This window comes from Colwellia sp. BRX8-4 (assembly GCF_014077345.1).
Lineage (GTDB): Bacteria > Pseudomonadota > Gammaproteobacteria > Enterobacterales > Alteromonadaceae > Colwellia_A.
In genome coordinates, this window is the sequence record NZ_JACGVS010000012.1 from 1 (window position 1) to 57,671 (window position 57,671).

Annotated in this window: 47 protein-coding genes, 1 tRNA gene, 2 pseudogenes and 1 riboswitch (1 of these 51 running past the window's edge); of the genes and pseudogenes, 19 read left to right on the plus strand and 31 right to left on the minus strand. The window is 38.3% G+C overall.

Annotated elements, in window-relative coordinates; all coding sequences use genetic code 11:
• Positions 1-25: 25 nt before the first annotated feature.
• Positions 26-116, minus strand: a tRNA-Ser gene (locus tag H4J56_RS11260).
• 303 nt (positions 117-419) lie between these two features.
• Between H4J56_RS11260 and H4J56_RS11265 the strand changes: the two genes are divergently transcribed.
• A complete protein-coding gene (locus H4J56_RS11265; RefSeq protein ID WP_182217415.1) occupies positions 420-1,871 on the plus strand; it encodes an MFS transporter in 1,452 nt (483 codons plus the stop codon).
• A gap of 83 nt (positions 1,872-1,954) precedes the next feature.
• On the opposite strand, the gene H4J56_RS11270 is transcribed toward H4J56_RS11265, so the two are convergent.
• A complete protein-coding gene (locus tag H4J56_RS11270; protein ID WP_182217413.1) occupies positions 1,955-2,986 on the minus strand; it encodes a LacI family DNA-binding transcriptional regulator in 1,032 nt (343 codons plus the stop codon).
• A gap of 438 nt (positions 2,987-3,424) precedes the next feature.
• Here H4J56_RS11270 and H4J56_RS11275 point away from each other — a divergent pair, with 438 nt between their 5' ends.
• The 5 genes from H4J56_RS11275 to H4J56_RS11295 all read left to right on the plus strand — a co-directional run bounded on the left by H4J56_RS11275 (position 3,425) and on the right by H4J56_RS11295 (position 14,548).
• Complete coding sequence (locus H4J56_RS11275) at positions 3,425-5,929, plus strand: glycogen/starch/alpha-glucan phosphorylase (RefSeq protein WP_182217411.1); 2,505 nt, start codon at positions 3,425-3,427, stop codon at positions 5,927-5,929.
• A 32-nt stretch (positions 5,930-5,961) separates the two neighbouring features.
• On the plus strand, positions 5,962-8,250 hold the full coding sequence (gene glgB, locus H4J56_RS11280; RefSeq protein ID WP_182217409.1) for a 1,4-alpha-glucan branching protein GlgB: 2,289 nt from the start codon (positions 5,962-5,964) through the stop codon (positions 8,248-8,250).
• Positions 8,250-10,403: a glycogen debranching protein GlgX gene (glgX, locus tag H4J56_RS11285; RefSeq protein ID WP_220465944.1), complete on the plus strand. Its 2,154-nt coding sequence runs from the start codon at positions 8,250-8,252 to the stop codon at positions 10,401-10,403. The genes glgB and glgX overlap by 1 nt, the downstream gene beginning before the upstream one ends.
• Positions 10,404-10,508: 105 nt before the next feature.
• Positions 10,509-12,689, plus strand: a complete 2,181-nt coding sequence (malQ, locus tag H4J56_RS11290) for a 4-alpha-glucanotransferase (protein ID WP_182259326.1) — start codon at positions 10,509-10,511, stop codon at positions 12,687-12,689.
• 50 nt (positions 12,690-12,739) lie between these two features.
• Positions 12,740-14,548, plus strand: a complete 1,809-nt coding sequence (locus H4J56_RS11295) for an alpha-amylase family glycosyl hydrolase (RefSeq protein WP_182172366.1) — start codon at positions 12,740-12,742, stop codon at positions 14,546-14,548.
• Between the two features lie 173 nt (positions 14,549-14,721).
• On the opposite strand, the gene pdsO is transcribed toward H4J56_RS11295, so the two are convergent.
• Complete coding sequence (gene pdsO, locus H4J56_RS11300) at positions 14,722-15,522, minus strand: sortase-associated OmpA-like protein PdsO (RefSeq protein ID WP_182172364.1); 801 nt, start codon at positions 15,520-15,522, stop codon at positions 14,722-14,724.
• A 196-nt stretch (positions 15,523-15,718) separates the two neighbouring features.
• Between pdsO and pdsR the strand changes: the two genes are divergently transcribed.
• Both pdsR and pdsS read left to right on the plus strand, forming a co-directional pair.
• Positions 15,719-16,417 (plus strand): proteobacterial dedicated sortase system response regulator, encoded by a 699-nt coding sequence (gene pdsR, locus H4J56_RS11305; protein ID WP_182172361.1) that lies wholly within the window; start codon positions 15,719-15,721, stop codon positions 16,415-16,417.
• Complete coding sequence (gene pdsS / locus H4J56_RS11310) at positions 16,407-18,602, plus strand: proteobacterial dedicated sortase system histidine kinase (protein WP_182242622.1); 2,196 nt, start codon at positions 16,407-16,409, stop codon at positions 18,600-18,602. The genes pdsR and pdsS overlap by 11 nt, the downstream gene beginning before the upstream one ends.
• A 4-nt stretch (positions 18,603-18,606) precedes the next feature.
• Here the strand turns inward: pdsS and queE are convergent, their stop codons facing one another.
• Entirely contained in the window at positions 18,607-19,281 is a 675-nt protein-coding gene (gene queE, locus H4J56_RS11315) for a 7-carboxy-7-deazaguanine synthase QueE (RefSeq protein WP_182172356.1), read from the minus strand.
• Positions 19,282-19,360: 79 nt separating this feature from the next.
• Here queE and queC point away from each other — a divergent pair, with 79 nt between their 5' ends.
• Complete coding sequence (queC, locus tag H4J56_RS11320; protein ID WP_070376829.1) at positions 19,361-20,020, plus strand: 7-cyano-7-deazaguanine synthase QueC; 660 nt, start codon at positions 19,361-19,363, stop codon at positions 20,018-20,020.
• A gap of 74 nt (positions 20,021-20,094) precedes the next feature.
• On the opposite strand, the gene lysC is transcribed toward queC, so the two are convergent.
• The 4 genes from lysC to H4J56_RS11340 form a co-directional block, all read right to left on the minus strand.
• On the minus strand, positions 20,095-21,447 hold the full coding sequence (lysC, locus tag H4J56_RS11325; RefSeq protein WP_182222406.1) for a lysine-sensitive aspartokinase 3: 1,353 nt from the start codon (positions 21,445-21,447) through the stop codon (positions 20,095-20,097).
• A gap of 111 nt (positions 21,448-21,558) precedes the next feature.
• Positions 21,559-21,757: riboswitch (Lysine riboswitch) on the minus strand.
• Positions 21,758-21,922: 165 nt separating this feature from the next.
• Positions 21,923-22,330, minus strand: a complete 408-nt coding sequence (locus H4J56_RS11330) for a GNAT family N-acetyltransferase (protein ID WP_182259327.1) — start codon at positions 22,328-22,330, stop codon at positions 21,923-21,925.
• A gap of 60 nt (positions 22,331-22,390) precedes the next feature.
• Positions 22,391-22,675, minus strand: coding sequence for a hypothetical protein (locus tag H4J56_RS11335; RefSeq protein WP_070376826.1), 285 nt, complete (start codon positions 22,673-22,675; stop codon positions 22,391-22,393).
• A gap of 90 nt (positions 22,676-22,765) precedes the next feature.
• Complete coding sequence (locus H4J56_RS11340) at positions 22,766-23,173, minus strand: hypothetical protein (protein ID WP_182222408.1); 408 nt, start codon at positions 23,171-23,173, stop codon at positions 22,766-22,768.
• Positions 23,174-23,311: 138 nt separating this feature from the next.
• On the opposite strand from H4J56_RS11340, the gene H4J56_RS11345 reads away from it, so the two are divergent.
• A complete protein-coding gene (locus tag H4J56_RS11345; RefSeq protein ID WP_182172347.1) occupies positions 23,312-23,491 on the plus strand; it encodes a DUF6435 family protein in 180 nt (59 codons plus the stop codon).
• 104 nt (positions 23,492-23,595) lie between these two features.
• On the opposite strand, the gene H4J56_RS11350 is transcribed toward H4J56_RS11345, so the two are convergent.
• Complete coding sequence (locus tag H4J56_RS11350; RefSeq protein ID WP_070376823.1) at positions 23,596-24,216, minus strand: hypothetical protein; 621 nt, start codon at positions 24,214-24,216, stop codon at positions 23,596-23,598.
• Positions 24,217-24,487: 271 nt separating this feature from the next.
• Between H4J56_RS11350 and deoA the strand changes: the two genes are divergently transcribed.
• Positions 24,488-25,804, plus strand: coding sequence for a thymidine phosphorylase (gene deoA / locus H4J56_RS11355; protein ID WP_182259328.1), 1,317 nt, complete (start codon positions 24,488-24,490; stop codon positions 25,802-25,804).
• A 102-nt stretch (positions 25,805-25,906) separates the two neighbouring features.
• Positions 25,907-27,133: a phosphopentomutase gene (locus H4J56_RS11360; protein WP_182259329.1), complete on the plus strand. Its 1,227-nt coding sequence runs from the start codon at positions 25,907-25,909 to the stop codon at positions 27,131-27,133.
• Between the two features lie 188 nt (positions 27,134-27,321).
• Here the strand turns inward: H4J56_RS11360 and pgi are convergent, their stop codons facing one another.
• From pgi to add, 4 genes are all read right to left on the minus strand, one after another.
• Positions 27,322-28,974 carry a glucose-6-phosphate isomerase gene (gene pgi, locus H4J56_RS11365; RefSeq protein WP_182259330.1) on the minus strand — a complete coding sequence of 551 codons (1,653 nt, stop codon included), beginning with the start codon at positions 28,972-28,974 and terminating at the stop codon, positions 27,322-27,324.
• A gap of 62 nt (positions 28,975-29,036) precedes the next feature.
• On the minus strand, positions 29,037-29,999 hold the full coding sequence (tal, locus tag H4J56_RS11370; protein WP_070376819.1) for a transaldolase: 963 nt from the start codon (positions 29,997-29,999) through the stop codon (positions 29,037-29,039).
• 64 nt (positions 30,000-30,063) lie between these two features.
• A complete protein-coding gene (locus H4J56_RS11375) occupies positions 30,064-31,284 on the minus strand; it encodes a NupC/NupG family nucleoside CNT transporter (protein ID WP_070376818.1) in 1,221 nt (406 codons plus the stop codon).
• 515 nt (positions 31,285-31,799) lie between these two features.
• Positions 31,800-32,801 carry an adenosine deaminase gene (gene add, locus H4J56_RS11380; protein ID WP_182259331.1) on the minus strand — a complete coding sequence of 334 codons (1,002 nt, stop codon included), beginning with the start codon at positions 32,799-32,801 and terminating at the stop codon, positions 31,800-31,802.
• A 225-nt stretch (positions 32,802-33,026) separates the two neighbouring features.
• Here add and H4J56_RS19700 point away from each other — a divergent pair.
• The 4 genes and pseudogenes from H4J56_RS19700 to H4J56_RS11395 form a co-directional block, all read left to right on the plus strand.
• Positions 33,027-34,214, plus strand: a pseudogene (locus tag H4J56_RS19700) (endonuclease/exonuclease/phosphatase family protein); the annotation flags it as partial.
• A gap of 33 nt (positions 34,215-34,247) precedes the next feature.
• Positions 34,248-35,465: pseudogene (locus H4J56_RS19705) on the plus strand (alkaline phosphatase); the annotation flags it as partial.
• Between the two features lie 85 nt (positions 35,466-35,550).
• Positions 35,551-37,941, plus strand: a complete 2,391-nt coding sequence (locus H4J56_RS11390) for an endonuclease (protein ID WP_182242626.1) — start codon at positions 35,551-35,553, stop codon at positions 37,939-37,941.
• 188 nt (positions 37,942-38,129) lie between these two features.
• The gene (locus H4J56_RS11395) at positions 38,130-38,912 is read left to right on the plus strand and encodes a S1/P1 nuclease (protein WP_182217382.1); all 783 of its coding nucleotides are present in this window, start codon (positions 38,130-38,132) and stop codon (positions 38,910-38,912) included.
• 175 nt (positions 38,913-39,087) lie between these two features.
• Here the strand turns inward: H4J56_RS11395 and H4J56_RS11400 are convergent, their stop codons facing one another.
• The 5 genes from H4J56_RS11400 to H4J56_RS11420 form a co-directional block, all read right to left on the minus strand.
• Positions 39,088-39,762 carry a hypothetical protein gene (locus H4J56_RS11400; RefSeq protein WP_182251952.1) on the minus strand — a complete coding sequence of 225 codons (675 nt, stop codon included), beginning with the start codon at positions 39,760-39,762 and terminating at the stop codon, positions 39,088-39,090.
• A 234-nt stretch (positions 39,763-39,996) separates the two neighbouring features.
• Positions 39,997-40,470, minus strand: coding sequence for a Dps family protein (locus H4J56_RS11405; protein ID WP_070376816.1), 474 nt, complete (start codon positions 40,468-40,470; stop codon positions 39,997-39,999).
• Positions 40,471-40,677: 207 nt separating this feature from the next.
• Positions 40,678-40,767: a hypothetical protein gene (locus H4J56_RS20005; RefSeq protein WP_182217379.1), complete on the minus strand. Its 90-nt coding sequence runs from the start codon at positions 40,765-40,767 to the stop codon at positions 40,678-40,680.
• A gap of 28 nt (positions 40,768-40,795) precedes the next feature.
• Positions 40,796-40,966, minus strand: a complete 171-nt coding sequence (locus tag H4J56_RS11415) for a hypothetical protein (RefSeq protein WP_182217377.1) — start codon at positions 40,964-40,966, stop codon at positions 40,796-40,798.
• 126 nt (positions 40,967-41,092) lie between these two features.
• Positions 41,093-41,290, minus strand: a complete 198-nt coding sequence (locus tag H4J56_RS11420; RefSeq protein ID WP_182217376.1) for a hypothetical protein — start codon at positions 41,288-41,290, stop codon at positions 41,093-41,095.
• Between the two features lie 510 nt (positions 41,291-41,800).
• Here H4J56_RS11420 and H4J56_RS11425 point away from each other — a divergent pair.
• Positions 41,801-43,747 (plus strand): GGDEF domain-containing protein, encoded by a 1,947-nt coding sequence (locus tag H4J56_RS11425; protein WP_182217374.1) that lies wholly within the window; start codon positions 41,801-41,803, stop codon positions 43,745-43,747.
• Between the two features lie 415 nt (positions 43,748-44,162).
• Here the strand turns inward: H4J56_RS11425 and H4J56_RS19915 are convergent, their stop codons facing one another.
• The 5 genes from H4J56_RS19915 to H4J56_RS11450 form a co-directional block, all read right to left on the minus strand.
• Positions 44,163-45,017 carry a GGDEF domain-containing protein gene (locus tag H4J56_RS19915; RefSeq protein WP_182259333.1) on the minus strand — a complete coding sequence of 285 codons (855 nt, stop codon included), beginning with the start codon at positions 45,015-45,017 and terminating at the stop codon, positions 44,163-44,165.
• A gap of 265 nt (positions 45,018-45,282) precedes the next feature.
• Entirely contained in the window at positions 45,283-46,311 is a 1,029-nt protein-coding gene (locus H4J56_RS11435) for a two-component system response regulator (RefSeq protein ID WP_182222420.1), read from the minus strand.
• Between the two features lie 104 nt (positions 46,312-46,415).
• Complete coding sequence (locus H4J56_RS11440; protein WP_182222421.1) at positions 46,416-46,790, minus strand: hypothetical protein; 375 nt, start codon at positions 46,788-46,790, stop codon at positions 46,416-46,418.
• Complete coding sequence (locus tag H4J56_RS11445) at positions 46,787-47,056, minus strand: hypothetical protein (RefSeq protein WP_182218769.1); 270 nt, start codon at positions 47,054-47,056, stop codon at positions 46,787-46,789. The genes H4J56_RS11440 and H4J56_RS11445 overlap by 4 nt, the downstream gene beginning before the upstream one ends.
• Before the next feature lie 635 nt (positions 47,057-47,691).
• Complete coding sequence (locus H4J56_RS11450; RefSeq protein WP_182259334.1) at positions 47,692-48,729, minus strand: AraC family transcriptional regulator; 1,038 nt, start codon at positions 48,727-48,729, stop codon at positions 47,692-47,694.
• A 396-nt stretch (positions 48,730-49,125) separates the two neighbouring features.
• On the opposite strand from H4J56_RS11450, the gene H4J56_RS11455 reads away from it, so the two are divergent.
• Positions 49,126-49,773, plus strand: a complete 648-nt coding sequence (locus tag H4J56_RS11455) for an alpha-ketoglutarate-dependent dioxygenase AlkB (RefSeq protein WP_259364918.1) — start codon at positions 49,126-49,128, stop codon at positions 49,771-49,773.
• 189 nt (positions 49,774-49,962) lie between these two features.
• Here the strand turns inward: H4J56_RS11455 and H4J56_RS11460 are convergent, their stop codons facing one another.
• Positions 49,963-51,195 (minus strand): NADH:flavin oxidoreductase/NADH oxidase family protein, encoded by a 1,233-nt coding sequence (locus H4J56_RS11460; protein ID WP_182215984.1) that lies wholly within the window; start codon positions 51,193-51,195, stop codon positions 49,963-49,965.
• A gap of 103 nt (positions 51,196-51,298) precedes the next feature.
• Here H4J56_RS11460 and H4J56_RS11465 point away from each other — a divergent pair, with 103 nt between their 5' ends.
• Positions 51,299-51,703, plus strand: coding sequence for a MerR family transcriptional regulator (locus tag H4J56_RS11465; RefSeq protein WP_182215982.1), 405 nt, complete (start codon positions 51,299-51,301; stop codon positions 51,701-51,703).
• 45 nt (positions 51,704-51,748) lie between these two features.
• On the opposite strand, the gene H4J56_RS11470 is transcribed toward H4J56_RS11465, so the two are convergent.
• The 7 genes from H4J56_RS11470 to xdhB form a co-directional block, all read right to left on the minus strand.
• Positions 51,749-52,516 (minus strand): EAL domain-containing protein, encoded by a 768-nt coding sequence (locus H4J56_RS11470; protein ID WP_182259335.1) that lies wholly within the window; start codon positions 52,514-52,516, stop codon positions 51,749-51,751.
• A 345-nt stretch (positions 52,517-52,861) separates the two neighbouring features.
• Positions 52,862-54,187, minus strand: a complete 1,326-nt coding sequence (guaD, locus tag H4J56_RS11475; protein ID WP_182215981.1) for a guanine deaminase — start codon at positions 54,185-54,187, stop codon at positions 52,862-52,864.
• A gap of 4 nt (positions 54,188-54,191) precedes the next feature.
• A complete protein-coding gene (locus tag H4J56_RS11480; RefSeq protein ID WP_182215979.1) occupies positions 54,192-54,725 on the minus strand; it encodes an ureidoglycolate lyase in 534 nt (177 codons plus the stop codon).
• Between the two features lies 1 nt (position 54,726).
• On the minus strand, positions 54,727-55,095 hold the full coding sequence (gene uraH / locus H4J56_RS11485; RefSeq protein WP_182215978.1) for a hydroxyisourate hydrolase: 369 nt from the start codon (positions 55,093-55,095) through the stop codon (positions 54,727-54,729).
• Between the two features lie 4 nt (positions 55,096-55,099).
• Complete coding sequence (uraD, locus tag H4J56_RS11490; RefSeq protein ID WP_182215976.1) at positions 55,100-55,639, minus strand: 2-oxo-4-hydroxy-4-carboxy-5-ureidoimidazoline decarboxylase; 540 nt, start codon at positions 55,637-55,639, stop codon at positions 55,100-55,102.
• Positions 55,640-55,812: 173 nt separating this feature from the next.
• Positions 55,813-56,751, minus strand: a complete 939-nt coding sequence (gene xdhC / locus H4J56_RS11495) for a xanthine dehydrogenase accessory protein XdhC (protein ID WP_182215974.1) — start codon at positions 56,749-56,751, stop codon at positions 55,813-55,815.
• A protein-coding gene (gene xdhB / locus H4J56_RS11500) for a xanthine dehydrogenase molybdopterin binding subunit (RefSeq protein WP_182215973.1) crosses the window boundary here: on the minus strand, positions 56,744-57,671 show its 3' portion. 1,445 nt of this gene lie beyond the right edge of the window; only the last 928 of its 2,373 coding nucleotides appear in the window; the start codon falls outside the window, past its right edge; the stop codon is at positions 56,744-56,746. The genes xdhC and xdhB overlap by 8 nt, the downstream gene beginning before the upstream one ends.

The following is a 57,671-nucleotide window of genomic DNA, read 5'->3' on the forward strand; positions in this document are numbered from 1 at the left end:
TTTCGATTAGCGGTTTTTCTTTGTTTGGCGGTGAGATAGAGATTTGAACTCTAGAAGGGCTATAAACCCTTGCTGGTTTTCAAGACCAGTGCTTTCGACCACTCAGCCATCTCACCTGAATGTCTTAAAACAATTGCTTGCTTCAAGACGGGGCAGATATTAAGACCTGCAATAGCATTTGTAAAGCACTAATTTTACTATTTCTTCTTTATGTTCGATAAATCAGCAAGTGTGCGAAAAAAACAGCTATTTAGCGATAATTTACCATTATTGACGATTTACACAAAAACTTTACCTGTATTTAAATAATAATATTACCTGTTTATATCATGCTGAATACGTATGTAATTTGTTGTGTCAGTTTTTTGGTTGTGATTATATAACTTCATCGTGTGTTACTCTCATAAGAAAAATAATAAATGAAAAACAAACCTCAACTCAGTTTTTGGCAAATATGGAATGTTAGCTTCGGCTTTTTGGGCGTTCAATTTGGCTTTGCTTTACAAAACGCTAATGTCAGTCGAATACTTTCAGACTTGGGTGCTGATCTGCACTCTTTATCTTTATTTTGGTTGCTCGCTCCTATTATGGGCTTACTTATCCAGCCTCTCGTCGGCGCAGCGTCAGATAGAACATGGAATAAGTTTGGTCGCCGTAACCCCTATATATTAATCGGTGCCATATGCGCAACTGTCGGTATGTTATTAATGCCAAACGCGCCGTTATTTGTCTCTGTTATCACACCAATGATTTTTGGTGCAATGATGTTAGCGGTTATGGACGCATCTTTTAATATCGCTTTTCAACCTTTTAGAGCGCTAGTGTCTGATATGGTGCCCGATAATCAAATGAACAAGGGTTATGCTATCCAAGCCTTTTTGATTAATATTGGTGCCGTTATCGGCTCTATATTGCCATTTGTTCTTACAAATGTTGTTGGTTTAGAGAACACCTCACAGCAAGGTAGTATTGCTCCATCTGTTGTTTGGGCATTTTATATCGGCGCCACGGTTTTATTAGGTTCGGTGTTATGGACGGTTTTTAAAACTAAAGAATATTCACCTAAAGAATATTATGAGTTCAAAGGAATGGATGCTGAACAGGTTGCCAAAGAACAAGCCATTGAAAAGTCGTTAATTGAAAAACTAACTGACTTCGTTGGCCTAATGAAATCTATGCCCGAGGTAATGAAGCGTTTAGCACTCGTACAGTTTTTCTCTTGGTTTTCTCTATTCATTATGTGGGTTTATACCATGCCGGCCATTGCTCAACAGGTTTGGGGCATAGATGTAAAGTGGTTTGACCCTACCTATATTAGCTCTGTTGGTGGTATTCCCAATGATATCGCTGCGGCAAAAGGCGCAGCTGGTGACTGGGTAGGTATTTTGTTTGCAGCGTATTCTTTGTTTGCGGCCTTTTTCTCAATTGTGCTGGCCAAGCTTGCCAATACCTTCGGCCGAAAAGCGGTTTACTCGTTTTCCTTACTCGCCGGTGGCTTAGGTTATTTAAGCTTTATGTTTATCAATAACCCTGAACCAACTTTAGTCAATTTATTGATCACTGAAATCACGGTGCCACAAGGCGCGGTTACTTTATTTATTCCTATGATAGGTGTAGGTATTGCTTGGGCTGCTATTTTAGCAATGCCATACTCAATACTTGCTGGTGCATTACCTGCCAACAAAACCGGTGTATACATGGGGATTTTTAACTTTACCATTGCCGCGCCACAAATTATCTCAGGAATTTTTGCTGGCTGGATATTAAATTCAGTTTTTGAAAACCAGGCAATAAATATTATTATCTTAGCGGGTGTCTCTATGGTACTTGGTGCTGTATCCGTTTATTTTGTCAAAGAAAAAAGCGAGTAACCTCTACTCGCTTTTGTTTGTAGGTTAGGGCTCTACCTAAAATTTGTTAGTGAAAAACTAACCTACATAAACACTATAAAACATCAATTGCCACTGCCACAAGATTGACGAACCACAAGTGTGGTTGCCATCAACTCTGTTTTTGCTTCTTCGCCATTCACTAGTGCTAAAAGCTTTTCTACTAATAACTCCCCTGCTAACATCGTATCTTGTTTAGCTGTAGTTAAGGTCGGAAAAGTAAAACTAGCAACCGGAATATCATCAAAACCAAACACGGCTATATCTTCGGGTACGCGCATATTGTGTTCTTGCAAAGCGCGCATCGCACCCACGGCAATTAAATCACTGGCCGCCATAATGGCATCAAAACTTTCACCACCCTTAATAAGGTTTAATGCAGCGTTATGGCCAGATTCTTCGGTAGAAATCGCGTCAAATTGAAGTTGGGTATTAACGACTAAGTCGTGATCAGTTTGCGCTTTACAATGACCTAAATAACGATCTAAAAATTCAGGAGAGCCCGTTGAAACTCCGCCTAAAAAAGCAAATTTTTTGCGGTTATTATTAATGACATGTTCGGTGAGTTGATAGCCTCCTTGGAAGTTATCGCAACCGACAGAGACAACATCGAGGTCTTTTACTTCAGCCCCCCAACGAACGAAATGGGTTTCTTGCTCTATTAACTGAACAAGCTTTTCTTCGTAATCGGTGTAGTCACCATAACCCAACAATATTATCCCGTCAGCTTTACGGGTATCTTCAAAGTCAGCATGCCAATCGTGGCTCATTTGCTGAAAAGAGACTAATAAATCATAGCCCTTATTACCACAAGCTCGGGTAATGCTGCCTAACATTGACATAAAAAAAGGATTGATTAATGAGTCATCGTTGGTTGGGTCTTCAAACAATAGCAAGGCAATGGTGCCACTACGTTGAGTACGTAAACTGCTGGCGTTTTTATCTACTTTGTAATTAAGTTCTTTGGCAATGGCTTGAACACGTAGCCGTGTTTCTTCATTTACTAACGGACTATTACGTAGTGCTCTTGAAACTGTTGACTGAGAAACGCCCGCACGATAAGCAATATCAAACGAAGTATTTTTAGCTTTAACCATTAAATTAACCAATAACTTATTAATAAATATACTACTTAGATACTAACTTAGCCCCCTAGCCTTGTATACCTTATTAAGAGTAAAGCAAAAAATTACTCAGCTGATAAACGCCGACTTCCATCAAATTTTAAAGGTAGCGAGTAAGTCATCACCCTGAACTTTTCATCAAGCGCCAATAATCATCAAAAATGCATACGTATGCATGGCAAATAGTGCATAAATCCATCATGCATACGTATGTAGTTTATTGCTCTAATTTCTAACATCGGCATAATTTAATCATCACGTTATTTATTGTGGAAAGAATTCGTACGACTGATGCAAATAAAAAATAAGGATGAATAAAGTCCTATATATACGCCACAGATTTTAAATAAACAGGAAATAAATCAAAACGTCAGCAACGAACAAGACGGTTTTTGATGATAAAAATTTATTATGATAAATAAAAAAATAAAAAGTAGCACAGCTGATATTACCGCCACTGACTTAAAAAAACGCATTCAGCACCATTTGAACAGTACCTTAGGTGATCGCGTTATTTGTGAAGACGCCTACAAAAATACACCACAAAACAAGCAGGCTTATTGGCAAGCGACATCAATGGCGCTTAATGAAATTATTATTGATAAACTGCAAGCAAGTAAGGTTCAACAAGCAAAATCAGCGACTAAAAGTATTAACTACCTGTCACTTGAATATTTGATGGGGCGACTACTTTCTAACAACTTACATAATTTAGATTTATATAAAAATACCGAAAAGGCCCTTAAATCACTTGGTTTTGATTTAGCCGATTTATGTGAAGAAGGGGCTGATTTAGCCCTAGGTAATGGTGGATTAGGCCGTTTAGCCGCATGTTTTCTTGATTCATTAGCGACACTTGATTACAACGCTATGGGTTACGGCATTCATTACCAACATGGTTTATTCAAACAAAGTTTTAAAGACGGACACCAAATAGAACAGCCTGATATGTGGCGTGAGTTTGGTAGTCCTTGGGAAATTTGCCGTCCTGAATCTACCCAGCTTATTCCCGTTTATGGTTATGTTGAACAACAAGCACAAGCCGACGGTAGTTTAACATCGGTTTGGCGTGCAGGAAAAATGCTCAAAGGAGTTCCTTGGGATATTCCTATCGTTGGCTATAACTCGTCAACCGTAAATGCTTTACGCTTATGGGAATGTCGCGCAGACTCTGCCTTTGACTGGGATACCCTTAATCAGGGTGACTATCTACAAGCGCACCACGATCAAGTCAATGCTGAAACAGTATCTAAAGTTCTTTATCCTAATGACGAACACGATGCGGGTAATGAATTACGCTTTATTCAACAGTACTTTTTCTGTGCTTGTTCAATTAAAGACATTATTAGTCGTTATCAGCTGCAATTTGGTCCACTTACCCAAGGAAGTAGTACAAACTTTGCTGAAAAAGTAGCGATCCAACTCAACGATACCCACCCTACCATTGCCATTTTAGAGTTAATGCGCGTATTACTTGATGAGTATGACTTCTCATGGCAAAACGCCTGGCAATTAGCCGGTAAAGTATTTTCTTATACTAACCATACCCTGTTACCTGAAGCGTTAGAAAAATGGTCTGTTTCATTATTTGAACGTGTACTACCACGCCATTTAACTATTTTATATCGTATCAACGAAGCATTTTTGAATGATGAAGTGAATGCGATGTGGCCAAACAACGAGGCAATGCGCGCTCGCCTTTCAATTATTGAAGAAGGTGAACAACGTAAAGTCCGTATGGCACATTTATGTGTCATTACTTCACATAAAGTTAACGGTGTTGCTCAAATCCATTCAGACTTAGTAAAAAAAGATCTATTCCCAGAATTCAACCAACTTTGGCCAGAGAAATTAACCAATGTAACTAATGGTATTACCCCAAGACGTTGGTTGAAATCATGTAACCCATTACTGTCTGAATTACTATCAAAGCACGTTGACGATGACTGGGCTAAAAACTTAAACAGCTTATCTTCATTATCAACCCTTGCTGATAATGCCAGTTTCCAAAAGAAATTCATGGCAATTAAACATCAAAACAAAGTGGCATTAACCACTGAAATTAAAACCTTAACCGGTATAGATGTCAGCCCAGAGGCCATCTTTGATGTCCAAATTAAACGACTTCATGAATACAAACGCCAGCACCTTAATTTATTGCATATCTTAGCGCTATACCGCCGTTTATTGGCTGATCCTGACTTACCTATGCAACCACGCGTATTTATCTTTGGTGCAAAAGCAGCGCCGGGCTATCAGTTAGCCAAAGAAATTATTTACGCAACCAATAAAATTGCTGAAAAAATCAATAATGACACCCGCATTCAAGACAAATTAAAAGTGGTGTTTTTACCTAACTATCGGGTCAGTTTAGCCGAAAAAATAATTCCGGCAGCCGATGTTTCAGAGCAAATATCAACAGCAGGTAAAGAAGCCTCTGGTACTGGCAATATGAAGCTCGCCCTCAACGGTGCCGTAACCATTGGGACTTTAGATGGCGCAAACATTGAAATAGCTGAAGAAGTTGGCGACGACAATATTTTCATCTTTGGCTTAACCGTTGATGAAGTTAAAGCCCTAGATAACAAAGGCTACAACCCTTATCACTTTTATGAAACGAATAATGAAATCAAAGCCTGTTTAGACTGGTTAGACACGGACTACTTTACGCCAGGCCATATGGGAGAATTATCTTCGATTAAACAAAGTTTCCTTGAAGGTGGCGATCCATACAAAGTGCTGGCTGATTTTGAAAGCTACAGTGACGCTCAACAAGACTTAGGTGTCGCTTATCAAGACAAAAAACGTTGGGCAAAAATGGCCATTTTAAATACGGCGTTGATGGGTAAATTTAATTCTGATCGCTCGATTGAAGACTATGTGAAAAACATTTGGTTTTTAACACCGAGCGCTTAAGCATTAATTATTAAGAAAACTGAGGAAAATATATGAGTTTATCTGTAAATGACATCAAAGCTTTAGTCAGCGCTTGCCATAAGACACCTTACGAGGTTTTAGGGTTAAATGCTGACCAAAACACTCGTTATTTACGGATCACTTGCTATTTTCCTCACCTTAACGATATTGACGCTGTTGAGATAATGGCCTTAGCCCCTAATAAAAAATCAGCGCAACTTAATAGTAATGAACAGATAAAATCATTAGGTAAGTTGGTGAAAGTTCATCACAGTGGACTTTACTCACTTAAGCTACGTCGTAAAAAATTATTCACTTATAAACTCAAGCTGACCTCTGCAAACGCATCATGGTTAATTGACGATCCCTATCAGTTTTCAGCTACCTTAGGGGAGCTTGATATTTACTTGCTGCAACAAGGTAATCATCAAAAACCTTACGAGAAATTAGGCGCTCATCTGCAAAATAAAACCCTTAATGGCCAAAAAATTCAGGGTGTTTCGTTTGCTGTTTGGGCACCTAATGCCAGTCATGTTTCTTTGCTTGGTGACTTTAATCACTGGGATGAACGTAGCCATGCCATGCAAAATATCACCTTGGGCGATGTCGCTAGTGGCTATTGGAATATATTTATCCCACAAGCGTCAGTTGGGCAACAATATAAGTATGCGATTAAAGACAAAAACGGTAACACGTTACCATTTAAAGCCGACCCTTATGGCAACCAAGCCCAATACCGACCTGACACAGCGTCAATTATCAGTGCAAAAGACAATTACCTTTGGCAAGACCAAGATTGGTTAGCCAAACGTGAAAAACGTAACAGTAGAAACGCTGCAATTTCAATTTACGAAGTCCATTTAGGCTCTTGGCGCCGAGATAAAAATAACGAATTTTTAAATTACCGTCAGATAGCTGACCAGCTTATTCCTTACACTTTATCAATGGGTTTTACCCATATTCAGCTAATGCCGGTCAGTGAATTTCCATTCGATGGTTCATGGGGATATCAACCGGTTGGCTTATTTGCACCAACAGCTCGGTTTGGTAATGAAGCTGACTTTCAGTATTTTGTTGATGCCTGTCATCAAGCCAATTTAGGCTTATTGATTGATTGGGTACCGGGACATTTTCCAAGTGATGATCACGGTTTAGCGACCTTCGATGGTACTCATCTTTTTGAGCATGAAGACCCCAGACAGGGATATCACCCCGACTGGAATACCCATATTTATAATTACGAGCGTGTTGAAGTTGCTAATTTTTTGCGAGCAAGTGCCCTGCATTGGTTAGATAAATACCATGTTGATGGCATTCGCGTTGACGCAGTTGCCTCGATGCTTTATCTCGACTACAGCCGCAAAGAAAATGAATGGATCCCTAACATCCACGGAGGCAGAGAAAACTTAGCCGCTGTCGACTTTTTAAAACGCTTTAACGAAGAACTCTATCAACAATACCCTGGTACATTTTCTGTTGCCGAAGAGTCTACGTCATGGCCGGGTGTTTCTCGCGCGACCCATGATGGCGGTTTAGGCTTTGGTTATAAATGGAATATGGGCTGGATGAACGACAGTTTACAATACATGCAGCGTGAATCTGTGCATCGTTGCCATCACCATAACGAACTTAGCTTTAGCCTAGTTTATGCCTTTGATGAAAACTTTATTCTGCCACTTAGTCATGACGAAGTCGTTCATGGTAAAGGCTCTATTTTACAAAAGATGCCTGGCGATGATGCTTGGCAACAGTTTGCCAATATACGCGCTTATTACAGTTTTATGTGGGCACATCCCGGTAAAAAGCTACTATTTATGGGCTGTGAATTTGCCCAAGGTAAAGAATGGGATCATGACCACGAACTTGATTGGCATCAACTTGACGTTCACTGGCACAGTGGCGTACAGCGACTGATTAAAGCGTTAAATAAGGTTTATTGCAACACGCCAGCACTCTATGAAAAAGATTGCCAAAGCGAGGGTTTTAGTTGGTTAGATCATCAAAACAGCGAACAATCAATTTACAGCTTTATTCGTTTTGGCAATGACGCCCAAGAGAATGCGGTTGTCGTGGTATGTAACTTTACCTCACAAACCCATCATAACGTTAAATTAGGGGTACCAAAATCGGGAGAGTACGTCGAATTACTTAACTCGGACGCTGAAATTTATGGCGGCAGTAACACCTTGAACCTAGGTATTTTACCGAGTGTAGAATTGGCCTGGCAAGGTCAGCAACACTATATAGACATTACTGTACCCCCGTTAGCGACAGCGATGTTTATCCTCAAAGATGTACGTTTACCACTTGAGGGTAAATAATGACAACTTGCGCAATTAACACTGCATACAAAGTAACTTCGGGGCGTTCGTATCCGATGGGTGCTTCACTGGCTAAAAGTGGTCTGGGCTGTAACTTTGCCCTATTTTCTGCACATGCAACAAAAGTAGAGCTTTGTCTATTTTCAGGTGACGGTAAATATGAACTACAGCGCATTGAATTACCTGAGTTTACCGATGATGTTTGGCATGGTTTCGTTGAAGGGATCGCAGAAGGTTGTTTATATGGCTACCGCGTACATGGTCCTTTTGAACCTCATAATGGCCATCGTTTTAATGCTAATAAATTATTGTTAGACCCCTATGCTAAAAAATTGCACGGTAGCTTTATCCGCAGCGACCTTAATTTTAGTTATGATCTAAAAAGCACCCAAAAAGATTTAACCGTTGATAATCGGGATAATTCGGCGACTATGCCAAAGTGTGTGGTTGTTTCACCATTACTGTTTAGTCAAACGCATCCACAAGTTCGTCGCCGTGACACCATTCTTTATGAATTACATGTTAAAGGCTTTACCCAACAAAATCCCGATGTACCCATTGAGCTACGCGGAACATTCGCGGGTCTTGCTAATAAAAAGGTTTGCCAGTATTTAAAGTCTTTAGGGGTAACCAGTATTGAACTGCTACCCGTGCAACAGTTTATTAATGAGGACTTTGTCCAAGACAAAGGGTTAACTAATTACTGGGGCTATAACACCATTTCATTTTTTGTTCCGCACGCCGCTTACTGCCACTCAGGTGAGGTTGGCGAGTTTCGTTCTATGGTTGAAACTTACCATGAAGCAGGTATCGAAGTTATTCTTGATGTGGTTTATAACCATACGGCAGAAGGTGATGAACTTGGTCAAACGCTGAGCTTTAAAGGCATAGACAATGCTAGTTATTATCGTTTACACCCAGCTGACAAACGCTATTATGAGAATTTTTCAGGGTGCGGCAATACCATTAATGTGCAGCACCCTCGTGTTATTCAACTGATCACTGACAGTTTGCGCTACTGGGTAGAAATCATGGGCGTTGACGGTTTTCGTTTCGACTTAGCGCCAGTACTAGGGCGCGATGCACCTGATTTTAAAGCCAACAATCACTTTTTTACCAGTATAAGACAAGATCCTATCTTATCAAGAGTTAAACTTATTGCCGAACCTTGGGATGTCGGTCATGGCGGCTATCAACTAGGCCGTTTTCCCAATAGCTGGTTAGAGCTAAACGATCGTTTTCGTGACTCTTGTCGACGCTTCTGGCGAGGTGAACAAGGCTTAGTTGCAGAGTTTGCTAAACGTTTGCACGGCTCAAGTGACATTTTTGAACAGCCCAGTCGTCGACCTAGTGCCAGTGTTAATTTTATTACTTCACATGATGGTTTTACCTTAACCGATTTAGTGAGCTTCAATAACAAGCAAAACAAGGCGAACGGCGAACAAAACCATGACGGCCATAACAGTAACTTTAGTAATAATTTAGGGACTGAAGGGCCAACCGACAATTGTAGAATTAGTCTTTTACGCCGCCAGCAAAAACGCAATTTACTGACCACCCTCTTTATTGCTCAAGGCACGCCGATGTTACTCAGTGGCGATGAACTCAATAATAGCCAGCGCGGTAACAATAATGCTTACTGCCAAGATAATGAAATATCGTGGCTAGATTGGCAAAGCCCACAAGCACAGCAAGAATCAGATTTTGTTAAAAAATTAATTGCACTGCGAAAAGCACATCCGCTATTAAACAGAACACATTATCAACACGGTGTAAAAGTAAGTGAACATACCGGTTTAGCTGATATCAGTTGGTTAAATTGTCACGGTAAAGCGATGACTAAAGACAATTGGCATGATCAATCCATCAAGTGCTTTGCAATGATGTTAGCCAATACCGAACGCTCATCTACTCCTGAACATCAGCAAGACGATGCCCTACAGATTATTTTTAATGCTCATCAGCGCAGTATCAACTTCTTATTGCCAGTACTTAACGGTTACTGGCAAGTGCTCATTGATACCGCTGTTGATAATCAAGAATACAGTTACGCTGACAAAAAATCGCCAAAAAACATTAGACACCCCGCTATTACTATTGCTGAACATAGCTGTGTGGTATTGCGGTATTTACATAGCCCAAAAGACAAATAGCAATACGGTTCTGCGTTAAGTAGTTGAATCGTAGATAACAAAATCACCACAAGCATTGGCAAAAGTATTCCTTTAGCCACTCAAAAAGAATAGAGTATTAAACTTATGAATTTGATAGAAAAACTTGCCGACCTAGTTGGCTTTCACAGAAGTTACACTGATAGTTATGGGCACCAAGTTCCGGCAAACGAAAGTGCTAGGCATAGCCTACTTTGTGCTATGGGTTATGACCTGTCTAATAACCATACTATCAATAACAGTATTACCGCCTTACAAGAAGATAGCTGGCGTAAAATGTTGCCTGGCGTCCATATTGCTAAGCTTGAAGAACACAGTCACACTATTATTATTAGCCTACCGGTAGATGAAAGTTTAAAAGTTACTTGGCAGATAACTACTGAGCAAAGCGAAATCTTAACGGGTGAAGTGTTGGTTAGCGAGTTAATTTTCCAAGAAAAAAATCAGCTTGCCGATAAAGAATATCGAAAGCTTGCCTTAACACTCCCTTTGTTATCGCAAGGTTATCATAAGCTTAAGCTGAGTTATGGCCAACAAACAGCAAGTTGTCATTTGATTTTTGCGCCTAAAACTTGTTATAGCCCACAGGAAGCCTCACCAGAAAAAATGTGGGGATATGCTGCGCAGTTATATTCACTCAAAAGTGAAAGTAATTGGGGAATGGGCGATTTTGGTGATTTAAAAACACTGGTTAAAAATTCTGCCGAGCAAGGCGCTGCCGCCATAGGTTTAAATCCGTTGCATCCCTTGTATCAAAATAATCCCGCACATCGCAGCCCTTATTCCCCGACCAGCCGTTGTTTTCTCAATAGTTTGTATATTGATGTTACCCAGGTACCTAACTTTTCCAGCTGCAAGGCCGCTCAACTTCGCTTTAACAGTGATGAATTTCAAGCAAAAGTTAACTTCGTCCGTAACACTGAACTTATCGATTACCCTGGCGTTGCTGATGTTAAATTTGAAATTATTGAATTACTCTTTGAAGACTTCATTCAAGCGAATAATGACCAGAATGTAAGCGCGACCTACCAAGAGTTCAGCGACTTTAAAGCCGAGCAAGGCGATGATTTATTACTGTTAACCACCTTTGACGCCTTATATGAGTATTTTAGAATGATTAATTCTAATGCTTATGGTTGGAAAATGTGGCCGAGTGAGTTTCAATCACCACATTCAGCACAAGTCGCTGCTTTTCAACAACAGCATGCTAAACGTCTTGATTACTTTGCTTTTTTGCAATGGCTAGCTCATCGCCAGTTAACTGATGTTGCCGCATTAACAGAACAAGCTGGCATGCCGATTGGTTTATATCTAGACCTTGCGGTTGGTTGTGACGGCTCGGGCGTTGATGTTTGGTCTGATAAAGATGTTTATGTGTCTGGTGCAGCGGTTGGTGCTCCACCCGATGCTATGAATACCTTAGGGCAAGATTGGGGGCTAACGCCGATTAACCCAGTAGCACTGCAGCAACAAGGATATTTACCCTTAATAAAGGCACTGCGCAGTAATATGCAATATGCAGGTGCTTTACGTATTGATCATATTTTAGGTTTAATGCGTCAATATTGGGTAGCGCCGGGCATGAAAGCCGATCAAGGTGTTTATATTACCTTTCCATTTAAAGATATATTGCGCATTATTGCCCTTGAATCTCGTCGTAATGACTGTGTGGTTATCGGCGAAGACTTAGGCACGGTGCCCGATGGCTTTAGTGAAATAATGGCCGCCGCAGGTTTACTATCATACAAGGTGCTATTTTTTGAGCGTTGGGAGTCGGGTTTATTTAAACGCCCGGAGTTGTATCCAGCCCAATCTATGGTAACAGTGTCAACACACGATTTACCTACCCTTACCGGTTGGTGGACTGGACGTGATTTACATTGGCGACAAGCATTGAATCTATATCCATCAGACGAAATGGGCCAACAAGAACGCCAAGCTCGTATACAAGACCGTAGCTTGTTAGTTGCAGCATTAGCAGACTTAGACGTTATCGATGTAACAAAAGCGCCGCAACAAAGTCCGGCAATAATTAATACTGAATTATCAATTGCCGTCCAGAAATATATGGCGAAAGCACACAGCCATATCCAACTTATTCCATTAGAAGACACCTTAGAGATTGTTGAACAAGTTAACATTCCCGGCACTATCGATGAACACCCTAACTGGCGTCAAAAATTACCGGTAACTATGACTGAGTTTTGGCAAAAAGATTCTGTTAAATTGCTTGCACAAGCGATGCAAAAAGCCAGACCAAAAAGCTAATATTAGTCATAATGTCGATTTTAATGAACACAATAATGGATGAGAATATAATGATAATAACAAATAGTACATTCACATTAAAAAAATCAAAGATTGCGCTACTTATCTTAAGTGGCCTATTTCTTAGCGCTTGTAATGAAACTAAGCCAATTCACATAGAAAAATCAGCCAGCTTAAGTGAGGCAAAAGCCTTACCACTTAAAAATGCTGACGATTTAGCTCCTTATTTAAATAGAAATATACAAGATGAAGTTTTTTACTTTGTTATGCCCGACCGTTTTTATAATGGCAACACCGATAATGACCAAGGTTCTAAGACCGACATAATATCTGCTGGTGGTTTTGATAAAGCCGACAAAGGCATGTATCACGGCGGTGACATTCAAGGTTTGCAGGCTAAACTGCCTTATTTGAAAGGTATGGGGATTAGCGCTATTTGGTTAACACCTATTATGCGTAATCAGGCCATGCAAGGTGATTCTTCGGGTTATCATGGTTACTGGATCTTAGACTTTAATGAAATTGACCCACATTTGGGCAGTAATGAAGATTTAAAACGTTTCATTAACGCTGCACATAAAGAGAATATAAAAGTATTTTTTGACATTATTACTAACCACACCGCTGACGTTATTAAGTATGTTGAATGTCACGGCGAAGATGGCTTACAGTATTTGATGAAAGAAAATGATGGCTGTTTATATAAAACACTTGCTCAAGTGGCAGCGGGTGATACTTATCAAGCCGTTATTCCTAAAGGCCAAGAAAACCTTAAATCACCCGCTTGGTTAAATGATAAAAAATATTATCACAACCAAGGAGATACAACCTATGAAGGCGAAAACTCGATATATGGCGACTTTAGTGGCTTAGATGATATTGATACTAATTCACCTGAAGTGGTTACAGGCATGACCGAAATATTCAAAAATGTCATCAGTGAATTTAAACCTGATGGTTTTAGAATTGATACCGTAAAGCACGTCAATATAGAGTTTTGGGCAGATTTTGCCCCTGCGCTTGTTGACCACGCAAAAGCGATAGGTATTCCAGAATTTTTTATGTTTGGTGAAGTATATAGTGGCGATGTTAAAGAATTAAGTGCTTATACCACAGTAGGTAAAATGCAGTCTGTACTTGATTTTTCCTTACAGTTTGCTTTACAAGACACCCTTATTAAACAGCAAGGAACACATAAACTCGTTGAGGTGTTCGAGAATGATGCTTACTATAATGACAGTGACAGTAATGCCAATCAGTTGCTTAACTTTACCGGTAACCATGACATGGGACGTTTTTCTGGCATGTTGAAAAGTAGTGATTTCAACTATAGCGAAGCAGAAATTATTCAACGCACCTTGCTAGCCCATGCGATGGTTTACTTTCTGCGTGGCGTGCCAATTGTCTATTATGGCGACGAGCAAGGTTTTGTTGGTGATGGCGGAGATAAAGACTCTCGCCAAGACATGATGCCTTCCTTGGTAGACAGCTACAACGATGATGATTTACTCGCAAATATTAAAACGACCGCTGATGACAACTTTGATGAAAATCATCTATTTTATAAGACATTTGCTGAGTATGCAGATATCTATTATCAATACCCAGCACTTAGGTTTGGCGAACAAAAATTCATAAATGCTGATAATAAGCCGGGGGTTTTTGCGGTATCTCGTACATTAAAAGACGAAGAAGAAATCATTATTGTCTTTAATACAGCAAAAACAGAAAAGTCTGTCGCGTTAGGCTTTACCCTCAAAAATGGCAAAAAAATATACCCAGCCTTTAAAAGTGATGAGTTTGTCGATGGAACATTAACCGTTCCCCCGTTAAGCTTTGCAATTTATCAGGTCAGGTAGCTGAAGGTTTAGTATTTTTTGCACAGATAAAGAAAAACCAAGGCGCTATGGGAGTGTCCTTGGTTTTTAATTTATTCTTTAATTAGTAAACTATTTCATTATTTGCTGTTTCACCTCCTTATCTTATTTAAATAAATGATTGAACACACCTTTACCTTCACTTATACCAACACTTAATAATTATTAGCCACTTGCTCGGTGTTACTGTGCAGCTTTATTACCACACGTCGGTCATAAAAACTGACTTCTTGTTGAGTGTTAGCCACTACCGGCGCTTGCTCACCAAAAGCAAACAGTTTAATGCGTTCTGCTTTAACGCCTTGGTCAATTAAGGCATTTTTAACGGTGTTAACACGAGCAATAGACAGCGCTTGGTTTGATTTTTTATTACCTTGTTTATCGGTATAACCCGATAAATCGATAAAGAGTTTTGGCGATTGTTGTAACATTTCTGCCAAAGCAACGATTTGACTTTTATAGTGCGGCTGTAAGTCACTAGAGCCAGTTGAAAATTGTAAACTCATCAGTAAATTTTCAGCTTGTAGTTGACTGGCATTTTGGTGTTTTTTATCAAAGTTTTGTTCTAAAACCGATAATTCTAATTGATGATTTTGTTCAGAGCGTTGTAAATTGCGGCGGAACTCGTTTGCAGCCTGCAAATAATCATGCTCTTGCTTTTTCAATGACGCCTGTAGTTCACTCAAATTTTCTTTATCGTTTTGTGTTTTCGCAATAAGTGTACCGGTCGCTCCCACTAAAATAGCGCCAATAGGACCACCAAATATCGCGCCAATGATCATGCCGCTACCTAAGCCAATACTTTCTTTATCTCTGTCACTAAGTTCAACCGAATCGCTTGCTGTTAAGTTTGACTTTTCAAAGGCGTATGCGGAATGACTTAATGTCGGTGCAGCAATAAGCGCTGTGATTAAGAAAAGTTTCGCTGGGTTTAATTTACTGTTAATTTTTTTCATGTTAATTCCTAAATGATTAAGGTGTTTTTTGTTGACGAGGTAATTAAAACAAGAAAAATAGGCTTTGAAACGACACAAAAAAGGCAAAGTAATGAGCAAATGTGGCAACAATGTGGCAATTACAACAATTGCGCGCATTTATAAAAAAACTCTTATATAGTGCCTTAAAATAAGTTAACCAATAGAGTCGTATAGAGTGTTAAAACGAATTGCCATAGTCGAAGATGAAGCCGCTATAAGAGAAAACTATGCGGATGTGCTGCGCGTTCAAGGTTATCAAGTGCAGACCTTTGCTAATAGAGAAAACGCCTGTAAGGCCTTTGCAATAAGTTTGCCTCACCTTGTGATATTAGATATTGGCTTAGAGCAAGAATATGACGGCGGTTTTACCCTATGCCAATGGCTTAGGAATATATCAACGACCTTGCCTATTATTTTTTTAACTGCGCGTGATAATGATGTTGATACGGTGTCAGGATTACGTATTGGCGCTGACGATTATTTAACTAAAGATATTAGCCTGCCACATTTATCAGCGCGCATTGCAGCCCTCTTTCGTCGCCAAGAAGCACTAAAACAGCCAACTGCTGAAAGTAGTTTACTCACATTAGGGCCGCTAACTATCGACAATCAACGAATGAGCATTATTTGGCAGCAACAAAGTGTTGATTTAACGATCACCGAATTTTGGATGGTCTTTGCCTTAGCTAAAAACCCCGGACATGTTAAGAACCGTCAACAACTGATGAAAGACTCCAACATCTATGTCGACGACAGTACCATTACTTCCCATGTAAAACGCATTCGTAAAAAATTTAACCAAATAGATAAAGACTTTAACTGCATAGAAACAGTTTATGGCATGGGCTATCGTTGGAACAAAGATGAAAAATAAGCTCAATTTTCGTTTCGGCTTACGAACTAAGCTTCTACTCCTGTCTAGTTTTCTCTTTGCCATTCCCTGGTTTGGTTATCAATACGTATGGGAAATGGAAAAGTATTTACGCTTTGGTCAAGAACAAACAATCATAGGAACAGCAAGAGCCCTCGCGACTTCGTTGCATGAACGCCCTAACCTTTTTAATAACCAAGCCAGTTTTTTACCCGATGTTGAAAAAGGTAAAGACCTTTACGGTTATCAATTATCTCAAGCGATAAATCTCGACGGTTTACCCAACGACTGGCCAAGTTTTCAAGAAAAGTCCCACTACTATGGGGTTAATAACCAGCTTGGTCAGCAATTAAGCGTTGATAAGCTCACTAATCATTTCAGTGCCGCTGTTGGAAAATATGATAAATACTTATACTTTTTTATTCAGGTGATCGACGATACGGTTATTTATCGTGATGAAAATGCTCGAGCCATCAACAAAAATGATCATCTGGAATTATCATTCAACGATATTAATGGCAATTTCCAACGTTTTATCGTCAGTAATAAAAATCAGGGGTGGCTTGCTGCCTATCGCATTAATGACCTTGAAAGTAATGAACGGCTTCAATTTCCAAGACCCGTTAGCTTCATTCAGGGCCAATGGCGCGATACCGAGCAAGGTTATAATATTGAACTTCGCATCCCTTTAACTAAAATCAGTGACCGCTTAGCCTTTGCCATTCATGATGTTGATACGCCATTGAGTGCAGCCACAACAATAATAGGCAGTGCAGATCCAAGTAGCGCAGCAACCTTAGGCACCATTTTGGTGCCGTCACCTGAAATTGAACGCATAGTAAAGGGCATGAGTTACACACAGTCACGTATTTGGGTGGTTGATCAACATCATCGCGTACTAGCAAAAAGTGGCGACATAAAAAAAGCCAGTGGCTTATGGCAAAAAAACATCAATAACTCTGATAACGATGGCTCTTGGTATGCTTGGACACAAAAATACTTACAACCGTTATTTCAACATTTGCTCAACAAACCTCAAGATGATTTTATTGACCGTCTTTACGACACGCAAAACCTAACGGGTGAACATATTGAAGCCGCACTTGCGGGTATGCCAAAATCTCAATGGCGATTAACCACAGATAAAAAAGCGGTAATCATATCAGCTGCATACCCTATTTATATCAGTGATAAGGTCAACGGTGCGGTCATTGTTGAAGAAACAACCAATGGCATTCTCAGTGTACGAAATAAAGCCTTAGAGAAATTGTTTACGTCAATTTTAGCGATTATGTTATTGGGTGCTTTCGCTTTTTTCTTTTTTGCGTCACGTATTTCAAATCGCATTCGCCAACTGCGTAATCAGGCAGAAATTGCTATTGATGAACACGGTCGAATCAATAACGAGATAGCCGAGAGTATGCAAGTATCAACAGCCAATGATGAAATTGGCGACCTCTCTCGCAGTTTTTCTACGGCAGTAAATCGTTTAAGCCAGTACAATCATTACTTAGAAAATATGTCGTCACGACTCTCACATGAACTCCGCACCCCGATAGCGATTGTTAGAACATCCTTAGAAAATTTGTCTTTACAAGCCTTACCTGAGAAAAGTTCCGCTTACATTGACCGTGCCCAAAGTGGTATTAATCGCTTAAACAATATATTAACCAATATGAGTGAAGCGACTCGTCTTGAACAAATGCTCAATCAAACTGACAAGGTCAGTTTTAATCTCTTTGATGTGCTTAATGGTTGTGTACAAGGATATCAGCAGATATACCCTAACTTTACTATTGAGTATTTGGCCTCAGATAAAAAAGTAATGTTGGCGGGATCGCCTGAGCATATAGCGCAATTATTAGATAAGGTTGTCACTAATGCCGTAGAGTTTAGTGATGATAATAAACTTTTCATAACGACAGCGTTGAAAAACAAAGACATCACCATTCACGTTAGCAATAACGGCACGTTATTACCCGACACGATGGAAGAGCGACTTTTTGATTCTATGGTTTCAATGCGTGAAACACCGCAAATGAAAGAAGATAAGACTCCTCATTTGGGCTTAGGCTTATATATTGCCCGCTTGATTTGTGAATTTCATCAGGGGCATATCGTGGCAAGTAATCATCATAATCCGCAAGGTGTCACGGTGTCGATTACCTTGCCATTGCAGGTAAAGTAATTATTTACTCTATACCTAAATATTTATGTACTTGAACGGATAAACGCCAATTATTTTCAATACAGCTTTTTATTGCTAACGCTGTTGCCCGTTCTTTTTGGCTGATCGGTTGCAAATAAACTTGGGTGTTAACAATATTATGTTCGGCTAATAACGCTTTTAAGTCGTCTATATGCTGCTCAGTCGCCACTGGATGTTTAATTTCATTGGCACGTAACATCGCTGAGTTTAATATTTTGTAGCCACCCTTCATGTTTACTTTGGGTGAAACAGTCACCCAGCACTTATCCGTCACCTGTATTTCAAAAGTACCCGATGTTTCTAATTGACAACTAAAACCATTGGTTTCAAGTGCTTGGCACAGAGGGAGTAAATCAACCATCGCTGGCTCACCGCCTGTGATAACAATGTGTTTGGCTTGATAACCTTCTGCCGTTATCATCGCTAAAATATCTTTAACCGTAAGCGCTGACCACGTTTGAGATTCAGCTTCTTTTGTTAACATAGCATTCGGTGTTACTTCATCTTCAAGGTTTATTGCCCAAGTATGCTTAGTATCACACCACGAGCAAGCAACGGGGCAACCTTGTAAACGGATAAAAATTGAAGGTTGACCGGTAAAAGCGCCCTCTCCTTGAATAGTTTCAAATAATTCATTAATTTTGTATTTTACGGTCATCGGGGTTTTTGCCTGTTTATTGCTGGTGTAAATTGAAGTAAAATGCGCGATATTAATTATACCCTAAGAGACTTTAGAAATGACAAACAAAGTTGTTGTTATTTATTCTGGTGGCATGGACTCATTCACTGTTCTTAATCGCGCCTTGCATGATGGCAAAGAAGTGTTCGCATTAACCTTTGATTACGGACAGCGTCATGTCAAAGAAATTGAATTTGCCAGTACGGTTTGTCAATCACTTGATGTAAACCATAAAATTATCGATATATCATCTATTAATCAATTACTTGCTGGTTCTTCATTAACCGACAATATTGATATTCCTGAAGGTCATTACGAAGCTGAAAGTATGAAATCAACGGTTGTACCTAACCGTAACATGATTTTGTTATCACTTGCGGTCGGTTATGCCGTTTCAGTGGGGGCTAGCCAAGTTTATTACGGCGCACATTCAGGAGACCATGCAATATATCCTGATTGTCGTCCCGAATTTGTAATGAAAATGAATGAGGTGTGTAAAATAGCTAACTACGAGTCAGTAGAAATATTTAGCCCTTATTTAACGGTTACTAAAAGTGATATTTTAACCGATGGATTAAAAATGGGCTTAAGCTATGATAATACTTGGACGTGTTATAACGGCCGTGAAAAAGCCTGTGGAAAATGTGGTGCCTGCCAAGAGCGTTTAGAAGCTTTCAGTGATAATAATGTTACCGATCCGTTAAGTTACGAATCGTGATAAATAAAAGATAAAACACGGCAAGGTGTTTTATCTTTTTTCTGTACTGACCAAAGAAATAATACGCTTAAAGCTTATGAAAATAAGGCATTGTGTAGCTTTTCAACGGTTTCATTTGCTTGTTTCTCGTCGACTAAGAAACATAAGTTATGTTCACTGGCGCCATGACAAATCATCCGCACGTTTATCCCTGAGATAGTTTCAAAAATACTGGTACCAACGCCATTACTGCGATGCATTTTATTTCCTATAACCGCTATTAACGATAAACCGTGCTCTACGGTCACTTCACAAAGCTGTTCTAATTCTTCAACAACGGTTGAGTTTAAAAGCGCTTGCGTCGAACCCGTAGGGTTATCGAAGGTTAGCGCAATACTGATTTCACTGGTGGTAATTAAATCAACACTCAGTTCATGTTTGGCTAAAATACCAAAGACTTGTGCAAGAAAACCACTAGCATGTAGCATAGCAGGACTCTTTACCGTTACTAATGTTTGCTCTCTACGTAAGGCTATTGAGCGGTATATTGGGCTCGATTCAACAAACTGTTGAATGCGTGTACCCCCCTTCTCTGGTTCCTTACTTGAACCAACAAAAACCGGAATATTCTTTCTCATCGCAGGAATGAGTGTTGCCGGATGAAGAATTTTTGCGCCAAAGGTCGCCATTTCAGCCGCTTCGCCAAAACTGATTTCTTTAATAGCACGGGCATGCTCGGTAATACGTGGGTCTGTGGTAAAAATACCGACAACATCAGTCCAAATAGAAAGATTATCGGCATGTAACGCTTCGGCTAAAAGCGCGGCACTGTAATCAGATCCGCCACGGCCTAGGGTTGTCGTATGACCGTCCTCATCTTGACCAATGAAACCTTGGGTAACGATAACTTTATCAACCAGCAAAGGCATAAGAAATTGCTGTGCGTTCTTAGCGAGCATCTCAAGGTTAACAACGGCTTTACCGTATAATGCGTTGGTTTTCATGACTTGGCGAACATCAAACATTTCGCCATTAACACCAACAGATTTAAGGACTTGTGCAAAGATACATGAACTCATTTGTTCACCAAATGACAAAATTGCATCGGCTATGCGTGGGCAATAATTAAGTGATTGCGCGTTAGAGAACTCGCTTAACTCATTTAGCAGTTGATCAATTTGAAAGTTTAGCTGTGTTTCTTCAGCTAAATGTTGGGTAATATTAAATTGGATAGCGCGAATACTGCTAATGATTGTTAATTGTTCATGCTGAGATACATCTTTTTGACTTAAACGAACCAGTAAATTAGTAACGCCTGAACTTGCAGATACGACAACAACTTTGTTACTTGCATCGTTTTTAATGATCTGAGCGCATCGTAACATCGCTTGATGATCAGCTAGACTTGTGCCGCCAAATTTTGCAACAGTAAAAGGTAATAATGACATCTAAGGTCTCCCTAATTAAGCCCCCAGTAATAATTATAGGGTAACTTTATAAACTTCAAGGAAGAGCATGGCTGAATTAAGAAGTGTTCTTGGTAAGATAAACTAAACTTTTCAGCCAGAAGCTCTCCACCATAATCTAATTAGCACTTAACATACTAACTAGAGGTGACAATCCTAGGGATTCAGCCCTAGTAACCGAATAAATAACGCCACTCGCTAATTACTCTCGGCAATAGTCTCCCTCAATAACAGTCAAAAGAATGGTGGTTCTTCGTGTTATCTACCTAGCTACTGCTCCTCTTCTGGTTGATTATTAAAAACATACAATTTGAGTATTTATTCTAATAACCGACATGTGGATTAAATCCTATCTGTAATAATAAATCAACAGGCTAAGTCGATCTTTTTTAGAAATAATAGCTTAATAGCATTGCCCGTAGTTCAACTAAAGCATGGCTAGGCTTTTATATAAAAATTAACGGTTGCTGCAGCGCATTAATTTTATACCACCGACATCCGTTGAAAAACCAAGATTTTTATAAAAGCTCTCCAGTTCAGGTAAGCAATATAATTCAAAATGTTTTACTTTGACTAATTTATCATGGTTTTTAACCAGGCTCATCAATTGCTGACCGATACCATTACCGCGATGAGAGGCGCTTACAATCACATCAAAGATGATTGCTTTATAGATAAAGTCGCTTAGAATTCGCGTAAAACCAATGAGCTCATTGTCTACATCGAGAATACCAATACAAATTTGAGAACCACGAATACAATTTTGAGTGTCTTCGAGTGAGCGTTCTTTACCCCACCATACACTTTTATAAAGCTGGTGAACTTGCTTTATATAGTCGTCAGAAAATCTATAAATTATGGTCATCTTTAATTTTTAAACTCAATATTCACTGACCTATTAACAGACAGTAATTAGCCAGCAATATTATTTAATAAGGGTAACACCCGCAACTTCTACCACTGTTTTTGCATCAGCACGTTCAATAACTTTTAATAGTGTTGTTTGAATAGTTTCATCTTTTCTCGCATCACCTTTACTGGTAAATTTTTGCTCTTGTGGAGCATCACCTTCAGCGGCAATAAAACCAACCACAACTTCAGTAGCACAATCAGCTGACTGACCAAAATAAGCTAATGAAATTTGTGGGTAGCCTTGAAATCCTTTCTTAACTCTTTTATCAATACGTTTAGTCGATTTGTCTAAGTTCATAATAATTATCCAAAAAATAACGCGATTTTAGCGCGAATAAAACAATAGTTATCTAAAGTCATAAGTGATTTATCAATATAAGCTAACTCACTACAACACATGCTGAACCCATAAGATGAATATCAATACTACATGAGGAAATGCAACAGTAGGCCTAATTGATTGACAGGCATATTCTTTAATTAAGGCAAGACCTGATAAGCTAACTTTATGATATTCAGAGTTAAATTGACATACATTTTCACTACTGTCGGCTGAAATATATTTTTCCAGCTGTAAAAGCCGTGTCTCAATACGTGATTGAAATGTCTTCCAAACAGCATCTTGAAGCCATAAAACGACTAAGATTAAAAAGATAGGAATCGTGATTACATTCGATATAATGGCTATTAGTAAAACGATTACGGCAATAAGTTTTATATAAAGCGAATGTTTCTCATAGCTGTCAAACTGATTTTGGAGTAAGGACCATTCTGAGCTGAATTTATTTTTTTCCATTTTTCCCTCTTATAATGAGAATAAATTTTTGCAACACGTAGCACGATACAATAAGTTTTTAATTAAAATGTAAATAATAAAAACTAAAATCGATTTGTATACGTATAACTAACAGTAACCAACTCAATGGTAAATAAAATGTTTGGAATATTTAAAAAAGACCCGATAAAAAAATTAAATAAACTCTATGAAGCTAAGCTTGAACAAGCGATGTTTTCGCAAAGAAATGGAGATATAAAGTCATATTCGATGATCACTGCTGAAGCAGAAAAAATAGCCGTGCAGATTAAAGATTTAGAAGATTCAAAAAAGAACTAACGCGCTAATAGCGAAGACCCCGCCACTTCATTTAAGGTGATGGCGGGATTTTATTGCTTGCCCTTTTAAACCCGGTATTTATCTGCTTGCAGTCTTCAGTACACTCAATTTATTAATAATTCGTAATGATCAGCCTTTTTGGTAAAGCCAACCCGTCTCAAGTAAAGTTCATGAGCATCATCTGATGGCTCGACGATTAAATGTTTAATACCTTCTTGTCTTAGTTGATTTTGTTCAGCAGAGAACATAAATTTGGCTGCTTTAAAATCTCGGTCTTCGGGAATGATATAGTCGAGTAGCACTTCAACCTTACCGTCCTCATCTAACTCCCGATAAGCAAATAATCCTACGGGTTTCATGTTCCTAAACAATAACAATACCACGGCATCATCAAGTTGCTGCCACTGAAAGTTTTTACATAAGCCAATGATATCTTTACCGTAACGTTCCTTTAACAAGTTGAAAAAAGATGATTCCACTGATTTTAATTTAATTAAATCAAATTGATCTTTTTCTTGATAAATACGGATTAAATAGTATACATCAACCAAAGCTATCCAACCGTTTAAAATAAAAACAGGGTAGGCATCAATAAAGTACCCGTAAACACTAAAGGCAGCAGCACCAAATAAATTTATCCAACGCAATCGTTTGATATTAGACATCATTAACGATAAGGCAATTAGCACACTTGCAACATAACCAAAGGCTTCTAACAGGGACATGACAATACTCTTTTAGTAAAACAACGGGCATAGTATAATAATCTGACCAATTGGTCAGAAAAACACGATTAGATCTTGACACATGAGTCAGGAAAACACAATATATGGCTATTAAATGTATTAAACAGCTAGTTATGGCTCAACTATAATACTAAATAAAAGCAATACATAGCTATGCTATTAGCAACCAATTAACAAATTAAAAAGCATGGACGTTTACATAATTGTTACCTAATGCTTTTCAACTCAATTATTATCTAAAGGGATCACTATGCACTTACCTCAAAATATCATTCGTCAAAAACGTAATAAACAAGCTTTAACTGTAGATGAAATTCAATGCTTTGTTGACGGTCTTAAAACAGGTGATTTCACCGATGCACAAGTTGGCTCTATGGCTATGGCTATTTGGCTTAATGGCATGACAACCGATGAAGTTGTTAATCTAACCATGGCTATGCGTGACTCGGGTACGGTTGTTGATTGGCATAATAAATTAAACAAACCCATTGTAGATAAACATTCAACGGGTGGTGTTGGTGATAAAGTAAGCTTAATGCTAGCACCAATAGTCGCGGCATGTGGGGCTAATGTGCCAATGATTGCAGGACAAGGTTTAGGTCATACTGGTGGTACGGTTGATAAATTAGAGGCCATCCCTGGTTTTAATGTTCGCCCTAGCCTTGCAGAGTTCCAAGCAACAGTTAAAGAGCAAGGCACAGCAATTATTTCACAAACCAAAGATTTAGCACCAGCCGACAAACGTCTTTATTCAATTCGTGACGTAACGAGCACAGTAGAATCCATCCCATTGATCACTGCTTCTATTTTATCAAAAAAATTAGCAGCTGGCCTCGAGTCTTTAGTCATGGATGTAAAAGTAGGCAATGGCGCGATGATGGCCGATATTGAATCAGCTCAAGCATTAGCTCATTCAATTGTCTCAGTCGCCAATGGCGCAGGAACACCGACACAAGCATTAATCACTGATATGAATCAGCCGCTAGGTACCACAGTGGGTAATGCACTTGAAATACAAGAAACTATTGACTATTTGACTGGAAAATATCGTGAGCCAAGGTTGCATGAAGTCACCATAGCCCTTGCTGCTCGAATGTTATTAACCAGTAAAATAGCCCGTGATATTGAACAAGCAACAACGTTAGCCGAAGAAGCATTAACATCAGGTAAAGCCGCTGTAATATTTGGCAAAATGATCACCGCGATGGGTGGCCCAGCTAATTTATTAACCCACAGTGAAAGTTTACTGCCTAAAGCTAATATGACTAAAAACATCGTTGCCTCAAAAGCTGGTTACATTGGCATTATGGATACTCGTGCTATAGGTATGGCATTAGTAGAAATGGGTGGTGGTCGTGTCGACCATAATCAAAGCTTAGATTACAGTGTCGGCTTTAGTGATATTAAACCAAAAGGCACGAAAGTCGCTGAAGGTGACATCATTGCTATTGTTCATGCCAAAGATGACGCTCAAGCAACTCAAGCGATTAAACAATACTTAAGTGCGGTTGAAATTTCAGTAGCGCCAGTTATTGTTGAACCTGTGATACATCAACTCATTACCTAATTATTGATACTCAACTGAGATGAATCCATTATTAAGGCGACTGTAAAGTCGCCTTAACTTTTTATCCCCTGCTTTAAATAAATTTATAAAATGAGAACAATTATGTCGAGAGCAATTATTTTGGTCATTGACGGTTTTGGCTTAGGTCATGCCCCTGATGCAGAAGCTTTTGGTGATGTTAACGCCAACACCTTTGCAAATTTAGCTGAAAAATTTCAAGAAATTAAAGGACGCCCTTTAAAGCTTCCTCATTTAAGTAAACTGGGCTTAGTTAAGGCTTGTCAACAAGCGTCAGGTCGCACGCTTTGTGTTGAACCCGTTAAGCCAACGAAAGGGGCTTATGGTTACGCTGCTGAAATAAGTACTGGTAAGGATACCCCTAGTGGTCACTGGGAAATGGCAGGAGTGCCGGTTTTATTTGATTGGACTTACTTTACTGATAAGAAAAATAGCTTCTCAGCAGAGCTCATGGCACAAATAAACCAAGCCACAGGTTATGCTGATATGTTAGGAAATTGCCATGCCTCTGGTACCGATATTATCGCTAATTTAGGCGAACAACATATAAAAACAGGTTTACCTATTTGTTACACCTCAGGCGACAGTGTTTTCCAAGTTGCCGCCCATGAACAACACTTTGGCTTAGATAATCTTTATAAATATTGTCAACAAGTGCGGGTAATACTCGATCCGTTAAATATAGGACGTGTGATCGCTCGCCCTTTTATTGGTGAGATTCCTGCCGATTTTGAGCGAACAGGTAATCGCAGAGATTATTCAGTATTACCTCCAGCGACCACCGTATTAGAAAAATTAACGCAAGCCGATGGTACGGTGATAAGTGTCGGTAAAATTGCCGATATTTTTGCGCATCAGGGTATTAGTATCAAAACCAAAGCAACCGGACTACCTGCGTTATTAGATGCAACGCTCGCACATATGAAAACCGCAGCAGATAAGAGTATTATTTTTACCAATCTAGTTAATTTTGATCAAGACTTTGGTCATCGACGTGACCCTGTCGGGTTTGGCGAAGCGTTAGAATATTTCGATGAGCGTTTAGCGGAGTTTTTAGATCAAATGGCTGATGATGACTTACTGCTATTAACCGCTGATCACGGTTGTGATCCTACTTGGCCAGGCAATGATCATACGCGTGAATTCGTGCCAGTTATCGCTTATCACAATCATATCGATTCGATAAACTTAGGCCAGCGCAATAGTTTTGCCGATTTGGGACAAACTTTAGCCAGTTTATTTACCTTAGACGCAATGGATTATGGTCAGTCTTTTTTAGACGAACTAAAATTTGAATCATTGAAGCCTTAACTCAAGGACCCTAGTTGGTCCCTTGATAAACGTATTTACTAACAATAAATTGGCTTTTCAATTTGCCAACAGATTTAACAACACTGCCTGATATCGACAGATTAAATAAAAAAACCGAGTAAACTATTATTGATACATAGTCTTACTCGGTTATTAATTATTATTGAGTATTTAAAGAAGGCCTAATGTTACATCAATGATTTATTAGCATCTCGGTATTGCGCAAGGAGTAATTCTGTCGAACTGTCTGAAAGTTCAGTATTATTAGGCTGTCCAATGCGAGATAATATATCATCACCTAATATTTTCCCAAGCTCGACACCCCATTGGTCGAAGGAATTTAAGTTCCAAATAACCCCTTGAACAAAGACTTTATGCTCATATAAAGCAATTAGCGTCCCAAGTTGGTAAGGTGTTAATCGGTCAAAGGTCAAGGTATTCGATGGTCGATTCCCTGGCATTTCTTTATGTTTGGCAATCACTTTGGCTAATGCTTCTTCCATACCTGAAGCGACAAGTTCATCATAGGCTTGTTGATGTGTTTTACCTTGCATTAGCGTTTTACTTTGTGCAAAACAATTGGCAACGAGCATATCTTGGTGACCGTTCATATTATGTTCAGCAACTAATGGCTGAATAAAATCAACCGGTACTACTGACGTACCTTGATGTAATAACTGATGAAAAGCATGTTGACCATTCGTGCCTTCTGCGCCCCAAATAACCGGACCGGTAGTACTGCTGACAATTTCATTATTAAGCTGGCAGCTTTTACCGTTAGACTCCATGTCCATCTGTTGTACATACGCAGGAAAACCACGTAAATAATGACTGTATGGTAATAAAGCATGAGTTTGACAACCAAAAAAGTTATGGTTCCACACCCCTAACATCCCCATGAGTACCGGTAAGTTTTGCTCAAGCGGTGCCTCTTTAAAATGCTTATCAAGATCGGCAGCACCTTTTAGTAATTCAGTAAATCCTTGATTACCTATTGCCATCGCAATAGGCATGCCAATAGCTGACCATAATGAATATCGTCCCCCAACCCAATCCCACATCGGAAAAACATTGTCACCATTAATACCAAATTCGACCGCTTTAGTTACATTTGATGATATGGCAATAAAGTGTCGGTTTAGCTGCTCAAACGTAACACCATAGTCATAAAACCATTGGCGAGTAGACTCGGCATTCGTCAGAGTTTCCTGAGTATTAAAAGACTTTGATGCGATCAACACCAAGGTTGTTTCAGGGTTTAAATGAGTTAAAACATCATGTAGATGATTTCCATCTATATTGGCCACAAAATGCTGTTTAGGCCCACCTTCAACATAAGGCTTTAATGCAGTGGTCACTATTTTAGGCCCCAAGAAAGAGCCACCAATACCTAGATTTAAGACATCTGTAATAGATTTACCACTATAACCTAACCATTTCTTGTCACGCACTTGGTTAACGACTGCTTCTACCTTAAGACGCACCGCTTTGATTTGAGGTATAATATCAACACCATCAACAAGTACGGGTGTACTGTCTTGTTGTCGCAAAGCTGTGTGTAATACCGATCTGTTCTCAGTATTATTAATCGGCGCACCAGCGAACATCGCCTCTCTCTTTTCAGCTAATTGCGCTGATTCGGCTAACTCGATTAACAAAGTGCGCGTTTTCTCAGTAATACGATTTTTTGAATAATCTAAATTTAAGCGACAAGCACTAACCGATAAATTTTCTGCTCGTAGTGGATCACTGGCAAACAAGTCACGCAAATGGCTACTTTTTATCTCAAGCAAGTGTTGTTGAAGTTCTCGCCACTTATCGTTAAAAGTATCCATTAACATGAGTGTTGTCCTAAAGTGTCGTTAAAAGTATCCATTAGCATGAAAGGTTTCCTAAAGTTATCTTAAAATAATTGGCTTAGTTGTACTTCGAGCTTGCACTGGTCAATGGCAAAGTTACGAATACCTTCTGCTAGTTTTTCTGTTGCCATCGCATCTTGATTCATTTCCCAGCGAAACTCAGCTTCAGTTAATGCTACGGGTTTATCTTGAACACGAGTTGCAGGCATTAATTGCTGCGTTATACCTTGATAATTATCTGATAATTCACTCATTAATGGTGGACTGATCGTTAATCTGTCACAGCCAGCAAGGGCGATAACTTCATCGATATTACGAAAACTTGCGCCCATCACCACAGTATTGTAGTCATGCTGTTTGTAATAATTAAAAATTTCTGTAACAGAAATGACCCCAGGATCTTCATTGGCTAAGTAGCTATCACGACCAGTATCTTTTTTGTGCCAATCAAGAATTCGACCAACAAAGGGTGAAATTAAATACACTTGTGCTTCAGCACAAGCTTTTGCTTGAGCAAAACTAAATAACAAGGTTAAATTACATTGAATCCCCTCTTGCTCAAGTTGTTTAGCCGCTTGAATACCTTCCCAAGTTGACGCCATTTTTATCAAAATACGTTCTTTACCAACACCGGCTTCTTGATACATAGCGATAAGTTGACGAGCCTTAACAATACTTGCTTCTTTATCAAAAGATAAACGTGCATCAACTTCAGTAGAAATACGACCGGGTACAATCGCTAAAATTTCTAAGCCAATTAATACTGATAATTTATCAGCCGCAAGACTGACTTCAATGGCCTTGTCTTTAGTCTGACTTTTTGCCCAATTAACAGCTTCTGTCAGTAAGTTTTGATAAGCAGGTATAGCAGCAGCTTTTAATAATAATGAAGGATTAGTCGTCGCATCCATTGGTGAAAATTTTGCTATGGCTTCAATATCCCCCGTATCAGCAACGACTGTTGTCATGGTTTTTAATTGTTCTAGTTGAGATAGTTGTGCTTGCATAATAATTCCTGTTAAAAAGTTTCTGTTTATTCGTTTGTTTATTCGTTTAAATTAATGAGGTAAATTAGATAAAAATTCCCGCAATAGTTGCGCTCATCAGGTTAGCCATAGCCCCAGCGAGAACCGCTTTCATGCCAAGCTTAGCAATATCGGGCCGACGAGAAGGTGCCATGTTACCCATGCCGCCTAATAAAATAGCCACGGAAGATAAGTTAGCAAAACCACAAAGTGCAAAGGTAATAATGGCTTGGGTTCTGGCACTTAATTGATCAGCAACAGTAATAAAATCTAGATAGGCGACGAATTCATTGATGATAATTTTTTGACCAAGGAAACTCCCAGCCATGTTTGCTTCATGCCAAGGGATCCCAATAAGATAAGCGACCGGTTGAAAAATATAACCTAAAATCAGTTGTAAGCTTAGGTTTTGTAGGCCGAACCATTCTCCAAAGCCACCTAGCAAACCGTTTACCATCGCCAGTAGAGCAACAAATGCTAATAACATAGCACCAACATTTAGCGCGAGCATCATGCCATTAGATGCTCCGGTGGCCGCTGCATCAATAACATTAACGGCCTCTTTAACATCGCTTTTCATATCGTCTAAATTGTCGTTCGGCTGTTCAGTTTCAGGCACTAACATTTTTGCCATCAACAAGCCGCCAGGGGCAGCCATAAAGCTAGCAGCGATGAGGTATTTTAAATCAATACCAATACCAGCGTAACCGGCGACTACCGAGCCTGCTACCGATGCTAAGCCACCCACCATTACCGCAAAAAGTTCAGAGCGGGTCATCTTAGGCAAAAAAGGTTTTATCACTAAAGGCGCTTCGGTTTGACCAACAAAAATATTTGCGGTCGCTGACATAGATTCTGCTTGACTGGTTTTAAGAAGTTTTTGTAAACCACCACCAATAAACTTAATCACCAACTCCATTACACCAATATAATAAAGCACGGCAATCAACGCCGAGAAAAAGACGATGACGGGTAAGACATGGAAAGCGAACATAAAGCCTAAGCTTTTTTCACCTATTTGTTCGCCAAATATAAAGCTAATACCGTCATTGGCATAGCCAATAACATTAGATACACCGCTAGCAACACTCAACAAGATATCTTTACCTGCGGGGATATATAAAACAAAAGCACCCAGAGATATTTGTAACACTAGTGCACCAATAATCGTTCGCCAATTAATGTTCTTTCTATCTGACGAGGCGAAATAGGCAATAGCTAAAAGGACAAAAATCCCCAAAATGCTGCGTAGTATATTCGTATCCATGTTATTCCCTGTTATTTTGATTTTATTATTATTTTGATGACAATGGAGACTAAGACCAAATACAGCATTTTATTTATTTTGAGTATTGATATTAAAAACCTGACTATATAGTCAGGTTTTTAATCTAAACTAAGATTCTACTTAGGTCAATAGGATATTATCGAATAACCACCAATTACTCGGATACTACAACAGCAATAATTATCGATAATATTAATGATGATCCCACTAGCAATTTAGTTGATAAATTGAATCTATAGACAGGTCATAACAACGAGGTTAAAACTTTAATGTATTGCTGTTATTTACCAAAAAAAATTAATTTTTATAGTGCTATTGACGGCAATTAAGATAACTTAAATCACTATATCAACTACTTATGATTGTTAGTAAGGCTGCTGCACTATCTGCGCTAAGTCATACCTAGTTGGTCAAAGTTAGATTGCTAAAGGCTTTAGCACAGCCAACTCCAACAAATAAACACAGTAATATTAGCGTTTATGTTATGACACTTCTCAACCCCTCTTCATTGCTGTCTGTCTTAAGACTCGCTTTTCATGGTCAGATAAGAAAGCCATTTTTAACGCGTTATCTTGTAATGTACGACACTGCGCTTGACTAAGCCCCGCTTCAAGTGCCGCATGCTGATATTCATATTTTATGTCACACCCCTGCACAGCAGGATCGTCACTGTTGAGGCAAACAAGTAAACCTCTATCAAGAAATGTTTTAACGGGATGCTGACTGATATTTTTGACTGTCCCTGTTTGATAATTTGACGTTAAACATGATTCAATGGCGATATTATGCTGATACATATAATCCATTAATTTTTCATCACCCACAGCGTGAGTACCATGGCCAATGCGGGTTGCATGTAATTCATTGATAGCCTGATAGATACTCGATGCTCCATCCGCTTCACCGGCATGAATAGTCACCTGTAAGCCGGCTTTATTAACCAAAGCAAAGTGTTCAACAAAGAGTTGGCCTGGCTTGCCTAACTCATCTCCAGCCAAATCGACCGCGACAAGTTCATTTTTGTGTGCAAGTAAGGCATGTAACTCCTCAAAACAGGCATTAACACTAAAGGTACGACTTAAAATACCAATAAGGTTAATTTGGACAGGAAAATCTTTTTGCGCTAACTTTACGCCGTCGACCACTGCAGCAACCACGTCGGTGACATTGAGCTTATGTTCCATAGCCATATAATAAGGAGAGAATCTTAATTCAGCATAATCAAGCCCTTGCAAAAAAGCGTCTTCAACGTTTTCATAAGCGATACGTTTACATGCCTCTAAATTAGCTAACACGCTAACGCCATAATCAAGTTTTTGTAAAAAAGAGACTAAGTTACTTTCTTTACCTTGAATTTGTACATGCTGTAATAAATCAGTCAAATTATCTGCGGGTAATTCGATACCATGCTGTTGTCCTAATGCCAGAATTGTTTTTGCTCTTATATTGCCGTCTAAATGGCGGTGTAAATCAATAAAGGGAATATCTCTAAACATTCTACTATTCCTTAACATTTTATCTGTTTATACTCATGGACAAAGAAAACTTGACCATATGGTTAATTTATTTTACATTCTAAACATAACCTGACACAAGTGACAAGTTATGTTTGATTAATGACTTATTCACCTACTAATATAAGTACATGAAATTGTGATAAATATATGAAATTTAAAATACAATTACTGACTAAAATTAAACATAAAAAGACCTATAAACCGCTGAAAATTAATTTTATTCAGCTAGCTTTACCGCTTTTATTAGCTGTTTTTGTCACTCAAGCATCCGTTATTCAACCTGCAATAGACCAACAACCTCACATTAGAGTAGCAACATTTAATGTCAGCATGGACGCAACTAATTACCTACCTAACAATAAAATAGGGTCAGGTGTTGAACTTATCGCTGCTCTTAAAGACGATCGTCAACAAATTAAGAATATTGCTGAAATTATTCAACGTAACCGCCCTGATATTATTCTCCTTAATGAATTTGACTATATTGCCGATCCAAAACAAGGCGTTGAAATATTTTTAAAGCAATATTTAGGTAAATCACAACAGGGAACAGCCGCCATTGATTACCCTTATTATTATTTTGCACCGGTAAATACCGGTGTAAGCACACCTTTTGATTTGGACAATAACGGTAAAAAAACTAATAACCTTGGCGACGCTCAAGGTTATGGCCACTTCCCAGGTCATTTTGGTATGTTGGTGCTATCTAAATATCCAATTGTTGAGGATAATATTAGAACTTTCCAACATTTCCTTTGGAAAGATATGCCCAATGCCATAGTGCCAATCAATCCAAGTACGAAAGAACACTGGTATAACGAACAAGAATGGCAAATGCTGCGTTTATCGTCTAAATCGCACTGGGATATTCCGATTAATGTCCAAGGTAAACTTGTTCATATACTAGCAAGCCACCCTACACCACCGGTTTTCGACGGTGAAGAAGACCGTAATGGCGCTAGAAACCATGACGAAATACGCTTTTGGCAAGACTATATTACCCCCAACAAAGGCAATTATATTTACGATGACCAAGGTGGTAAAGGTGGCTTAACATTAGATAGCCGCTTTGTTATTTTGGGTGATCAAAACGCCTCTAAAGATGAAGGTGCTGCCCGCAAAGAAGGTATTAGTAACCTTTTAGCTAGTCCTTATATTAACAATGATATGACACCTGCTAGTGTCGCAGGGATAAAAAACAGTAACAGCCCTTTTGCTGCTAATCATACCGCTGGTTGGGGTATGCAAGCAGACTATGTTTTACCTTCTCGCCTTGGCATTAACTTACAAAATAATGGTGTTTTTTGGCCAAAGAAAGACAGCCCACTCTATCGCTTAATTGAAACCCGCTCCGCTTCATCTGATCATCGTTTGGTTTGGGCTGATTTAACTTTAACAGCCAAAGATAAGCAGGCTAAAAATATTATCATGGTTATTGGCGATGGAATGGGACCCGCTTATACCACGGGTTATCGTTATTATATGGATAATATAAATACGCCACGGGTAGAAACAACTATTTTTGATGAACTGCTAACAGGCATGGCCAGTACTTATCCGGTTAATAGCCAAGGTTACGTTACCGATTCTGCCGCAGCCGCTACTGCATTATCTACCGGTTATAAAACCTATAATGGTGCGATTGGCGTTGATGTAAATAAAAAACCATTATTAACGCTAATGGAGCGAGCAAAACAATTAGGCAAGAAAACGGGCTTAGTGGTTACCTCCCAAATCAACCATGCAACTCCTGCTGCTTATTTTTCTCACAATGAAAGTCGCAAAAATTATAATGAAATCGCCGACAGTTACTTTGACGAAAAAATTAATGGTCACTTTAAGGCTGATTTAATGCTCGGCGGTGGTAGCAAATATTTTATTCGCCCAGACAGAGACTTAGTCAGCGAATTCAAGCAGGCAGGTTTTCAATATATTGATGACTTATCAAAACTTACTTCGCTTAATAAACAACAATCGGTATTGGGTTTATTTGCTGAAGTCGGACTACCTTGGACACTTGACAATAAAAATGAAAACCATCTACTGGCAATGGCTAAAGCTGGTGTACGACATTTAGAAAATAATCAAGGTTATGTACTACTTGTTGAAGCAAGTCAAATAGACTGGGCGGGTCATAGTAATGATATTGCTGCTGCTATGGCTGAAATGCAAGATTTAGCCGAAACACTTACTTGGTTGAAGAACTATGTAGAAAATCGTCATGATACCTTATTAGTTGCCACGGCAGATCATAGTACTGGTGGCTTAACCCTTGGTGCTAAAGGCGATTATCGCTGGCAGCCTGAATTTTTAAAAAACCTATCCGTATCACCTAAAAGTATTGCAACAAAATTAGCGCTTCAAAACACAGCTATTTCTGCTCAGCAATTAACAGACGCACTCGGCTTTATTATTACCGACCAAGAAGCTAATTTGTTTATTGATCGCAGCGATGAAAAATCTATCTATGAGCAAATTAAATTATTAATTGATGCAAGAACTAATACCGGTTGGACTTCTAGTGGCCATACCGGTATTGACGTACAAGTCTTTGCCACCGGGAATGGTGCTAAAGCCTTAAACCGTCATCAAACTAATACCGACATAGCTAAGCAGCTATTTTTGGTGCTTGAAGGCAATTAACTAAGATTCACTAATGGTCATTAATGACTGAATAATACTAACGAAGAGACTCAATACCATTGAGCAAACAACCTAAAGGAAAATTATGAAAATACAAATGTTAACAGCGGTACTCGGCCTTAGCGTGCTTTCTAGTCATGCTAATGTTGTGATCACTGAATATATTGAAGGTGGAGGTAGTAATAAAGCCATTGAGATTTCTAATCTTGGCAGCGAAAATGTCGACTTAGCCGCGGAAGGTTATAAACTCGACCTTTATTCTAACGGTAAAACAGAAACAACTAACGGTATATCATTGCAAGGCGTATTAGTGCCAGGCTCGAGCATTGTTGTTTATAACAAGGATGCCACTGCCGAATTTAAATTTGATGCTCCTCAAGGCCTTGAAGATTCAAGTGCCACTTACTTTAATGGTGATGATGCCCTATTACTTTCAAACGCTAATGGCGTTGTTGACAGTTTTGGACAATTAGGAACAGACCCAGGCAGTAACTGGGGTGAAGGTGATTTTTCTACTAAAGATCATACTTTACGCCGCTTAACATCAGTCACTGAAGGTGATACTACCTCTGACGATGCTTTTGACCCCGCGACACAATGGGCAACCTTTCCAAAAGACACCTCAGACGGTTTAGGATGTTCTGGTATAGCAGCCTGTGATGGCAATCAACCCTTACCGACTGAAGGCGGCGCATCCACTGGCCAAGGCATTGTTATTATCACTGAGTATGTTGAAGGCGGTGGCAGTAATAAAGCCATTGAAATATCTAACTTAGGTACTGCAGATGTAGATTTAGCGGTAGATGGTTATAAACTAGAGCTTTATGCAAATGGCAAGACAGATTCACCAAATGAGCTATTATTGCAAGGTTTACTTGTACCTGGCTCTAGTATTGTTGTTTATAATCAGGCGGCAACTGAGCTATTTAAATTTGATGCTCCTCAAGGTATTGAAGACACAAGCGTAACTTACTTTAATGGTGATGATGCTATTTTACTTATTAACAATACCGGTATTGTTGATAGCTTTGGCCAATTTGGTGTTGACCCAGGTAGCAATTGGGGTACCGGTGATTTTTCAACAAAAGATCATACCTTACGTCGCCTAAACTCGGTTACCGAAGGTGATGCCACTGCTGATGATGCTTTTGACCCAGCAACACAATGGGCTACTTTTGCTAAAGATACTGCTGATGGTTTAGGCTGTAGTGGCGAAGTAACTTGTGATGGTTCACAAGCTTTACCTACTGCTGGAACGCCTACTGGTGATGGATCAACACCTGCTACAGGAATTTGTACAAACTGCCCTGATTTAGCAAAAATAGCTGACCGAACGACTTATGTCGAAGCCACTTATTATAGCCAAGCAAACGCTGCAGAAACCGCCGATTTACGTGCAGCAATCACAGCGGACATCAGTGTTAATCATAAACAGCTAACCTACTCAGAAGTATGGACCGCGCTAACCAGTACCGATGAAGATGCTACAAATGCTGATAACATAATTTTACTCTATTCTGGACGTTCAATTGCCAAAGCAGATAACGGTAGTGGTTCTGCTTCAAGTAACCAGGATTTTTGGAATCGAGAGCATACATGGGCTAAATCACATGGTTTTCCAGAGACTAACCAATTAGGTTATACCGATATTCATCATTTGCGCCCTACTGATATATCGATGAATAGTGACCGTGGTAATCGTGATTTTGATATTGGTGGTACCGCTAATACTGAAGCGCCTGAAAACAGAAGCACAGCAGATACTTGGGAACCAAGAGATGACGTTAAAGGTGATGTTGCCCGTATGATGTTTTATATGGATGTACGTTACGATGCAGGTACAGAAAGTACCATGCCTGATTTAATCTTAGTTGATACTGTTGGTACAGCAACGAGCAAATTAAGTGATGGTACTGGCAAACTAGGTAAATTGTGTACCTTGTTTGACTGGCATTCACAAGACCCCATAGATACCTTTGAAATAAACCGTAACCACACTATCTATGAGTTTCAAGGCAACCGTAATCCTTTTATCGATCACCCTGAATGGGTCGATAGTCTTTATGCTTCAGCTTGTGGTGCTGCTAGTGATGGTGGTGATGCTAATGCAGCACCAACCGTTTCAGCTGGTGATGAACAATCAGTTGCTTCAGCTGCTAACGTAACACTAACCGCAACGGCTGCAGATAGTGATGGCAGTATTGCTAGCTATGTTTGGACACAAACTAGCGGTAAAGTTGCTGATATTGCTGTTTATGACACAGCTACCATTACTTTTGTTGCACCGAAAGTTGGTAAAGATGAAAGCCTAATATTTAACGTGACTGTTACTGATGATCAAGGTAAAACAAGTTCAGCCGCTGTTACTATTAATGTCGCCGCTGAAGTAATAGCAAAGGAAGACACCAGTGGTGGTACTTTTTACTTTTTACTTACAGGACTTGCTCTATTATCGTTAAGAAGACTTAATAAGTAGGTTACAACTCACCTTCTTGTTAGCAGAATGAGTTGCATTAATGATAAATTAATGCAACTCGCATCTCGCAACTGCCAGCAAAACCTCTCCAAGTAATAAAGTTCTTTACTGCTCTACCAAGCTTACTCATACTTAGATATAAAATAGTTTACTGCAGATAAGAAAACACTAAAACAAGGATTATGTAGATGATAAATAAAAGTTTGATGGCTGTTATGGTCATTACACTCGCACACTTGCCGATTAAATCAGCATTAGCACTTGGCCCTAATGGGCATCGTATGGTTGCCAAAATAGCAGAAGATAACTTAGAGCCTTCGGCCAAAAAGGCGCTAATGCAGCTAACCGATGGTGCACCATTAGCTCAAATGGCTAATTGGCCTGATAACATACGTTCAGATAAAAAATGGGATTATGCTAAGCCTTGGCATTATATTTCTATTGATGATGACGAAGTATTTAAGGGGCTAAAAAGAAATGAAGATGGCGACATATTAAAAGCTTTAGCTGATTTTGAAAAAAAACTTCGCGATAAAAAAATCACCAAAGAAGAGAAATGGCAAGCACTAGCATTCTATATTCACTTTGTTGGCGATATTCACCAACCGCTTCACGTTGGACGCAGAGATGACCTTGGCGGTAATAAAATAACCGTTAAATGGTTTGGAAAACCAACAAAACTTCATGCTGTGTGGGATTCGTCAATAATTGAGCATCAAAAGCTTTCTTATACCGAATATGCTAACTTTTTAAATAATCAAACGCCTGACACCATTAACCTATGGCAAGATACCGTTTATCTTGATTGGGCTAAAGAATCTAAATCGAACAGAGAAACAGTCTATGACTTCCCTGAAGATAAAGAATTAAGTTACCAGTATGCGTATAAAAACACTCCGATATTAAATGAGCAAATAGCCAAAGCAGGCTTCCGTCTTGCTGGAATGTTAAACGATATTTTTAAAGAATAAATAATCGTTATTCACATAAAAGCCCAGTTAATACCTGGGCTCTTTCAGTTCAGTAAAACGCCTCAACTAAATGAGTAAAATCATTATTTAGGCTATATTACCCTTGTTTATTCATGGTTTTATCTCAAAATTCTTAATTTATTCAATCGCTACTATTTTGTTGGCGCATACGATTTTACTTCATTAGATATTTAATTGTCGTCTGCACGAACTGCTGTAAATTTATTGGAATAACAACAAAGAGCGCTATCCCTTGATCAAAGTCAGGGTTGAGCTGACAATAATATTGAATTTCTGCTTTGTCGCTACAGCGCAACATTTCCAACTCCTGCTCGCTATAATTACTGCTTCGATTGACTGAAACTAAACAACGCAACTGATTTTTATTACTGTTTTTTCCGTTTGGATTAAAACGCGTAAACAATTCCTTGGGTGCAGATTGCCCAAAATGTGGCCAAACAATGGCGGTATTCTTGGCAATTGCTCGATACATAGCAGGGCTGAGCATAGTATCGGCATAATAGTGTTTGCGCCAGGGTCTTTGCAACCAGCTTTTAAAGCTCTCTTTAATTGAAAATAAAAAAGTATTACTCCCCTTTCGATATTGTGGAAGAAATGCAGCAGAAGCCTTAATTACCGTATAATTTGCACTGTCTGTGAAGGTGAGTAAGCAATAGCCTACGATTTGCTCATTATTGAAGTAAAGTCGCAGTTTCCTCTGGTTGGGCTCAGGGCTATCAAAATATTTTAGCAGATAATCTTCTGCATCTATATCAGCAAAACTAACCTTGATAATTTCGCTAAGTGCGTTTCTTTGCCAAGCTGACAACCATTGTTTAGACTGTATCAAGTCTAAGGAGCTGAGTTCACTAATAACAAATCTCTCCCATAATGTAAGTTAGGGTGCTAGATTAATTTGAAAAGCTTATGGGTGCAAGCCATCAATTAAGCTACTGGGCCGATTAGAAACGTTATTTATAGAGTATTTTTAAGGGCTAGTCGGAGTGTTTTTGTAAGGTAGACGCTAAAAACGGAAAATAAGGGGGTGCGATATCCAACCGTTATTTTCCGTTTAATTAACTTATTATGATTCTTTAGTCGCTCTTAACATCCACGCTGTTTTCTCGTGTATACGCATACGATCAGACACTAACGAAGCGGTTGATTCATCATCAGCAGCTTGTGCAATTTTTAAAACTTCACGCGATGTTTTAATGACTTGTTCGTGCCCTTTGGTAAGTAACTCAACCATCTGTGCAGAACTTGGTACACCGTCAACCTCTTTAATAGAGCTTAATTTTGAAAACTCTTTATAGGTTCCTGGTGCAGGTACATCTAGGGTTCTAATACGTTCAGCGATGTCATCAACAGCAATTGCTAATTCGGTATAATGTTCTTCAAACATCAAATGTAACTCACGAAATTGTAAACCGGTTACATTCCAATGAAAATTATGTGTTTGCAAATATAGCGTATAAGAGTCGGCTAAAAGTCGTTTTAAACCGTCTGATATTTCCGTTCTATTTTCTTTATTTATGCCAATATCTATATCAGTCATGTAATTTCCTAATTTTTAGAATTTGATAAATGTATAACGCCTATCGAACGAACGATAAATTGTTGACTAAAATTGAAAACTTCAAACGCCAGTCAACTGTTTGCGTTTGTTTGAGCAATTTAGATAATTACTCTGCTTTGATTTCTAAAGCAATTCATATCATAACACAAATCACCCTTGCCTATAAACCAAGTGTTTTATTGCATCTTAAACCCGTGCTATAGGCGCAGTAATTTGTGTTGTTGCACTATCTTTTGCTTTTTTGGCGGCACTAAACAGATTCTCTTCAAATACCATGTCTAATCCTACCGCTTTTTCATTACCTTTAAGTGGCTCTATCTATATAGGTAATTGCCCAATATTCATCTCCATTATTTTGAGAGTTAGGATTAAAATTAGCTCTATACATTCGTTGTTGTTCGATAAAATAATTAACTTTATTTTGGTACATAATAAATGACGCCAATACCATTAATACCTGGGTAGGTATCTGCAAGGTTAGGCCTTTTAGAAAATATTTTCTAATGATCTGCCTGTATTTTTTGTACAAAAGCCTGAATGTCCGCAGTACCTGACTTTAAGACTACCTCGTAGTGAAAAATTTGTTTAGCTAGCTTTTGAATCATTGCATATATTTTTGAGTTCCTTTTACAAAAAAATCTAATGTTTGAAGGTAAGTAATTTCAATATCATGCTGAGGTTTAGGGCGAGAATAGTAGCAACCTTGTACCCGTCCAATATTAAGTTGTTTGCAGGGCTGTCCCTGTTGCTCAGTTTCGACTCCTTCGTCAATAATGTTAAAACCTAATATACTCACCATAGATACAAGCCCTTTGTTCAGTGTAATATCAATAGGCATTAAATTTTGTCAATTTTTACCATTGGAATATTCAAGTTCCAAATGAATCTAGAATATTAAATCTAGGTAGGCCTCCCCTTTTATGAGTTAGAGCTAACCGCCTATTTTTGCCACACAGTGAAAGTTAACAAATATAAAAAAGCAGATATTATAGATTACTATATAACGGACTGAGTTCAGAAACCTGATACATCCTACCCACGAATAAATTCATGAATATCTAATTATATTAAGAATTAAAAGAGTTACTCTACTTTTGCATATTTTCTTATAACTCCTATATTTAGGAGTGTAAAATCTAAATTTAACAAAACGGTGATTCGCGAACATTAATCAACTACACTTTATTTATCTAATTTTAATGCTGAAATTTTTTCGATGTTTAGGTATATTGAAAAAAATTATTCATGGGTATTATTAGCTGCCTTGGTTGCATCTACATTACAAGGACTACTTGTGGCGTATCGGAAAATGTATAAGCTAAAAAAACTGCTGGTCAATTTTGTACTTTTATCAATTTTTGCTCTTTCACTACGAGCATTTGCTTCGATGGAAGAAATCCAACCTTTTGTCTCACTACACAAGAGTCAACTAGGTCGGCTACTATTAAAAGCGGAAAGTAAATATGCGATAAACCCAAAAAAAACATTAGAGCAATTAGAGCTATTAAAAGCATCAGAAACTTGGGAAAATACTCCCATTATAAATGCTAAATATTATATTTTAAAAATCCAAATTCAGAGGGCGATGTCTTCCCCTCAAGAAGAAAATATCGCCGTTGAAGAACTAACTAAATATGCAGAGGAAAAAAATATAGATTGGCTGATGTTAGAAGCAAATTATCAAAAAGCTAATATTGACTTAAGCCGAGATGGAAACACCAATTCTGTTTATAATATTATTGAGAATACACTACAAGCCGCAATAAATATAAATTTCAACCACTTAGTTGGTAGGCTCTATAACTTACGAGCGATTTATAAACAAAGCAGCGGTGATAACAGCGGTGCATTAAAAGATTATTATTTGGCGTTCGATGCTTTAACTCAATACCCTAACGAAGACTGGACGGTAAAAATCTACTCCAATATGTCTATTATCTATTTGGAAATTGAAGACTTTACTAAAGGTTTGCAAATTAATGAGTTAGCTTTTCAGTTATATGATGACCAAAAAATAGATAATATACAGCTGAAAACTTCTCTACTGATAATGAAGGCACTCTTCTTGAGAAATATTGGCAAAATCGACGAAGCAACTAGCACACTTTATCTTGCCAAAGAGAGTGCAATAAAGTCCGGATCAATTAATTTGATTTTAAACGTAAAAAATAACCTTTCAGGTGTATTATTACAGACCAAAAATATTAACGAAGCAAAAAAAGAAGTTCAAGAATGTATCGATGATTCTATTAAATACGGTGTAACTTCGGTTTTACATCATTGTCGTTCTAACTTAGGGCATATTGAAATAGAGTTAGGGCATTATTCTAGTGCCATTGAGTTACTGATTGATGCTAAAGACAGTTTTGAAAAACAAAACAATATTAAAGCCATGATTCAACAACAACTAAGCTTAAGTATCGCTTATGAACGTTCAGGTGACTATCAAAAGGCATTAATTCAACTCAGAAGTTATTATGAAAAACATGTTGAATTAATGTTTAATGAACGTGTAAAAGAAGTCGCTGAGATTAATGAAAGCTACGAAGCTAAGTTAAAAGATAAACAAATAACCTTGCTACAAATTAATAACGATTTACAATCATCTAAGTTAAGTGAAAGAACGCTTTCTAATAAACTATTAATTCTAGTGTCAATTTTTAGCGTTATTGTTTTATTCGTCTTAGTTAGTCGTTATTTTTCAATCTGGAAATATAAAAACAAACTAGAAAAATCAAATACTAAACTACTAGAGAGTAGCTTAATCGATCCGTTAACCAAATTGGGTAATAGGCGTGCACTTACTGAATATATAAAAGTATTTGATGCTAAATCTAGCAAAGAAGAAACAGATTACTGCATTGTTATCATCGATATAGATCACTTTAAACAAGTCAACGACACATATGGGCATGGTGTCGGGGATGAAGTACTCGTTATAATTGCTAAGTTATTAAGCACTAAAATTAGAGAAAGCGATATTTTAGTACGTTGGGGTGGAGAAGAGTTCGTTTTAGTTATAGAAAAGAAGCAGCAAGTTAATGAACTTTCGATGGTTAATAGAATAATTCAAACAATATCCAATGAAACAATTAAAACTACCATGGGCGATTTGAATATTACTATATCTGCTGGTGCAACGACTGTTTCAACATGCAATATAAATAGTAATGAATGGCCTGAAATACTTGATAGGGTAGACTCTGCGCTTTACAAAGCAAAAAAGAATGGAAGAAACCAAGCTGTTATGGTTTAAAATATCAGTTATTATAAAGCTAATTTTTTAGTTTCATAAATTTTTTTACTGAAAGTTAACTCGACTCAGGCTCTGTTTCCAACGTCTGTAGTATCATAACCACTGATAGAGTCACTGCATCTTAAAAATCATGTCAGATCTTAAGATTGAAATTTTGCTAACTTAAATTTAACGCACTGAAAAAATCAAGGACTCTATGGCGTTATTTGCTCCAAACCGCCTTAAATCTAATAAAAGTTTACTACACAAAAATGTGAATTAAATGTCTGTTTTCGATAATTTCAATTAAGAATAAATATTAATTTTTCAAATTTACGGTTATAAAAGTCCTTTACAGGCAAGGGATTCATCACCGATTTTAGTAAAAATATAGAGTAAGGTTTAAAGCGTTCATAACAACAATAATTTATCCTCGTTATTTAAGCTGTTTTTGCTGATACATCATGCGGTCAGCGTGACCAATTAAATCATCTAGTGATTCGCCATGTGTTTTCCAGACAGCGAGACCATAAGAAATTGAAGTAGGTGTGTTTTTCGCCAAACTATACTCATCAACCCCTTTCGCTAGTCGTTCAGAAAGTTTGGTCACATGATTTTCAGAAAATATATTAGTCAAGACAATGATAAATTCGTCACCCCCCCATCGCGCCAAAATGTCTTCTGTCCTCAGTTCTTTTAACAGCCCTTTCGCCGTGTTTTTTATCACCATATCGCCATATTGATGACCGTTAACATCATTCAATAATTTTAATTTATCGATGTCAGCAATCATAACCGCATAGAGAAATTTATGATTAAGACATTGATGAGTTCCCCTATTGAATGCCTCATAGAAGCCAAACCTATTTAGGGTATCTGTAAGTTGGTCTAATTGAGCTTGCTCCTTATAAAGTGCCATATTTTCAGTTTCGCGGTCTTTATCTTCAAAAAACATAATCACACCATTACTTTTATCATTACACCTAATATTGGTAAAAGATGTTTTACAGGTTTTGTGGCCTTTAATGTTAGTTCTAATCGCTATTTCTCTGATGTATCGTCTTTGATTATTTGTCATCACATCTGACAATATTAATTGCAGCTCATTAGACATTAACTCATTGATTAACATTGATACCTGCTTAAGGGTTTTAAGTTCGGCGGCGTTAGGAGTAAACCATAGTGAAAATTGAATGTTCACATGGAGCAACTTACCATCAACATCAAATATTGCTACGGGTATCGGCATCACATCTAGAAAACTTCTAGACAACGAAATTGGTTTATTCACTCGATGACTTAAATTAAACAAGTGGTCACCAACCTTCTCAATATCAGTAAAATCATAAATATTAATCCTTTTATAAAGGTATCGACCTGAAGATTATTAATTGAAAATCTGCAGGAATAAAGCCTGTCCATTTTGTTATCTCGCTCGTAACTCTAATGGCGACTTAACCACTAATTTTTAGTTATTTAGTTTGTTGGAAGTTTTTCAATTAATAATGCTTTTGTCTGAGAGTATGGTGATCTTAAATAACGAAATTTCAAAATCACTAAGATACTTTGTTAATAAACGATGAACTTGCCTTTAACTCTGGCCACTTATTTCTTATAAGTAAAATATCCGGTAACACCGCATTGAAAAGTTTAATAAGATCGGGATCAAAATGACTTCCCGACACTGAATTCATATGAGCAATAGCCTTATCAACTGGCCATGCTGCTTTATATGACCGCTCAGATGTTAGGGCATCAAAGACATCAGCAATAGCAACGATTCGCCCAACCAACGGAATTTCTTGCCCTTTAAGATGATTAGGATAACCAGAGCCATCCCATTTTTCATGGTGAGTTAAAGCAATACTAAGCGCCATACTTAGTAGTGGAGAGTCATTTTCGCCGATGATGTCGGCACCAATATTGGCATGGGTTTTCATAATAGCCCACTCCTTGGCATCTAATTTCCCCGGCTTTAATAAAATATGATCGGGTATACCAATTTTGCCGATATCATGCATTGGGGCAGCATTAAGAAGTGTTTCTTGAGAAAACTCATCTAAACCAGCAGCCCTAGCAATTAGTTTTGAGTAGTGGCTCATGCGAATAACATGTAATCCAGTTTCATTATCTTTATATTCGGCGGCTCGTCCTAACCGCTGGATAATTTGCATTCTGCTTTCTTTTAGCTCATTTACCCCAACCAAAGACAAATGGGTTTTCACTCTGACGCGTACTATTTCTGGGCATATCGGTTTAGTAATATAATCGACGCCCCCTGCTTCAAATCCCTGACATTCATTTTCCATATTAGACATTGCCGAAACAAATATAATAGGAATATGAGCGGTACTTTTAATCTTTTTTAATGTTCGACAGACTTCATAACCGTCCATTTCTGGCATCATGATGTCGAGTAAAATTAAATCAGGCTGCTGCTCTATTGCAATTTCAATGGCACGCTGGCCATTTTTAGCAAACACCAATTGATAATTTCCCACTAGCACTTGATTAATGACCTGTAGGTTATTAGGTTCATCATCAACCACCAAAATTTTCGCTTTAGCATTATAAGTTAACTGCATTTGCTGACTCCTTGCTCGGTAGTAATTCAATATCGATTAACGCTATGACTCCTCGTTCAAAATAAAAGTCGGCAATAGCACATCGTAACTTGTTGGTCAGCTCATCAGGATTGTTTAAATGAGGCAATTGCTGAATTAATTTTTTTTAAAATCAGGTCAAATAGCTGAAAGTTCTTGAATAATTCACGTAGAATTTTAATTTGTTCAATAGCTTCGAGCTTGCTCATAACCGGGTAAAGTTGACGGCTATTAGTTGGTTGAACTAATCCGTTGATTAACGCCAAACTGCGGGTAAAGGTATGTGTTAAAATAGTCAGGTGATGTTGTGCTGCTTCGATATTTTTACACTTAAAGTCATCATTCATAATGGGCATTTGAAAATCCATCAAGACAATATCAAAGGTTTTACTTGGAAATATTTCCACTGCTTTTAGCCCATTAACCACCCAAGTAATCTTATGCCCATCGACTCGCATCAATATGCTACCTCAACACCTGAAACATAACCTAGTGCATCTGCGATGGTAGTCACGCCAAGGTAATCTATTTCATTATGAGTAAGCAGATACACAGCGGCAGCGACTTTATGTAAAGTCTGCTTTTTTTTTGATAGTGAGGTTATTTTAAGATTGAATAGTTCGGTAAGACTAATACCCGTAATATCGATGCTAGTATTGTTTGCATTAGCCAGTGCACTAGCACTAAATAATAGTGTAAGCACTTGTGCGGTATGTAATATTCTCATGATTATATTCCTTTATATTACTTATCCTTGTCGCAAAAATTTATTATCCAAAACTATAATAAAATCATAGGATACGACTGGATGTGCTCAAGTAGCTTTTAATACCTGAATTAAATATATTTGCCTTAACGACCACAACGACGATGATCAATAAATTTGTCTTCAATTAAACGATTCACTAAACTCGCTTTTATTTAGCTAACTATAAGCGTTTATTTAGAATAATCCTTAACCAGTAACGACATTATCTAGACAACTAAAGACACCTCACTAAGTGGCTAACTTATAATTATTATCTTTATAACAACTAAGCTACATAAGTATGGGGTCAGCTGTTTTCAATATAGCTTTTTAGATCATTAATAAAGATTACCAGGTAATAATAACGCCTTAATATCGCGAGTTAACCCAGTAAAACAAGTTAAAATTATTGATGTTAATAAAAGTTGAATACGGTGGGTAGATTTAATGAGAAAATTGTAATTTCATTGGCTATTCAACAACTACAAAACTTTTATGAGCAAGTGTTCAGTGTTTAAAGTGTCTAGTACCATAATGAAAACAGTTACGTTAAATTAATACCAACTGACAGGGAGTTACATAGCCAACTATTGAGTTACCAAGATGTACATTATTTACTGATAATCTGATGGCGAAACACCTGTCCATTTCTTAAATGCCCTAGAAAAACTTGATGGCGAATTAAAACCCAGCCGATAAGAAATTTGAATTAAACTCAGCTTATTTTGCTTTAAGAGTATTTGCGCATGATTGATTTTTTTTGTTTTCAATAAAGTACTAAAGTCAGTATTAAAGCGTTTTAAACGGCGTTGCAAGGTCTTGACACTAATGTTCATCTGCTCAGCTACAAAAACGATATTTAGATTATTTGAAGCAATATTTTCTGTCATTAAATTCTCAATATCAGAGAGTAATTGAATATAAGTTTTAGACAATTTATTATCTACGAAGGGCTCTAAACCAATCGAGTGCGTTGAAAATAAATTTTTGGTCGCAAGAACATTTTTCTTAAAAACAATGACATATTTCCCGCTATCGGTGTACGTAACCGGATAGTCAAATGTTTTTTCAAAGCTGTTTCTTTGACTTTTTAAATCAAGCGTTATCTTTGAAATAATATCTAAGTGGGCAGGAAATATTTGATTAATTATTTTATAAACCAGACAAAATCCAATTTCTAGTGTCGTTCTATGGACATTAACCAGCTCTGCCCGCGATGAAACAACTAATAAGTTGCAATCGCCCTTAACGACTAAAGTGACCTCAATCAATTTATTCATTTGCTCACTAGCAAAAATAATTTTTTCTAATAAATCACCTAGCGATTTAGCATCTGCTACGATGACACCCGTATGACGTAAGAAATGCAGTTGAAAAATAGCAGCCACTGCAGCAGGTAAGGCATCTAAGCCTGAATATACTGCAATATTATCATATAGCTTAAGCACAACGTCCCGTTGAATAGAATCTAACTCACGTAAAGAAGCGACGTTAATACCTACTGACGATAATAATTTGTTTGCTGGTAAATTTTGTTGTTGCAACGCCATATAAATAAGACGTATCCAGCTACCGTCAACGAACTGCTTTATATCGTAGCTATTTTGCTCTGGGTGGATAATTGCATAATTTAGTTTTTTAACCACGTCCATGGGCTTCCAAAATAGATTTATCTTACATAATTGACAATGAGTATTAGATAAAACTACTTACTGCAGTAAAGGTCCTACTTAAGACATTAATCATATGTTTTTTAACAATTTTAGTCTTAACCCACGAAGTCTTTATCTTCACCGTTAAGGACATTTTTAATTGCAGAATATTATTATGCTCAGACAGTATCTAAATCCAATTTCATCTTCAATCAGGGAAACCCCCTACAAAATGTTGTTTTATTGTGGTAAATATTGCTGAATTTTAAAGTGGCGACGTAAGTATCGATGAGTTTTATTATCTACTGTGCTATTATTTTCAAAAAGTTCAGGTAATTGCTTGGGGGTGTTAACTTAAACACGCTTAGCCCATTTTCATTAACTGCTGTCTGTACTATGGCTACTTCACCTTCTCATTTAAGTGTTATCGACATGGATCTATTTTCATCTTTATTTGAACAGCCGATTAATCTTTTGCCATATGATGGTGATGTCGATTATTTTGGTGAAATTATCTCTTTAGACGATAGCGACTATTACTTTAATCGCTTACTTAACGGTATTGATTGGCGTTGTGACCAAGCAGTTATATTTGGCAAAACTATTGAAACAAAAAGAAAAGTGGCTTGGCATGCTGCTGAATGTTTTAGCTATACCTACTCAAATATTACTAAAACAGCGTTGCCTTTTACCGATGATTTGCTTTCATTAAAAGCACTTGTCGAGCGCCATAGTGGTGAAACTTATAATTCATGCTTACTTAACCTTTATCACAGTGGAGAAGAAGGCATGGCTTGGCACAGCGATGGTGAAAAAGATTTAAAGGACCAAGGTGCGATTGCATCGTTAAGTTTTGGTGCTGAAAGAAAGTTTGCTTTTAAGCACAAGATATCAAAAGAAGTCATTACCTTACCCCTTAAAGCGGGCAGTTTGTTAGTCATGAAAGGGCCAACACAACAGCATTGGCTACATCGTTTACCACCAACTAAACTCATTAAAGACGCAAGGATAAACCTTACGTTTAGAACGATTGTTAACACATAACGTATTATCGTTAACAAGAGTAATTTTCGTCACTTTATATAAGCAAGGTGATGAATATGCCGCCATTAACCGTCAAACTATGCTTTATTGTCAACTTCCTTAGGCCCTAGTCAACCGCTAATCAACGGGTTTACGCGACACTATCTGTTGACAATGCCTTATATAAGATTAAAAAAATATCAATATGCCCTATTCATTTTCATAAGTTTTTCGATAGATTTTAGTCAGTTTTTTAAGTCGTAGTTGGTCAAAAATCAGTGAAAATAATGGTGATGAGTTTAATTTTGGGGCTTTACCTTTGCCAATACGTTGTAACTGACGTTTGGTAATAGCCATAGTTGCAAGTGCGGCTAAAGTTTTATCTTGCCATTTTACTTGAGGTAAAATGGCTACCGCGTCTGGTGACGTTTTCCAGCGTTGAGGAAGATTTGGACTAAAGGCCAGCGCTCTGCCAATGCCGACCATATCTACGCCTTCATCTACTACTTTTTGTGCAATCGCTAAACGGACAATCCCTCCTGTTGTCATAATTGGCATAGGAGCTTGTTTGGCAATTTCTTTCGCAAACTCAAGAAAATAAGCTTCTCTATTTAGGGGCTGTCCATCAGCTGTATTACCCTGCATTGCTGGACTTTCATAGCTACCACCTGACAATTCAACTAAATCTACGTTTAAATGGCCAAGTTCTTTTACCACAACTAAGGCATCTTGTGCATCGAAACCACCACGTTGGAAATCTGCGGAGTTTAACTTAACCGCTATCGCTATATTTTCAGGTATAACTAGCTTGACCGCTTTAACAATTTCAAAAAGGAGACGAGCACGGTTTTCAAGGCTGCCACCCCAGTTATCATTTCTCTTATTGGTCAGCGGCGACAAAAATTGTGATAACAAGTAGCCATGGGCTGCGTGGATCTCGATACCATGAAACCCAGCTTCAACAGCACGTGATGCTGTGATAACAAATCGCTGAATTAACGCTTGAATTTCAAGCTCGGTCATCGGACTTGGTTTACTAAATAACTGACTATGCTTCCCCATATCCAATGCAATATCTGAGGGAGAAAACACTTGCCCTCCCATAGCAGCATAGACTTGTCGGCCAGGATGATTTATTTGCATCCATATTTTTGTGCCATTTTTGCTTGCTATTTCAGCCCACTTTTTAAAGGGCTCTAAGGGTGTATTTGCCTCTAAAGCAATACCTCCTGGGCCGGTCATTGCGCGGTGATCTACCATAACATTACCCGTAATAAGCAGGCCAGTACCTCCCGCAGCCCATGTTTTATATAGTTGAAAAATATCATCGCCGGGTAAATGGCCTTCAACAGCCATATTTTCTTCCATGGCGGCTTTTGCTAAACGATTTGGCAAAATTGCGCCATTAGGAAGAGTTATCGGTGTAAATACAGAGTGACTCAAGTAGAACTCCTGTTAATAAGTTTAACGAGCTGGATTTTGTACAAGTATAAGCTTAAAGTTAACTTTAATGTCAACAGTTTACATACGCATAAAGTAGGTACCGATGAAAATCAGCGAGTTAGCAAAAATAAGTGGTATAACAGCCTCTACTATACGGTTTTATGAAGCCAAAGGATTACTCCCTAAAATACAAAGAAATATAAATGGTTATCGACATTATTCGCAAGATAGTGTGCAGCGTTTAGCAACGATTGAATGTGCGAAGCGGCTAGGTTTTAGATTGGCAGATATCTTAAATGTTTTAGCAGATAGTGGCGTAACTGAAGGACTTGATCACAACAAAATAGTCGAACAACTTGATATACGCTTGCTTGAGGCAGAGAGTTTAATTAAGGGACTATTAGCACAACGAGACGAAATAGTATTATTTAAACAACGCTTACAAGAGAGCTGGCAACAAGGTAAATGCTTAGCGGTGGACGAAATACTTTCAGCAGATAAAAGGTAAAACAGGGATAAAAAACTGATGAATCAGCTTGTTAGGCTCTCATTATTAAAGGTCGCTAAAGTCAACCAAAGGTAGATTTTCAAAGCCCGGTCTGGCAAAAAAGTAACCTTGCATTAGTTCAATACCAAAATCACGTAAACAGCGGTATTCTTCTTTAGTCTCTATTCCCTCAGCAAGCGGAGTAATGTTTAGGTCATTAAAAATATTTAAACAATTTTTTACTATTGACTGACGAACTTTATCTTCATTAATGTTACGGATTAACCCCATATCAATTTTTACGATGTTAGTTTGAAAATCAGCTAATAAACCCAAGCCAGCATACCCTGCGCCAAAGTCATCTATTGCAGTTTTAAAGCCTATTTTATTATAAGACTCAACAATATTCTTAATAAAAGCGGTATCATCAATTTTTTCAACTTCGGTAAATTCAAACATTATTTTTTCAATGGGAAAGCTATACTTCTTGGCTGCCTCCAATGTTGTGCGAATGCAACGCTCAGGTTTATATATAGCGTTGGGGAGAAAATTTATGCTGAGCATAGATTGAAGTTTTAACTTGGAGGCAAGAGCTATCGCTTTAACTCGGCAAAGCTGATCAAATAAATAACGGTTATCGTCGTTTACCATCGATATTATTGAATAAGCGGATTCGTTATTTAATCCACGTACTAATGCCTCATAGCCATAAATTTGCTGGGTAGTACAGTTAATGATTGGCTGAAAAGCCATAGTAAAATCAAAATCAAGGCTACCTTTATCTGCGCAGTTAGCACATGAAAATCTGTCATAGATTATAGGTTGTTCTTTCATTTTATTACTCTCATTAGATAACACCTAATTTCTAGCTAATAATTTATAATTATATGCAAAAATAATCAACCTTAATCCAATATTGTAGCTGTATATCAGTAATTAACACTCAATAATTTATATTAATGACCTTAAATATGATCACCTGAACAACAGATAGGCTGTTTGTTGAGCAATGATGCTGATTCTCTATTTAGATATTGTTTAACGAAGGATGAAATATTGTCTTGTCGCACCGGTAATTAGTGTGGTCGACACGAATAACGCGCCAACCTGAGTAAAACCGATCACTAAAGGTAAAAACTGTAAAATTAATTTTAGCTATTACATATCTTATTGTAAGCACTAATCGCAATTAATCTCAGCTAATTCACCTTGTATATAAGTGGCTTTAACCGCACGGTCATCCCCTAATATAGTGAAAGAAAAAAGTTTCTCTGCCAATGATTGGCACTGCTCTAACCGTAATTTCATTAATGGTGTTGCATGATAATCTAAGACTATAAAGTCAGCCTCACAACCCACTTGAAAATTACCTACTGTACCTTCTAAGTCTAGCGCCCTTGCGCCACCTAAAGTAGCCAAATAGAAAGATTGTAATGAATCTAATTTTTTGCCTCTTAACTGCTGCGTTTTATAGGCATCTTTTAAGGTCTCTAATAGTGAAAAACTGGTTCCTGCGCCTATATCTGTACCTAGACCCACTTTAATATTGTGTTGCTGGGCAACATCAAGTTTAAACAGACCACTCCCTAAAAACAGATTTGAACTTGGACAAAATGACAAGGCTGAATTAGATTGAGATAAGTCGCTATATTCAGCATCACATAAATGTATACCATGAGCAAAAACACTACGACTGCCAAGTAATTGATGCTTTTTATAAACATCTAAATAGTTTTCGCAATCGGGATTAAGCGATTTAACCCATTCAATTTCTTTTAAATTTTCAGACAAATGGGTTTGCATATAAACACCTGGGTGCTCTTTTAATAGTTGCCCAGCCAAGCTTAACTGTTCATCACTACTGGTTGGCGCAAACCTTGGGGTGATAGCATATTGCAAACGCCCTTTACCATGCCAATCTTTGATAAGTTGCTTAGACTGCTGATAACTACTTTGCGCGGTATCGAGTAAATAGTCAGGAGCATTCCTATCCATCATCACTTTGCCAGCAATCATGCGGAGATTTTTGGCTAAAGCCACTTCAAAAAAGGCATTAACTGACTCAGCATGGACAGTGCCAAAAACTAATGCGGTTGTTGTGCCGTTAGCAAGCAATTGATTGAGGAAAAACTCACTGATTTTAGTGGCGTAGGCTTTATCAGCAAACTTTTTTTCGGTCGGAAAGGTATAATCTTCTAACCATTGTAATAATTGTTCACCATAACTCCCTATCATCTCAGTTTGAGGATAATGGATATGAGTATCAATAAAGCCTGGGACAATCAGGCCATTTTCAATATGTTGAATCTCTAGGGAATGCTCTAAATCAGCCAACATAGCTTTAGCTGTGCCCAACTGTTTAACCTTGCCATTTTCTATCAGCAAAATACCATCTTCAAAATACTGGTAGCTGCTCTGCTCTGCTTGCTCTTTATCTTGGCAAGGCGTCGAGGCTGGGTCTTCGACAAAATGTAAAATCTCACCGCGAAATGCTTTTACTGACATCGACTTAATCGCTCCGGTTATCTAAATTGAAATGTATGGTAATTTTATTTTCTAAAGCGATTTCATCGCAGTTTTTGCCGACACCTTTTCGGTCAACAACTAAGAAATCAGCGGTTTCACTTAAAGCTAAACTATAATGATGCCAAGTACCTTTGTGGTAATTAACACCTTGGTTGCCTGTAGCAAGAAATACGGCTAATTTAGTCACATCAAATTCGCCCGCAGGTCCAACAACTACCAAATAAGCGTTAGCAGACAAAGGATAAAAAGCCTGGCTTGATAAAGGATGACGTTCCATACAGTCAATGGTTATTTGACCTATACCGGCGTTGATCTGACAGCATTCTTTAGGCGACGAGCGAAAAACACTGATAATACCTTGCCCTGCTTCCTCACTAACATCTAGCGTCGCTAATGCATGATATCTTTGTGTAAGCCCATAATTTATTGATATTTTTTCTACTTGATCATTGACTTCAATCACATCACCAAAAGCTTGAAACGCTTTTTGGCTTAGTGGTTTAGCATGTAAAATCATCTTAGCTGCCACGGTAAGTTGAGTAACCAAAAGCGGTCAGTAATAATGGAATATGATAGTGTTCACCATCACCACTGATATCAAAAACAATATCAACATAGGGATAAAAAGCTTGCTCATTTAGCGCGTTAAAATAATCACTGATCGCAAAATGAACGCGATAACTCCCCGCAGGCAATATTCGTTCTTTATCAAGTAAGGCCGGCACTCGCCCATCACTGTTTGTTTGGCCTTGTGCCAAAAGTGACCACTGTGCTTGGATACTATTGTCACCATCATTTGAACCCTTAAGTTCAAAGAGAGAAATAGTAATACCAGCAGCGGGTTTACCGCGACTAGTGTCTAATATATGTGAAGTTATTTGACTCATAAACTTAGGTCTCTTTTACGTTTGAAGCAGTAGTGGCAGTTTCAGCAATCATTTTTTTGATTCTTAACTGAAATATTTTTCGTTGCTCTTCTGCTGCATTAATGATTTCTTCCACGCGATTATTAGCGTAACGTTTTACCAATATATCTAACATCTGCGTGGCTGTTTTACCTGTGGCACAAACAATAAAAATGAAGCCAAACTTTTCTTGATAGTCATCATTTAATTGCTTTAACTCACTTAATGCTTGTTCTGTCGCTGTGTTAACACCCGATTGTTCTCCCGCGGCAATTTTCTCTGTCGAGCGGTATTTTTCTCTTAGGCTAGACACATCGCCAATTTTAGGGTGCCCTTCAAAAGCCTGCAAATAATCGGCTTCTGTAAGGTTTTTCCAGCTGAGATCAGCGTGTGCAGATAACGCCGCTAAATTGTTATATGGCATAGCAGCCACCATGCGGCTTACCCAAGTATTGGCTGTACAGCACTGCATAAAGGCCAAGTGGGCCGCCTGAGGTTGCAAAGCATTTAACACGATAATCGACATAACGTTTCCTTATTCAAGGTAACCAATAATGCCCTTTTTCTTAAGAGCATTATTAGGATAAATATATAATTTGATCTCATTATTATGCGGTTTTTAACCTGTCGCTGTTAATAATAAGTGTTGCCGCTTTTATACCTTCTAGGGTAAAAACGCCTGTTGAACCTAAGGTAAAGTTATTCATTAATCTTATCTGTAATCGGTTTGCTATCAGTTACTTTATTTTTGCTTCGACCGGTAACATGGAGATTAGTCGCGCTATTAAGTAACGGCGTTAACGCTTTGAAACTGATACCTTGCGCGGTAGTTGACTGATGACCTGCATGGTCGTCTTTTTGATATAAACCAATAATTTCAGCCGCAATTGATACCGCAACTTCCATAGGACGTTTACCCGGCACGGCACTTAAACCAATAGGACAAGTGAGCTGTTCAATAGCCTGCTGACTAAATTCTCGATGTTTTAAGCGATGCTGAAAGCGTTTCCATTTTGTCTCAGAACCAATTAAACCGGCATACGCAAAATCACCACGCTTTAACAGCGCCTGGCATAGTTCAAAATCTAATTGATGATTGTGGGTCATAATGATAAAAAAACTGCCTGCAGGCATGCTAGCTATTTCATCTACCGGATTGTCACTAACAACACACTCAATATTAGCCGGCGCATTTGCCAGCATCTCAACAGGAAACTGTTCTTGGCGATTATCAACCCATTTTAGCTGGCAAGGTAAGTCAGCAAGGATGGTCGTTAACGCTTTACCAACATGGCCGGCGCCAAAAAGCATTATTTGAGTTTTACAAGCTACAAAGCTTTCAAATAATACGCTACAATCTCCGCCGCAACATTGCCCTAAGGAAGCACCTAAAGAAAAGTGCTCGATATGTTGATTCTTATCCTCGTCTGCTAATAATTGTTGCGCTATCGCGATAGACTTAAACTCTAAGTGACCACCACCAATAGTGTCATAAGTGCTATTGGCACTCACCACCATCTTAGTACCAGAATTTCTAGGCGCTGAGCCATGCACACCAATAATTGTTAGCAAGACAAAGGCCTCTCCTTTGATCTTTAATGAACTAACCGCTTCAGACCAACTTTGTCGGTTATTCATCAGTGTCCATCCCTTGCTGGGCGGTTATTAATTGCACAGCCTTTAAAACTCGCTCTGGTGTGGCAGGAGTATCAAGCGACGGAATAACACCTTTGGCTCTATCTTTTGCAGCAACAGAGTTAGCAATAGCGGCGCGCAGCGCTGACCAGACAGAAATAGCCAACATAAACGGTGGCTCGCCTACCGCTTTAGAATGGTAAATGGTCGCTTCACGATTAGGAGAATCTTTCAACAACTCAACGTTAAAGACTTTTGGTGCGTCGCTAATAGCAGGAATTTTATAGGTGGCCGGCCCAGTCGTTAACAAACGTCCCTTATCATTCCAATGTAATTCTTCAGTGGTTAACCAACCGACGCCTTGAATATAACCACCTTCAATTTGGCCTATATCTATCGCAGGGTTTAAAGAGTCACCAACATCATGAAGGATATCGGTTTGTAATAACTTGTATTCACCGGTCAGCGTATCGATTAACACTTCAGATACTGAAGCACCCATCGCAAAATAGAAAAACGGTCGACCTTGGGCATTTTCTCGATCGTAATAAATTTTTGGCGTTCGATAAAAACCGGTCGACGATAAAGACACCCGAGCAAAATACGCTTTTTGGACTAACTCAACAAAACTGAGTTTATGTTCACCGGCATCGATTAAATCGTCACTAAAAGTTATCTCGTTACTCTCAACAGCAAAGTGCTCGACAGCAAAATCAATTAACCTTTGTTTAATTGTTTGTGCAGCGTTTTGAGCGGCTTTACCATTGAGATCGGTACCTGAAGAAGCCGCTGTTGGTGAAGCATTAGGGACTTTGTCGGTCCGCGTTGCTGATACTTTTACCTTATCAACGGCGATACCAAAAACTTGTGCAACGATTTGGGCAATTTTAGTATGCAACCCTTGGCCCATTTCAGTGCCGCCA

Coding starts and splice junctions, on each gene's coding strand:
- uraH (WP_182215978.1), bottom strand. CDS start 55,095: ATGAGTCAAATAACTTCACATATATTAGACACTAGTCGCGGTAAACCC.
- pdsS (WP_182242622.1), top strand. CDS start 16,407: ATGAAAAATAAGCTCAATTTTCGTTTCGGCTTACGAACTAAGCTTCTA.
- glgB (WP_182217409.1), top strand. CDS start 5,962: ATGAGTTTATCTGTAAATGACATCAAAGCTTTAGTCAGCGCTTGCCAT.
- H4J56_RS11375 (WP_070376818.1), bottom strand. CDS start 31,284: ATGGATACGAATATACTACGCAGCATTTTGGGGATTTTTGTCCTTTTA.
- lysC (WP_182222406.1), bottom strand. CDS start 21,447: ATGTCATTATTACCTTTTACTGTTGCAAAATTTGGCGGCACAAGTCTA.
- H4J56_RS11445 (WP_182218769.1), bottom strand. CDS start 47,056: ATGAGAATATTACATACCGCACAAGTGCTTACACTATTATTTAGTGCT.
- add (WP_182259331.1), bottom strand. CDS start 32,801: ATGTTTAGAGATATTCCCTTTATTGATTTACACCGCCATTTAGACGGC.
- H4J56_RS11435 (WP_182222420.1), bottom strand. CDS start 46,311: ATGCAGTTAACTTATAATGCTAAAGCGAAAATTTTGGTGGTTGATGAT.
- H4J56_RS11360 (WP_182259329.1), top strand. CDS start 25,907: ATGTCGAGAGCAATTATTTTGGTCATTGACGGTTTTGGCTTAGGTCAT.
- H4J56_RS11420 (WP_182217376.1), bottom strand. CDS start 41,290: ATGGTGAGTATATTAGGTTTTAACATTATTGACGAAGGAGTCGAAACT.
- H4J56_RS11295 (WP_182172366.1), top strand. CDS start 12,740: ATGATAATAACAAATAGTACATTCACATTAAAAAAATCAAAGATTGCG.
- malQ (WP_182259326.1), top strand. CDS start 10,509: ATGAATTTGATAGAAAAACTTGCCGACCTAGTTGGCTTTCACAGAAGT.
- H4J56_RS11450 (WP_182259334.1), bottom strand. CDS start 48,729: ATGGACGTGGTTAAAAAACTAAATTATGCAATTATCCACCCAGAGCAA.
- pdsO (WP_182172364.1), bottom strand. CDS start 15,522: ATGAAAAAAATTAACAGTAAATTAAACCCAGCGAAACTTTTCTTAATC.
- H4J56_RS11465 (WP_182215982.1), top strand. CDS start 51,299: ATGAAAATCAGCGAGTTAGCAAAAATAAGTGGTATAACAGCCTCTACT.
- H4J56_RS11275 (WP_182217411.1), top strand. CDS start 3,425: ATGATAAATAAAAAAATAAAAAGTAGCACAGCTGATATTACCGCCACT.
- H4J56_RS11425 (WP_182217374.1), top strand. CDS start 41,801: ATGTATAAGCTAAAAAAACTGCTGGTCAATTTTGTACTTTTATCAATT.
- H4J56_RS11335 (WP_070376826.1), bottom strand. CDS start 22,675: ATGAACTTAGACAAATCGACTAAACGTATTGATAAAAGAGTTAAGAAA.
- uraD (WP_182215976.1), bottom strand. CDS start 55,639: ATGTCGATTATCGTGTTAAATGCTTTGCAACCTCAGGCGGCCCACTTG.
- queE (WP_182172356.1), bottom strand. CDS start 19,281: ATGACCGTAAAATACAAAATTAATGAATTATTTGAAACTATTCAAGGA.
- xdhC (WP_182215974.1), bottom strand. CDS start 56,751: ATGAATAACCGACAAAGTTGGTCTGAAGCGGTTAGTTCATTAAAGATC.
- H4J56_RS11270 (WP_182217413.1), bottom strand. CDS start 2,986: ATGGTTAAAGCTAAAAATACTTCGTTTGATATTGCTTATCGTGCGGGC.
- queC (WP_070376829.1), top strand. CDS start 19,361: ATGACAAACAAAGTTGTTGTTATTTATTCTGGTGGCATGGACTCATTC.
- H4J56_RS11405 (WP_070376816.1), bottom strand. CDS start 40,470: ATGACTGATATAGATATTGGCATAAATAAAGAAAATAGAACGGAAATA.
- tal (WP_070376819.1), bottom strand. CDS start 29,999: ATGCAAGCACAACTATCTCAACTAGAACAATTAAAAACCATGACAACA.
- H4J56_RS11345 (WP_182172347.1), top strand. CDS start 23,312: ATGTTTGGAATATTTAAAAAAGACCCGATAAAAAAATTAAATAAACTC.
- H4J56_RS11265 (WP_182217415.1), top strand. CDS start 420: ATGAAAAACAAACCTCAACTCAGTTTTTGGCAAATATGGAATGTTAGC.
- H4J56_RS11350 (WP_070376823.1), bottom strand. CDS start 24,216: ATGTCCCTGTTAGAAGCCTTTGGTTATGTTGCAAGTGTGCTAATTGCC.
- H4J56_RS11340 (WP_182222408.1), bottom strand. CDS start 23,173: ATGGAAAAAAATAAATTCAGCTCAGAATGGTCCTTACTCCAAAATCAG.
- H4J56_RS11470 (WP_182259335.1), bottom strand. CDS start 52,516: ATGAAAGAACAACCTATAATCTATGACAGATTTTCATGTGCTAACTGC.
- glgX (WP_220465944.1), top strand. CDS start 8,250: ATGACAACTTGCGCAATTAACACTGCATACAAAGTAACTTCGGGGCGT.
- guaD (WP_182215981.1), bottom strand. CDS start 54,187: ATGTCAGTAAAAGCATTTCGCGGTGAGATTTTACATTTTGTCGAAGAC.
- H4J56_RS11480 (WP_182215979.1), bottom strand. CDS start 54,725: ATGATTTTACATGCTAAACCACTAAGCCAAAAAGCGTTTCAAGCTTTT.
- H4J56_RS11395 (WP_182217382.1), top strand. CDS start 38,130: ATGATAAATAAAAGTTTGATGGCTGTTATGGTCATTACACTCGCACAC.
- H4J56_RS11455 (WP_259364918.1), top strand. CDS start 49,126: ATGGCTACTTCACCTTCTCATTTAAGTGTTATCGACATGGATCTATTT.
- deoA (WP_182259328.1), top strand. CDS start 24,488: ATGCACTTACCTCAAAATATCATTCGTCAAAAACGTAATAAACAAGCT.
- pgi (WP_182259330.1), bottom strand. CDS start 28,974: ATGTTAATGGATACTTTTAACGATAAGTGGCGAGAACTTCAACAACAC.
- H4J56_RS20005 (WP_182217379.1), bottom strand. CDS start 40,767: ATGGTATTTGAAGAGAATCTGTTTAGTGCCGCCAAAAAAGCAAAAGAT.
- H4J56_RS11390 (WP_182242626.1), top strand. CDS start 35,551: ATGAAAATACAAATGTTAACAGCGGTACTCGGCCTTAGCGTGCTTTCT.
- H4J56_RS11330 (WP_182259327.1), bottom strand. CDS start 22,330: ATGACCATAATTTATAGATTTTCTGACGACTATATAAAGCAAGTTCAC.